This is a genomic window from Pseudomonas sp. p106, assembly GCF_003936645.1.
In the GTDB taxonomy this organism is placed as follows: Bacteria; Pseudomonadota; Gammaproteobacteria; order Pseudomonadales; family Pseudomonadaceae; genus Aquipseudomonas; species Aquipseudomonas putida_E.
On record NZ_RHQR01000017.1, the window covers coordinates 1 to 57,671 of the forward strand.

Annotated in this window: 45 protein-coding genes and 1 pseudogene; 27 read left to right on the forward strand and 19 right to left on the reverse strand. The window is 63.1% G+C overall.

Annotated features, from left to right (window positions below; genetic code table 11):
* Positions 1–114: 114 nt before the first annotated feature.
* A complete protein-coding gene (locus tag EGJ09_RS19695; RefSeq protein ID WP_046787509.1) occupies positions 115–1,740 on the reverse strand; it encodes a methyl-accepting chemotaxis protein in 1,626 nt (541 codons plus the stop codon).
* A gap of 276 nt (positions 1,741–2,016) precedes the next feature.
* Between EGJ09_RS19695 and EGJ09_RS19700 the strand changes: the two genes are divergently transcribed.
* The 4 genes and pseudogenes from EGJ09_RS19700 (at position 2,017) to EGJ09_RS27070 (ending at position 4,619) form a co-directional block, all read left to right on the forward strand.
* Complete coding sequence (locus EGJ09_RS19700; RefSeq protein ID WP_012316647.1) at positions 2,017–2,247, forward strand: hypothetical protein; 231 nt, start codon at positions 2,017–2,019, stop codon at positions 2,245–2,247.
* Positions 2,244–2,546, forward strand: a complete 303-nt coding sequence (locus EGJ09_RS19705; protein ID WP_012316646.1) for a cell division protein ZapA — start codon at positions 2,244–2,246, stop codon at positions 2,544–2,546. Before EGJ09_RS19700 ends, EGJ09_RS19705 begins: the two co-directional genes overlap by 4 nt.
* 180 nt (positions 2,547–2,726) lie before the next feature.
* Positions 2,727–3,755: pseudogene (locus EGJ09_RS27065) on the forward strand (cache domain-containing protein); the annotation flags it as partial.
* Between the two features lie 135 nt (positions 3,756–3,890).
* Positions 3,891–4,619 carry a methyl-accepting chemotaxis protein gene (locus EGJ09_RS27070; RefSeq protein WP_371316863.1) on the forward strand — a complete coding sequence of 243 codons (729 nt, stop codon included), beginning with the start codon at positions 3,891–3,893 and terminating at the stop codon, positions 4,617–4,619.
* A 106-nt stretch (positions 4,620–4,725) separates the two neighbouring features.
* Here the strand turns inward: EGJ09_RS27070 and EGJ09_RS19715 are convergent, their stop codons facing one another.
* Positions 4,726–5,766, reverse strand: coding sequence for a low specificity L-threonine aldolase (locus tag EGJ09_RS19715; protein WP_125924596.1), 1,041 nt, complete (start codon positions 5,764–5,766; stop codon positions 4,726–4,728).
* Between the two features lie 324 nt (positions 5,767–6,090).
* Between EGJ09_RS19715 and EGJ09_RS19720 the strand changes: the two genes are divergently transcribed.
* The 7 genes from EGJ09_RS19720 (at position 6,091) to fdhA (ending at position 15,097) form a co-directional block, all read left to right on the forward strand.
* Positions 6,091–7,344, forward strand: coding sequence for a serine hydroxymethyltransferase (locus tag EGJ09_RS19720; RefSeq protein WP_046787512.1), 1,254 nt, complete (start codon positions 6,091–6,093; stop codon positions 7,342–7,344).
* A gap of 15 nt (positions 7,345–7,359) precedes the next feature.
* Complete coding sequence (locus EGJ09_RS19725; RefSeq protein ID WP_012316642.1) at positions 7,360–8,610, forward strand: sarcosine oxidase subunit beta family protein; 1,251 nt, start codon at positions 7,360–7,362, stop codon at positions 8,608–8,610.
* A gap of 14 nt (positions 8,611–8,624) precedes the next feature.
* Complete coding sequence (locus EGJ09_RS19730; RefSeq protein WP_046787513.1) at positions 8,625–8,960, forward strand: sarcosine oxidase subunit delta; 336 nt, start codon at positions 8,625–8,627, stop codon at positions 8,958–8,960.
* Positions 8,957–11,974: a sarcosine oxidase subunit alpha gene (locus EGJ09_RS19735; protein ID WP_119687904.1), complete on the forward strand. Its 3,018-nt coding sequence runs from the start codon at positions 8,957–8,959 to the stop codon at positions 11,972–11,974. The genes EGJ09_RS19730 and EGJ09_RS19735 overlap by 4 nt, the downstream gene beginning before the upstream one ends.
* Positions 11,975–12,133: 159 nt before the next feature.
* Positions 12,134–12,766 (forward strand): sarcosine oxidase subunit gamma, encoded by a 633-nt coding sequence (locus EGJ09_RS19740; protein WP_046787515.1) that lies wholly within the window; start codon positions 12,134–12,136, stop codon positions 12,764–12,766.
* 10 nt (positions 12,767–12,776) lie between these two features.
* Positions 12,777–13,634 (forward strand): formyltetrahydrofolate deformylase, encoded by an 858-nt coding sequence (gene purU, locus EGJ09_RS19745; RefSeq protein WP_125924597.1) that lies wholly within the window; start codon positions 12,777–12,779, stop codon positions 13,632–13,634.
* A 263-nt stretch (positions 13,635–13,897) separates the two neighbouring features.
* Positions 13,898–15,097, forward strand: a complete 1,200-nt coding sequence (gene fdhA, locus EGJ09_RS19750) for a formaldehyde dehydrogenase, glutathione-independent (protein ID WP_008095899.1) — start codon at positions 13,898–13,900, stop codon at positions 15,095–15,097.
* 83 nt (positions 15,098–15,180) lie between these two features.
* Here fdhA and EGJ09_RS19755 read toward each other — a convergent pair whose 3' ends face one another.
* Together EGJ09_RS19755 and EGJ09_RS19760 are read right to left on the reverse strand one after the other, a co-directional pair.
* A complete protein-coding gene (locus EGJ09_RS19755; protein WP_125924598.1) occupies positions 15,181–16,140 on the reverse strand; it encodes an RHS repeat-associated core domain-containing protein in 960 nt (319 codons plus the stop codon).
* 73 nt (positions 16,141–16,213) lie between these two features.
* On the reverse strand, positions 16,214–17,149 hold the full coding sequence (locus tag EGJ09_RS19760) for an RHS repeat-associated core domain-containing protein (protein ID WP_125924599.1): 936 nt from the start codon (positions 17,147–17,149) through the stop codon (positions 16,214–16,216).
* A gap of 413 nt (positions 17,150–17,562) precedes the next feature.
* Between EGJ09_RS19760 and EGJ09_RS19765 the strand changes: the two genes are divergently transcribed.
* The 3 genes from EGJ09_RS19765 (at position 17,563) to EGJ09_RS19775 (ending at position 18,862) form a co-directional block, all read left to right on the forward strand.
* Complete coding sequence (locus tag EGJ09_RS19765) at positions 17,563–17,811, forward strand: hypothetical protein (RefSeq protein ID WP_012316634.1); 249 nt, start codon at positions 17,563–17,565, stop codon at positions 17,809–17,811.
* A gap of 19 nt (positions 17,812–17,830) precedes the next feature.
* A complete protein-coding gene (locus tag EGJ09_RS19770; RefSeq protein WP_012316633.1) occupies positions 17,831–18,103 on the forward strand; it encodes a DUF3077 domain-containing protein in 273 nt (90 codons plus the stop codon).
* A 183-nt stretch (positions 18,104–18,286) separates the two neighbouring features.
* Complete coding sequence (locus EGJ09_RS19775; protein WP_115273077.1) at positions 18,287–18,862, forward strand: DUF2780 domain-containing protein; 576 nt, start codon at positions 18,287–18,289, stop codon at positions 18,860–18,862.
* A gap of 19 nt (positions 18,863–18,881) precedes the next feature.
* Here EGJ09_RS19775 and EGJ09_RS19780 read toward each other — a convergent pair whose 3' ends face one another.
* Complete coding sequence (locus tag EGJ09_RS19780) at positions 18,882–19,769, reverse strand: acyltransferase (RefSeq protein ID WP_115273076.1); 888 nt, start codon at positions 19,767–19,769, stop codon at positions 18,882–18,884.
* Between the two features lie 182 nt (positions 19,770–19,951).
* Here EGJ09_RS19780 and EGJ09_RS19785 point away from each other — a divergent pair, with 182 nt between their 5' ends.
* The 4 genes from EGJ09_RS19785 to creD all read left to right on the forward strand — a co-directional run bounded on the left by EGJ09_RS19785 (position 19,952) and on the right by creD (position 24,203).
* Entirely contained in the window at positions 19,952–20,452 is a 501-nt protein-coding gene (locus EGJ09_RS19785; RefSeq protein WP_012316630.1) for an ATP-dependent zinc protease, read from the forward strand.
* Positions 20,453–20,652: 200 nt separating this feature from the next.
* Positions 20,653–21,333, forward strand: a complete 681-nt coding sequence (gene creB, locus EGJ09_RS19790) for a two-component system response regulator CreB (protein ID WP_125924600.1) — start codon at positions 20,653–20,655, stop codon at positions 21,331–21,333.
* Positions 21,333–22,766 carry a two-component system sensor histidine kinase CreC gene (gene creC / locus EGJ09_RS19795; RefSeq protein ID WP_115273074.1) on the forward strand — a complete coding sequence of 478 codons (1,434 nt, stop codon included), beginning with the start codon at positions 21,333–21,335 and terminating at the stop codon, positions 22,764–22,766. The genes creB and creC overlap by 1 nt, the downstream gene beginning before the upstream one ends.
* Positions 22,767–22,874: 108 nt before the next feature.
* Positions 22,875–24,203, forward strand: coding sequence for a cell envelope integrity protein CreD (creD, locus tag EGJ09_RS19800; RefSeq protein WP_125924601.1), 1,329 nt, complete (start codon positions 22,875–22,877; stop codon positions 24,201–24,203).
* Positions 24,204–24,356: 153 nt separating this feature from the next.
* Here the strand turns inward: creD and EGJ09_RS19805 are convergent, their stop codons facing one another.
* From EGJ09_RS19805 to aceE, 5 genes are all read right to left on the reverse strand, one after another.
* Positions 24,357–24,980, reverse strand: coding sequence for a glutathione S-transferase (locus tag EGJ09_RS19805; RefSeq protein ID WP_046787524.1), 624 nt, complete (start codon positions 24,978–24,980; stop codon positions 24,357–24,359).
* A 3-nt stretch (positions 24,981–24,983) separates the two neighbouring features.
* Complete coding sequence (msrA, locus tag EGJ09_RS19810) at positions 24,984–25,652, reverse strand: peptide-methionine (S)-S-oxide reductase MsrA (RefSeq protein WP_046787525.1); 669 nt, start codon at positions 25,650–25,652, stop codon at positions 24,984–24,986.
* A 105-nt stretch (positions 25,653–25,757) separates the two neighbouring features.
* Complete coding sequence (locus EGJ09_RS19815) at positions 25,758–28,448, reverse strand: bifunctional diguanylate cyclase/phosphodiesterase (protein ID WP_119687898.1); 2,691 nt, start codon at positions 28,446–28,448, stop codon at positions 25,758–25,760.
* A gap of 260 nt (positions 28,449–28,708) precedes the next feature.
* On the reverse strand, positions 28,709–30,352 hold the full coding sequence (gene aceF, locus EGJ09_RS19820) for a dihydrolipoyllysine-residue acetyltransferase (RefSeq protein WP_125924602.1): 1,644 nt from the start codon (positions 30,350–30,352) through the stop codon (positions 28,709–28,711).
* A 13-nt stretch (positions 30,353–30,365) separates the two neighbouring features.
* Entirely contained in the window at positions 30,366–33,011 is a 2,646-nt protein-coding gene (aceE, locus tag EGJ09_RS19825) for a pyruvate dehydrogenase (acetyl-transferring), homodimeric type (RefSeq protein ID WP_012316622.1), read from the reverse strand.
* A 383-nt stretch (positions 33,012–33,394) separates the two neighbouring features.
* Here aceE and glnE point away from each other — a divergent pair, with 383 nt between their 5' ends.
* The 8 genes from glnE to EGJ09_RS19865 all read left to right on the forward strand — a co-directional run bounded on the left by glnE (position 33,395) and on the right by EGJ09_RS19865 (position 43,461).
* Complete coding sequence (gene glnE, locus EGJ09_RS19830; protein ID WP_125924603.1) at positions 33,395–36,328, forward strand: bifunctional [glutamate--ammonia ligase]-adenylyl-L-tyrosine phosphorylase/[glutamate--ammonia-ligase] adenylyltransferase; 2,934 nt, start codon at positions 33,395–33,397, stop codon at positions 36,326–36,328.
* A gap of 172 nt (positions 36,329–36,500) precedes the next feature.
* Positions 36,501–37,550, forward strand: coding sequence for a lipopolysaccharide heptosyltransferase II (waaF, locus tag EGJ09_RS19835; protein ID WP_046787528.1), 1,050 nt, complete (start codon positions 36,501–36,503; stop codon positions 37,548–37,550).
* A complete protein-coding gene (gene waaC, locus EGJ09_RS19840; protein ID WP_119687894.1) occupies positions 37,551–38,609 on the forward strand; it encodes a lipopolysaccharide heptosyltransferase I in 1,059 nt (352 codons plus the stop codon).
* Positions 38,609–39,733 (forward strand): glycosyltransferase family 4 protein, encoded by a 1,125-nt coding sequence (locus EGJ09_RS19845; protein ID WP_125924604.1) that lies wholly within the window; start codon positions 38,609–38,611, stop codon positions 39,731–39,733. The genes waaC and EGJ09_RS19845 overlap by 1 nt, the downstream gene beginning before the upstream one ends.
* Positions 39,730–40,536 carry a lipopolysaccharide core heptose(I) kinase RfaP gene (gene rfaP / locus EGJ09_RS19850; RefSeq protein WP_115273067.1) on the forward strand — a complete coding sequence of 269 codons (807 nt, stop codon included), beginning with the start codon at positions 39,730–39,732 and terminating at the stop codon, positions 40,534–40,536. The genes EGJ09_RS19845 and rfaP overlap by 4 nt, the downstream gene beginning before the upstream one ends.
* On the forward strand, positions 40,536–41,270 hold the full coding sequence (locus EGJ09_RS19855) for a lipopolysaccharide kinase InaA family protein (protein WP_046787532.1): 735 nt from the start codon (positions 40,536–40,538) through the stop codon (positions 41,268–41,270). The genes rfaP and EGJ09_RS19855 overlap by 1 nt, the downstream gene beginning before the upstream one ends.
* On the forward strand, positions 41,267–42,019 hold the full coding sequence (locus EGJ09_RS19860) for a lipopolysaccharide kinase InaA family protein (protein WP_125924605.1): 753 nt from the start codon (positions 41,267–41,269) through the stop codon (positions 42,017–42,019). Before EGJ09_RS19855 ends, EGJ09_RS19860 begins: the two co-directional genes overlap by 4 nt.
* Positions 42,019–43,461 carry a lipopolysaccharide kinase InaA family protein gene (locus EGJ09_RS19865; protein WP_125924606.1) on the forward strand — a complete coding sequence of 481 codons (1,443 nt, stop codon included), beginning with the start codon at positions 42,019–42,021 and terminating at the stop codon, positions 43,459–43,461. Before EGJ09_RS19860 ends, EGJ09_RS19865 begins: the two co-directional genes overlap by 1 nt.
* On the opposite strand, the gene EGJ09_RS19870 is transcribed toward EGJ09_RS19865, so the two are convergent.
* The 8 genes from EGJ09_RS19870 to EGJ09_RS19900 all read right to left on the reverse strand — a co-directional run bounded on the left by EGJ09_RS19870 (position 43,422) and on the right by EGJ09_RS19900 (position 54,500).
* Positions 43,422–46,220 (reverse strand): dermonecrotic toxin domain-containing protein, encoded by a 2,799-nt coding sequence (locus EGJ09_RS19870; RefSeq protein WP_125924607.1) that lies wholly within the window; start codon positions 46,218–46,220, stop codon positions 43,422–43,424. The genes EGJ09_RS19865 and EGJ09_RS19870 overlap by 40 nt on opposite strands.
* Before the next feature lie 66 nt (positions 46,221–46,286).
* On the reverse strand, positions 46,287–46,463 hold the full coding sequence (locus EGJ09_RS26595; RefSeq protein WP_174141951.1) for a hypothetical protein: 177 nt from the start codon (positions 46,461–46,463) through the stop codon (positions 46,287–46,289).
* Positions 46,460–47,572: a PepSY domain-containing protein gene (locus tag EGJ09_RS19875; RefSeq protein WP_125924608.1), complete on the reverse strand. Its 1,113-nt coding sequence runs from the start codon at positions 47,570–47,572 to the stop codon at positions 46,460–46,462. The genes EGJ09_RS26595 and EGJ09_RS19875 overlap by 4 nt, the downstream gene beginning before the upstream one ends.
* A 55-nt stretch (positions 47,573–47,627) precedes the next feature.
* A complete protein-coding gene (locus EGJ09_RS19880; protein WP_125924609.1) occupies positions 47,628–50,063 on the reverse strand; it encodes a TonB-dependent siderophore receptor in 2,436 nt (811 codons plus the stop codon).
* Between the two features lie 161 nt (positions 50,064–50,224).
* A complete protein-coding gene (locus tag EGJ09_RS19885; RefSeq protein ID WP_125924610.1) occupies positions 50,225–51,181 on the reverse strand; it encodes a FecR domain-containing protein in 957 nt (318 codons plus the stop codon).
* Positions 51,178–51,696 (reverse strand): RNA polymerase sigma factor, encoded by a 519-nt coding sequence (locus tag EGJ09_RS19890; RefSeq protein ID WP_115273059.1) that lies wholly within the window; start codon positions 51,694–51,696, stop codon positions 51,178–51,180. Before EGJ09_RS19890 ends, EGJ09_RS19885 begins: the two co-directional genes overlap by 4 nt.
* A 159-nt stretch (positions 51,697–51,855) precedes the next feature.
* A complete protein-coding gene (locus tag EGJ09_RS19895) occupies positions 51,856–52,566 on the reverse strand; it encodes a PolC-type DNA polymerase III (protein WP_119687886.1) in 711 nt (236 codons plus the stop codon).
* Positions 52,563–54,500, reverse strand: coding sequence for a putative nucleotidyltransferase substrate binding domain-containing protein (locus EGJ09_RS19900; protein ID WP_125924611.1), 1,938 nt, complete (start codon positions 54,498–54,500; stop codon positions 52,563–52,565). The genes EGJ09_RS19895 and EGJ09_RS19900 overlap by 4 nt, the downstream gene beginning before the upstream one ends.
* 185 nt (positions 54,501–54,685) lie before the next feature.
* Here EGJ09_RS19900 and EGJ09_RS19905 point away from each other — a divergent pair, with 185 nt between their 5' ends.
* Positions 54,686–55,129 (forward strand): response regulator, encoded by a 444-nt coding sequence (locus EGJ09_RS19905; RefSeq protein ID WP_012316605.1) that lies wholly within the window; start codon positions 54,686–54,688, stop codon positions 55,127–55,129.
* Between the two features lie 96 nt (positions 55,130–55,225).
* Here EGJ09_RS19905 and EGJ09_RS19910 read toward each other — a convergent pair whose 3' ends face one another.
* Complete coding sequence (locus EGJ09_RS19910; protein WP_115273057.1) at positions 55,226–57,403, reverse strand: malate synthase G; 2,178 nt, start codon at positions 57,401–57,403, stop codon at positions 55,226–55,228.
* Between the last annotated feature and the right edge of the window lie 268 nt (positions 57,404–57,671).

The following is a 57,671-nucleotide window of genomic DNA, read 5'->3' on the forward strand; positions in this document are numbered from 1 at the left end:
CGGTCTGTACTGCTGTGAACAGTCAGAAGCCGGCTTTAGGTCCCACCCACCCCTTCGAGTCCTACCATACAAGCCGGCTTGCCGGCGATTGGGCCGCAAAGCGGCCCGGCGATTTCAGGTACGAAAACGTGCCACCAGCCCATTCAAATCCACAGCCAGGCGCGACAGCTCGGCACTCGCCGCGCTGGTCTGGTGCGCGCCGGTTGCGCTCTGCACCGACAGGTCATTGATATTCACCAGGTTGCGGTCCACTTCCCGCGCCACTTGGGCCTGTTCTTCCGCCGCGCTGGCGATTACCAGGTTGCGTTCATTGATCTGCGCCACTGCCCCGGCAATGGTGTCCAGCGCCATGCCGGCACCCTTGGCGATGTTCAGCGTCGACTCGGCGCGTTCGGTGCTGGTGCGCATCGATTCGACCGCCTGTTCGGTGCCGCCTTGGATGCTGCCGATCATCCGTTCGATTTCGCTGGTCGACTGCTGGGTGCGGTGGGCCAGTGCGCGCACCTCGTCTGCCACCACGGCAAAGCCACGGCCTGCTTCACCCGCGCGGGCTGCCTCGATCGCGGCGTTGAGCGCCAGCAGGTTGGTCTGGTCGGCCAAGCCACGGATGACATCCAGTACCTTGCCGATGTCGCGCGACTGTTCGGCCAGGTGGGTGATCAGTTTGGCGGTAGCCTGCACATCACCGCTCATCCGCTCGATGGCACCCACGGTTTCCAGCACCAGGTCACGGCCGTCGCCGGTCGAGCGGCTGGCTTCGCTGGAGGCTTCTGAGGTGCTTACCGCGTTACGTGCCACTTCCTCGACGGCGCTGGTCATTTCGGTCACCGCCGTGGCGGCCTGCTCGATTTCGTTGTTCTGCTGTTGCAGGCCTCGCGCGCTCTCGTCGGTAACGGCGTTCAGCTCTTCTGCGGCCGACGCCAGCTGGGTAGCGGAGCCAGCAATCAGCTGCAGGGTGTCGCGCAATTTTTCCTGCATGCGCGCCATCGCGCGCAGCAGGCGCGCGGCCTCATCGGTGCCTTCGGCGCGGATGGTATGGGTCAGGTCACCGTCGGCAATCTGCTCGGCGGCTTTGAGGGCTTCGTCGATGGGCTTGACGATGCTGCGGGTCAGCAGCAACGCGCAGAGGAAGGTCAGCACGGCTGCGGCAATCAGCAGGCCGATCACCAACGCGAAGGCCGCGGCATACTGATTGGCAGCGGTTTCGTTGGTTGCGCGCGTCTGTTCTGTGTTGATGCGCACCAAGGTGTTCATGACTTTGTTGATCTGCTCGGAGTTGGCCAACAGGTCGCGGTTGAGCAGGCCACGCAGTTCGTCGGTGCGGTTGGCCTGGCTCATGCTGCGCATGCGTGCTTCCAGTTGGCGGTACTGGTTGAGCAGTTCGGTGTACTGGTCGAAGGCGGCCTGTTCGTCAGCCGCGCTGATCAGTGGCAGGTAGGCCTGGCGAGCGCGGTCGATCTCGGCGTTGCGCTGGTCCAGCAGGTTGAAGGTGTCGCGCTGGACTTCCGGTTCGCGGTTGAGCAGCAAGCGGTAGGAGAGGGTGCGCAGGCGCAGGTTGAGCGAGGTCAGTTCGTCCAGGGTCTTGATACTGGGCACGCTGATGTTTTCGATGGCAAGGCCCGCCTGGCGGATGTTGCCCATCTGCATGAGCGAGAAGACACCAAGGCCGAGCATGAGCAAGCCGATCAGGGCGAACCCGAGCAAGGCGCGCGGGGCGATATTCATGTTGCGTAGGGACATGGAAGGAGGAATCCAGACAGAGAAGTGGACGCGTTCCATGCGACGAAATATGACTTGCCTGGCTATCGGTCGTGACCGGCCAGTCTTGAGCGTGAACGGCGAAAGTTGTGAGCCAGCTATCCATTTACCTGACCAGCGGTTGACCCAGGTCGGAACAAGGGGCCCGATACCCTGTCAATCTGCGGGTTAGAAACCTTGAGAATCCGATATTTAATGGCGATGGCTCACACTTTTCTTTATCGTGTGCGCCCTTTGCAACAACCCGAGATAGACCCCATGCTGGAAGCCTCCCTGAATCAACTCGAGCAACTGGTCAGCGACCTGATGCAGAAAAACGCTCAACTCACCGAGCAGAACACCACCCTTGGCCAGGAACTGGCCCAGGCCAAGGAAGAGAACGAAACCCTGCAGCTGTCGCTGATGGAGCAGGAAGAGAAGCACGGCGCCACCGCCGCGCGCATCCAGGCGTTGGTTGAGCGCGCCAGTGCAGGTGTCGTCGGCGCATGAGACTGCAAGCGCAGCCGGTCAATGTCGTGTCGATCCTCGGCAACGACTATTCGATCAAGGCGCCCGAAGGCCAGGAAGAAACCCTGGCGCAGGCGGTACGCATGCTCAACACCGCCCTTGCCGAAACCAAACGTTCGTACCCGACCCTGATCGGCGACAAGCTGCTGGTGCTGGCCGCCCTGAATCTGTGTTCCAAGCAGGTTGAACTGCAGAAGGAACATCAGCAGACCCTGGAGCGTACCCAGGCGCAGATCGACGCCACGGTGGACGCGATCGTTCGGACCATCGCCGAACAGTAAGAGCCACCTTGAACGCTGTGGGGACGGGCTTGCCTGCCCCACCGCGTCTTCATCCTTGTTGCAGATCACTGGTACAACTGGATACCTGAGTGTATACACTTTCCCCCAAACAAAAATTCCTGGGGAGGAAGGGGCATGGGTATCTGGCGTCGAAGTATCCAGTGGCAGTTGATCGCGAGCATGGGCGCGGCCCTGCTGGCGAGCATCCTGGTGGTCGTGATCATTTTCACCGTGGCGCTCAACCGCCTCACCGATCGCTACCTGGTGGACACGGCGCTGCCGGCCAGCATCGAAGCCATCCGCAACGATATCGAGCGAATGCTTGGCCAGCCGCTGGTAGCCGCAGCCGACATCGCCGGCAACACGCTGCTGCGTGATTGGCTGGCAGATGGTGAAGACGCTGGCGAATTGCCGCGCTTTGTCGAATACCTGCAGGCCGCCAAGCAGCGCAACCAAGCCTTCACCACACTCTTCGCCTCGACCGAGACCGGCCACTACTACAACGAGAATGGCCTGGACCGCACCCTCAGCCGCGACAACCCCAAAGACAAGTGGTTTTACGGCTACATCGACAGCGGCGCCGAGCGCCTGATCAATATCGACATCGATGGTGCCACAGGCGAGCTGGCGCTGTTCATCGACTACCGCGTGGAAAAGGACGGCAAGCTGGTCGGTGTGGCCGGCATGGGCCTGCGCATGACCGAGCTGTCGAAACTGATCCACGACTTCAGCTTTGGCGAGCACGGCAAGGTGTTTCTGGTACGCAACGATGGCTTGATCCAGGTGCATCCGGACAATGCCTTCAGCGGCAAGCGACAGCTCGCGCAGCAGCTTGATGAAAAGGCCGCCAAGGCGGTGATCAGTGGTGAGCCGGGCTTGCGCACCAGCCGTTTCCAGCGTGATGGCGAAGACTATCTGGCCTTGGGCTTGCCCTTGCGCGACCTGAACTGGACCTTGGTTGCCGAGGTGCCGGAGGCAGAGATCTATGCGCAGATGCGTCAGGCGCTGTGGCTTACCACGTTGATCGGTGGGGGTGTGGCGCTGCTCTCGTTGTTGCTGGTGGTGCTGCTGGCGCGGGGGCTGGTGCGGCCTATTCGCCGTGTGACCGCCGCATTGGTGCAGATTGGCAGCGGTGCCGGTGACCTCAGCCATCGCCTGGACGATTCGCGGCAGGACGAACTGGGCGATCTGGCACGCGGCTTCAACCGTTTTCTCGACAGCCAGCGCGGGCTGATCGGCGAGGTGCTGCGCACCACCGAGCGCTTGCATCGGGCGGTCGAACAGGTGACTCAGGTAGTGGACAACACGGCCGAACGTTCCGGACGGCAGCAGGAAATGACCGAAATGGTTGCCACCGCCGTGCACGAAATGGGGCTGACCGTGCAGGACATTGCGCGCAACGCCGGCGATGCTGCACAGGCTTCGCAGTCAGCGCGCGAGGAAGCCTTGCAGGCGCGTGAGGTGGTGCGCCGGTCGATCCAGGGTATCGAGGGCATGTCGGGTGACATCGGCAAGGCTGCGGATGCGGTGGCGCAACTGGCCGACGAAGTCGCTTCTATCGATGAAGTATTGGCGGTGATCCGCAGCATTTCCGAACAGACCAACCTGCTGGCGCTCAATGCTGCCATCGAGGCGGCGCGGGCAGGGGAGATGGGGCGCGGCTTTGCCGTGGTGGCCGATGAGGTGCGGACGCTGGCGCGGCGTACCCAGGTGTCCACGGATGAAGTTCAGCAGATGATCCAGCGCCTCAAGCACGGGGCAGGTTCGGCGGTCACGTCGATGCAGGCGGGGCAGCAGGCGACGGGCAGTGGCGTGGAGTCGAGCCAGCGAACCGGGGCCTCGTTGGGGGCGATTACCGACCAGGTCGAGCACATCAGCGACATGAACCATCAGGTGGCCACGGCGACGGAAGAGCAGTCGGCGGTGACCGAGGAGATCAACCGGACGGTGCAGGGGATTTCTGACCTGGCCAGGGAAACGGCGGCGGAAGTGCAGGGGTGTCGCGAGGAGTGCCAGGCGTTGCGTGGGCTGGCCGATGATCTTGCGCGGCAGATGGGCGGGTTCAAACTTTAGATCGCTGGGGCCGCTTTGCGGCCCATTCGCGACACAAGGCCGCTCCTACAGACGATTGGAGCGGCCTTGCGTCGCGAAAGGAGGGCAAAGCCCTCCCGGCAAGCTGTCAGGCGATGATGATGTTGCGGATATCCGCCGCCAACTCGCGCACGCGTGCCTCTTCGGTATCCCAGGAGCACATGAACCGCGCCCCGCCACTGCCAATGAAGGTGTAGAACCGCCAGCCCTTGCCACGCAGTGCTTCCAGCGCCGGCTCCGGCATCTGCAGGAACACCCCGTTGGCCTCCACCGGGAACATCAGCTCCACCCCCGGCAGGTCACTCACCAACGAGGCCAGCAACTGCGCGCAATGGTTGGCGTGGTTGCCATGGCGCAGCCAGGCGCCGTCTTCCAGCAGCCCGACCCAGGGCGCCGACAGGAAGCGCATCTTCGAGGCCAGTTGCCCGGCCTGCTTGCAGCGGTAGTCGAAGTCTTCGGCCAGGTCGCGGTTGAAGAACAGGATCGCTTCACCCACCGCCATGCCGTTCTTGGTGCCGCCAAAGCACAGCACATCCACGCCCGCCTTCCAGGTCAGCTCGGCCGGGCTGCAGCCAAGGAATGCGCAGGCATTGGTGAACCGCGCGCCGTCCATGTGCAGGTTCAGGCCCAGCTCCTTGCAGGTGGCGCTGATCGCCTTGAGCTCATTGGGGCGGTACACGGTGCCCACTTCGGTGGCCTGGGTGAGGGTCACCACACGCGGCTTGGGGTAGTGGATGTCCTGGCGCTTGAGCGCCACTTCACGGATCGATTGCGGCGTCAGCTTGCCGTTGACGCTGGGCGCGGTGAGCAGCTTGGAGCCGTTGGAGAAAAACTCCGGCGCGCCACATTCGTCGGTCTCGACGTGGGCGGTCTCGGAGCAGATCACGCTGTGGTAGCTCTGGCACAGCGAGGCCAGGGCCAGCGAATTGGCGGCGGTGCCGTTGAAGGCGAAAAACACTTCGCAGTCGGTTTCGAACAGCTCGCGGAAGTACTGGGCGGCACGCTCGGTCCACTGGTCGTCGCCGTAGGCGCGGTCGTGGCCCATGTTGGCCTTTTCCATCGCTGCCCAGGCTTCGGGGCAGATACCGGAATAATTGTCGCTGGCGAATTGTTGGCTTTTATCTGTCATGACACGGTCCTGTGAACAACGCAGAACAGCACTCTAAACCATCGATTCAGCGGTTGCCTATGTAGGAGCGGCCTTGCGTCGCGAAAGGGTCGCGCAGCGGCCCCAAGCTTCAGCAGCGCTTGAGCAATGGCTGGGGTCGCGTCGCGACCCTTTCGCGACGCAAGGCCGCTCCTACAGGGATTTGAGCAACCGACGGGCGAATGTCGTAAACGCGCCATTGCAAGGCGTGCGCAGGCATCTGACCCACCCCGGCCAGTCATACCATCGCCATAAAGGGCCACAGTGCCTTACAGACAAGAAACGATCGCTGCCGGGAGAACCACGATGTTCAGCAAGCAAGACCAGATCCAGGGTTACGACGACGCACTGCTGGCGGCGATGAATGCCGAAGAACAGCGCCAGGAAGATCACATCGAGCTGATCGCCTCGGAGAACTACACCAGCAAGCGCGTCATGCAGGCCCAAGGCAGCGGCCTGACCAACAAGTACGCCGAAGGCTACCCAGGCAAGCGCTACTACGGTGGCTGCGAGCACGTAGACAAGGTCGAAGCGCTGGCCATCGAGCGCGCCAAGCAGCTGTTCGGCGCCGACTACGCCAACGTTCAGCCACACTCCGGCTCTTCGGCCAACAGCGCCGTGTACCTGGCCCTGCTGCAGGCCGGTGACACCATCCTGGGCATGAGCCTGGCCCACGGCGGCCACCTGACCCACGGCGCCAAAGTGTCGTCCTCGGGCAAGCTCTACAACGCCGTGCAGTACGGCATCAACACCGACACTGGCCTGATCGACTACGACGAAGTCGAGCGCCTGGCCGTCGAGCACAAGCCGAAGATGATCGTTGCCGGCTTCTCGGCCTATTCCAAGACCCTCGACTTCCCGCGTTTTCGCGCCATCGCCGACAAGGTCGGTGCGCTGCTGTTCGTCGACATGGCCCACGTTGCCGGCCTGGTTGCCGCTGGCCTGTACCCGAACCCGATCCCGTTCGCCGACGTGGTGACCACCACCACCCACAAGACCCTGCGCGGCCCACGTGGCGGCCTGATCCTGGCCAAGTCGAACGAAGAGATCGAGAAAAAGCTCAACGCCGCAGTATTCCCTGGCGCCCAGGGCGGCCCGCTGATGCACGTCATCGCCGCCAAGGCTGTGTGCTTCAAGGAAGCTCAGGAGCCTGAGTTCAAGAGCTACCAGAAGCAGGTCATCGACAACGCCCAGGCCATGGCCCAGGTGTTCATCGACCGCGGCTACGACGTGGTCTCCGGCGGTACCGACAACCACCTGTTCCTGGTCAGCCTGATCCGCCAGGGCCTGACCGGCAAAGATGCCGACGCTGCCCTGGGCCGCGCGCACATCACCGTCAACAAGAACGCCGTGCCGAACGACCCGCAGTCGCCGTTCGTCACTTCCGGCCTGCGCATCGGCACCCCGGCTGTCACCACCCGCGGCTTCAAGGTCGCCCAGTGTGTGGCCCTGGCCGGCTGGATCTGCGACATCCTCGACAACCTCGGTGACGCTGACGTCGAAGCCGATGTGGCGAAGAACGTTGCGGCCCTGTGCGCCGACTTCCCTGTTTACCGCTGAGTGGAGTAAACGACCATGCAACGCTACTCGGGCTTCGGCCTCTTCAAACACTCCCTCAGCCACCACGAGAACTGGCAGCGCATGTGGCGCACGCCGACCCCTAAAAAGGTCTACGACGTGGTCATCGTCGGCGGTGGCGGCCATGGCCTGGCCACGGCCTACTACCTGGCCAAGGAACACGGCATCACCAATGTCGCGGTGGTCGAGAAAGGTTACCTGGGCGGCGGCAACACCGCCCGTAACACCACCATCGTGCGTTCCAACTACCTGTGGGACGAGTCGGCGCAGCTGTACGAGCACGCCATGAAGCTGTGGGAGGGCCTGTCCCAGGACATCAACTACAACGTGATGTTCTCCCAGCGCGGCGTCTACAACCTGTGCCACACCCTGCAGGACATTCGTGACTCCGAGCGCCGCGTCAGCGCCAACCGCCTCAACGGCGTCGATGGCGAACTGCTCAACACTGCCCAGGTCGCGGCCGAAATCCCGTACCTGGACTGCTCGAAGAACACCCGTTACCCGATCCTCGGCGCTACCGTTCAGCGCCGTGGTGGCGTCGCCCGTCACGACGCCGTGGCCTGGGGTTACGCCCGTGCCGCCGACGCCCTGGGCGTGGACCTGATCCAGCAGACCGAAGTGATCGGTTTCCGTAAGGAAAACGGTGCAGTGATCGGTGTGGAAACCAACAAAGGTTTCATCGGCGCCAAGCGCGTCGGCGTGGTCACTGCCGGTAACTCCGGGCACATGGCCAGGCTGGCCGGCTTCCGCCTGCCGCTGGAATCGCACCCGCTGCAAGCACTGGTGTCCGAGCCGATCAAGCCGATCATCGACAGCGTGATCATGTCCAACGCCGTGCACGGCTACATCAGCCAGTCCGACAAGGGCGACCTGGTGATCGGCGCCGGTATCGACGGCTGGGTCGGCTACGGCCAGCGCGGTTCGTACCCGGTGATCGAGCACACCCTGCAGGCCATCGTCGAGATGTTCCCCAACCTCTCGCGCGTACGCATGAACCGCCAGTGGGGCGGCATCGTCGACACCTCGCCGGACGCCTGCCCGATCATCTCCAAGACCCCGGTCAAGAACATGTTCTTCAACTGCGGCTGGGGCACCGGCGGCTTCAAGGCGACCCCGGGCTCGGGCAACGTCTTCGCCGCCAGCCTGGCCAAAGGCGAGATGCACCCGCTGGCTGCGCCGTTCTCCATGGACCGTTTCTACAACGGCGCACTGATCGACGAACACGGCGCCGCCGCCGTCGCCCACTAACCGGAGACACCGTCATGTTGCATATTTTCTGTCCCCACTGCGGCGAGCTGCGCTCCGAAGAAGAGTTCCACGCCTCTGGCCAGGCGCACATCGCCCGCCCGCTGGACCCCAACGCCTGCTCCGACGAGGAGTGGGGCACCTACATGTTCTTCCGCGACAACCCGCGCGGTATTCACCATGAACTGTGGGACCACGTTGCCGGCTGCCGTCAGTACTTCAACGTCACCCGCGACACCGTGACCTACGAAATTCTGGAAACCTACAAGATCGGCGAGAAGCCGCAGGTGACCGCAGGCGGCAAGCAAAGCAGCGCACCGTCGACCGCCAAAGGCCAAGGGGAAAAAGTATGAGCCAGACCTATCGCCTCGCCAGCGGCGGCCGTATCGACCGCAGCAAGGTCCTGAACTTCACCTTCAACGGCAAGACCTACCAGGGTTATGCCGGTGACAGCCTGGCCGCCGCGCTGCTGGCCAACGGCGTCGACATCGTTGGCCGTAGCTTCAAGTACTCGCGCCCACGCGGCATCATCGCCGCCGGTACCGAAGAGCCGAACGCCATCTTGCAGATCGGCTCCAGCGAAGCCACGCAGATCCCCAACGTGCGCGCTACCCAGCAGGCGCTGTACGCAGGCCTTGTCGCCACCAGCACCAACGGCTGGCCGAACGTCAACAACGACGTCATGGGCATCCTCGGCAAGGTCGGCGGCAGCATGATGCCGCCGGGCTTCTACTACAAAACCTTCATGTACCCGAAATCGTTCTGGATGACTTACGAGAAGTACATCCGTAAGGCGGCAGGCCTTGGCCGTGCGCCGCTGCAGAACGACCCGGACAGCTACGACTACATGAACCAGCACTGCGATGTGCTGATCGTCGGCGCCGGCCCTGCAGGCCTGGCCGCTGCCCTGGCCGCTGCGCGCAGCGGTGCCCGGGTGATCCTGGCCGACGAACAGGAAGAGTTCGGTGGCAGCCTGCTCGACAGCCGCGAGACCCTCGACGGCAAACCGGCCGCTGACTGGGTCAACGCCGTGGTCAAAGAGCTGGAAAGCCTGCCGGAAGTGACCCTGCTGCCACGCGCCACGGTCAACGGTTACCACGACCACAACTTCCTGACCATTCACGAGCGCCTTACCGACCACCTCGGTGACCGCGCGCCGATCGGCCAGGTTCGCCACCGTGTGCACCGTGTACGTGCCAAGCGCGTTGTACTGGCCGCCGGCGCCCACGAGCGCCCGCTGGTGTACGGCAACAACGACGTGCCGGGCAACATGCTGGCCGGTGCTGTCTCCACTTATGTGCGCCGCTACGGCGTGGCGCCGGGCCGCAAGCTGGTGCTGTCGACCAACAACGACCATGCCTACCGCGCTGCGCTGGACTGGCATGACGCTGGCCTGCAGGTCGTCGCCATCGCCGACGCCCGCCACAACCCCCGTGGTTCGCTGGTTGAGGAAGCCCGTGCCAAAGGCATCCGCATCCTCACTTCCAGCGCTGTGATCGAGGCCAAAGGCAGCAAGCATGTCACCGGTGCCCGCGTGGCGGCCATCGATGTGCAGGCACACAAGGTCACCAGCCCAGGCGAAACCCTCGAATGCGACCTGATCGCAACCTCCGGCGGCTACAGCCCGATCGTCCACCTGGCCTCGCACTTGGGCGGTCGCCCGGTATGGCGTGACGATATCCTTGGCTTCGTGCCCGGTGATGCGCCGCAGAAGCGCGTGTGCGTGGGTGGCATCAACGGCGTGTATGCACTGGGCGATGTGATTGCCGATGGTTTCGAAGGCGGCGTGCGCGCCGCCACCGAAGCCGGCTTCAAGGCTACCACCGGCACGCTGCCAAAGACCGTTGCACGCAAGGAAGAGGCCACCGTGGCGCTGTTCCAGGTGCCGCACGACAAGGGCAGCAAGGGGCCGAAGCAGTTCGTCGACCAGCAGAACGATGTGACCGCCGCCGGTATCGAACTGGCCACCCGCGAAGGCTTCGAGTCGGTCGAGCACGTCAAGCGCTATACCGCGCTGGGCTTCGGTACCGACCAAGGCAAACTGGGCAACATCAACGGCCTGGCCATCGCCGCCCGTTCGATCGGTATCACCATTCCGGAAATGGGCACCACCATGTTCCGCCCCAACTACACGCCGGTGACTTTCGGTGCGGTAGCGGGCCGTCACTGTGGCCACCTGTTCGAGCCCGTGCGCTTCACTGCCCTGCATGCCTGGCACGTGAAGAACGGCGCCGAGTTCGAAGACGTCGGACAATGGAAGCGCCCTTGGTACTTCCCCAAGGCCGGTGAAGACATCCACGCCGCCGTGGCCCGTGAGTGCAAGGCCGTGCGCGACAGCGTGGGCCTGCTCGACGCCTCGACCCTGGGCAAGATCGATATCCAGGGCCCGGATGCCCGCGAGTTCCTCAACCGCATCTACAGCAACGCCTGGACCAAGCTCGATGTGGGCAAGGCCCGTTATGGCCTGATGTGCAAAGAAGACGGCATGGTCTTCGACGACGGCGTTACCGCCTGTGTCGGCGACAACCACTTCTACATGACCACCACTACCGGCGGCGCCGCACGCGTGCTGCAGTGGCTGGAGCTGTACCACCAGACCGAATGGCCAGAGATGAAGGTGTATTTCACCTCGGTTACCGACCACTGGGCCACGCTGACCCTGTCCGGCCCCAACAGCCGCAAGCTGCTCAGCGAGCTGACCGACGACATCGACCTGGACAAGGACGCCTTCCCGTTCATGACCTGGAAGGAAGGCACTGTCGGTGGCGTACCTGCCCGTGTGTTCCGTATTTCGTTCACCGGTGAGCTGTCGTACGAAGTCAACGTGCAGGCCAACTACGCCATGGGCGTGCTGGAAAAAGTCATCGAAGCCGGCAAGAAGTACAACCTGACCCCGTACGGCACCGAAACCATGCACGTACTGCGTGCCGAGAAGGGCTTCATCATCGTTGGCCAGGACACCGACGGCTCGATGACCCCGGACGACCTCAACATGAGCTGGTGCGTGGGCCGCAACAAACCGTTCTCGTGGATCGGCCTGCGTGGCATGAACCGCGAGGACTGTGTGCGGGAAAACCGCAAGCAACTGGTGGGCCTCAAGCCTGTGGACCCGACCAAGTGGCTGCCCGAAGGCGCCCAGTTGGTGTTCGACCCCAAGCAGCCGATCCCGATGGACATGGTCGGCCACGTCACCTCCAGCTACGCGGCCAACTCCCTGGGTTATTCGTTTGCCATGGGTGTGGTCAAAGGCGGCCTGAAACGCATGGGCGAGCGCGTTTATTCGCCGCAAGCCGATGGCAGCGTGATCGAGGCAGAAATCGTGTCTTCGGTGTTCTTCGACCCGAAGGGTGAGCGGCAGAACGTTTGACTCCGGGCCCTGTGACGAGCCGGCTGGCCCAATCGCCGGCAAGCCGGCTCCCACAGGATCGATGCAGTTGTGAAGGTAGGTGCGGTCCCTGTGGGAACCGGCAAACACACCCTGCAAGCTGCGTCGTATCGACGACCAAGAATTCAAGGCAGGTAAGAAATGAGCGCTATCAACGTCTTCCAGCAAAACCCCGGCGCCGACGCCAAAGCTCAGTCGCCGCTGCACCATGCCGACCTGGCCAGCCTGGTTGGCAAGGGCCGCAAGAACGCAGGCGTAACCCTGCGTGAAAAGAAATTCCTCGGCCACCTGACCCTTCGTGGCAACGGCCACGACCCGGAGTTCGCCGCAGGCGTGCACAAGGCCCTTGGCCTGGAGCTGCCAGTGGCCCTGACCGTGGTCGCCAACAGCGACATGTCGCTGCAGTGGCTCGGCCCTGATGAGTGGCTGCTGATCGTCCCTGGCGGCCAGGAGTTCGCCGTCGAGCAAAAGCTGCGCGCGGCCCTTGAAGGCCAGCACATCCAGGTGGTCAACGTCAGCGGCGGGCAAAGCCTGCTGGAGCTGCGCGGCCCGCACGTGCGCGAAGTGCTGATGAAGTCCACCAGCTATGATGTTCACCCGAACAACTTCCCGGTCGGCAAGGCGGTGGGTACCGTGTTCGCCAAGTCGCAGCTGGTGATCCGCCGCACGGCCGAGGACACCTGGGAGCTGGTGATTCGCCGCAGCTTCGCCGATTACTGGTGGCTGTGGCTGCAGGACGCTTCTGCCGAATACGGCCTGAGCATCGAAGCCTAAGGAGAGCAACATGAGTCGGGCACCGGATACCTGGATTCTCACCGCCGACTGCCCGAGCATGCTCGGCACCGTCGACGTGGTGACGCGTTACCTCTTCGAGCAGCGCTGCTACGTCACCGAGCACCACTCCTTCGATGACCGGCAGTCGGGGCGCTTTTTCATCCGCGTCGAGTTCCGCCAGCCGGACGATTTTGACGAGGTCGGTTTCCGTGCCGGCCTCGCCGAGCGCGGTGATGCGTTTGGCATGGCGTTCGAGCTGACCGCACCGAATCACCGCCCCAAGGTGGTGATCATGGTGTCCAAGGCCGACCACTGCCTGAACGACCTGCTGTACCGCCAGCGCATTGGTCAGTTGGCGATGGACGTGGTCGCGGTGATCTCTAATCACCCCGATCTCGAGCCATTGGCGCATTGGCACAAGATTCCCTATTACCACTTCGCCCTCGACCCCAACGACAAGGCCGGGCAAGAGCGCAAGGTGCTGCAGGTGATCGAAGAGACCGGCGCCGAGCTGGTTATCCTTGCCCGCTACATGCAGGTGCTGTCGCCTGAACTGTGCCGGCGTCTGGATGGCTGGGCGATCAATATCCATCACTCATTGTTGCCGGGGTTCAAGGGCGCCAAGCCTTATCACCAGGCGTACAACAAGGGTGTGAAGATGGTGGGTGCCACGGCGCATTACATCAACAACGACCTCGATGAAGGGCCGATCATCGCCCAGGGCGTCGAGGTGGTGGACCACAGCCATTACCCCGAGGACCTGATTGCCAAGGGGCGAGACATCGAATGCCTGACCCTGGCGCGGGCGGTCGGGTATCACATCGAGCGGCGGGTGTTTCTCAACGCCAACCGTACTGTCGTTCTCTGAACAATTCTGGGGCTGCTGCGCAGCCCTTTCGCGACACAAGGCCGCTCCTACAGGCGCCTGTAGGAGCGGCCTTGTGTCGCGAAAGGGCCGCAAAGCGGCCCCCGCTTTTGGCCTGCCGTAAAAAGGCATCCCCCTGTCGTTTTCAGTCAGTGCCTCGCGCTCCATCAAGCCCACAATTCCCTGCATTCCAGCAACACATGTCGCCCATGGACGGCGGCGCTTCAACCAACGCTGCATAAATACAAATCAAGCGAGGTAAGAGCATGTCTGGCAATCGTGGAGTGGTGTACCTGGGCGCTGGCAAGGTCGAGGTGCAGAAGATCGACTACCCGAAGATGCAGGACCCGCGCGGCAAGAAGATCGAGCACGGCGTCATCCTCAAGGTGGTCTCCACCAACATCTGTGGCTCCGACCAGCACATGGTCCGCGGCCGCACCACTGCCCAGGTCGGCCTGGTCCTGGGCCACGAAATCACCGGTGAAATCGTCGAGATGGGGCGTGACGTCGAACGCCTGAAAATCGGCGACCTGGTGTCGGTGCCGTTCAACGTCGCCTGCGGCCGCTGCCGCTCCTGCAAAGAGATGCACACCGGTGTCTGCCTCACCGTCAACCCGGCTCGCGCCGGCGGTGCCTACGGTTATGTCGACATGGGCGACTGGACCGGCGGCCAGGCCGAATACGTGCTGGTACCGTATGCCGACTTCAACCTGCTGAAACTGCCGGATCGCGACAAGGCCATGGAGAAGATCCGTGACCTGACCTGTCTGTCCGACATCCTGCCAACCGGCTACCACGGTGCCGTGACTGCTGGCGTAGGCCCAGGCAGTACCGTTTACGTCGCAGGTGCTGGCCCGGTCGGCCTGGCTGCCGCCGCCTCCGCCCGCCTGCTGGGCGCTGCCTGCGTCATCGTCGGTGACCTCAACCCATTGCGCCTGGCACACGCCAAGTCCCAGGGCTTCGAAGTGGTCGACCTGTCCAAGGACACCCCGCTGCACGAGCAGATCATCGATATCCTCGGTGAGCCTGAAGTGGATTGCGCCGTCGATGCCGTAGGCTTCGAAGCCCGTGGCCATGGTCATGAAGGCGCCAAGCACGAGGCCCCGGCTACCGTGCTGAACTCGCTGATGCAGGTGACCCGCGTTGCCGGCAACATCGGTATTCCTGGCCTGTACGTGACCGAAGACCCGGGCGCGGTGGATGCTGCCGCCAAGATCGGCGCGCTGAGCATCCGCTTTGGCCTGGGCTGGGCGAAGTCGCACAGCTTCCACACCGGCCAGACCCCGACCATGAAATACAACCGCCAATTGATGCAGGCGATCATGTGGGATCGCATCAATATCGCCGAGGTCGTAGGCGTGCAGGTCATCAGCCTGGATCAGGCGCCGGAAGGGTATGGCGAGTTCGATGCCGGGGTGCCGAAGAAGTTTGTGATTGATCCGCACAAGACGTTTAGTGCGGCTTGACGTGTAGGGCGCCAGATTTTCCAGCGCTGTTCAGATCGAGCGCCGCCCGCGCGGCGCTCGATCATAGTAGGGCGGTATGCGTTTCAAAGCTGGGGTCCATTAAGCGCTCTTCGTATGCCGTTATTGATGCGTTGCATCTCATCCTCGGAATCCGAGCCGGAAAGTGATGAGTCGCGCGAAGGTGACCTGGTTCTCTGCGCGGAGCGGAAACGTCGTTCGATGTTGATGTCATCGACGAGGTTAGCTGCTGCAGCATCGCGGCGGGCAAAACGTGTTAGCTCAATATCTGGACGTTTGACAAGTAGCTCGCGGGAATGCCCAAGATTTGGGCCGAGCGTGCGATTGAGTGCGGACTCTATTAGGCTTTCAGCATCCGGCTGAGCCAGCGAGCTTTTTATTTTTTTCAGGGCTGGTTCAGTCATGCTGTGAATGTGCTTATTGGTTCTGGAAAGCGCAGCAGCGCTCGGCAGATCAAGGTGGGTAATAATTCTTGAAAATACGTCAGGTTCATTTATGTCTGTCAGAGAACGAGTAGGCGTTGGTCGTGGTCTCCGGGTGGGCAAAGCAAGTCTCGGACTTTGGCGCTTCATATGGCCAGTGGGATCTGAGCTATTTATTGGATCGCCCTCGCAGTAGCAGTAGGCATTTACCCCTGCCGGCCCGAACGGGCTCCAGCTGTCTGGCGACAGGAAACGATGAAGCGTTGGGGAGTAGGCCCGATACCCATTGCCTAACAAGTAAGCGTGGGCGGGCATAATCAGTTGGCCATTAAAGCCAAGCAACGTCAGTGATGAAGGTAACCCAGGATCATGACCATACGCAGAAAAGTCGTGTTCCTCTTCGTCGTTATCGGCTTGTACCGCGAGGACAGATCCCTTGTCATCAGTAACCAACAGCCCGGTGCCATAAGCTTCGCCCGCTTGCACTTCGGCCAGGGGCATCTCGGCATGGCGTAAGATGGCGCGTTGCTGGTTGCCCTGTTTTACGGTGACGAGCTTCCCGTTTTGGTAGAAGAAAAGTGAGCTGTTCGCTGATCGACTCATCAATTGATCCCTCTGGCGTCAGGTTTTCTACGGATGGCGGCGTGAAGTTTGATATTGATCACTGCCCGTGTCATCAGTCGTCCAGCCCTCTCCGTACGCGCGTGGCTTCCAGGTTTGAACTGCTGAGTTTCTGAAAATACCCTAATACTGTTTTCGTCTGTTCTTGTTGGTTTTTTATGTACTGGGCATATTGGGCTTTAGAGTTTCCTTGTCTTTCTAGTGCGGTGACGTATAAGTGATCGGTTTTCTGAATGGTGTCGAATTTGCGCAAGTCGTCAATGTCTAGAATTACTGATTGTTTTGTCTTGTTTGTAAGGTTGGTTATTGTGTTAAGTTGTTTTGATGCTTTGGTGTCGAGGGCCTGTAAGCTGCTGACGACTTTTTCCGGGATAATGAGGGTATGGGAGCTCGGTTTGCGCGGGTCGAAGTCATAGTTCTGGACCGTCCTTCCTGTGAGTATCTCATGTTTCGTGAATGTTGATTTCTGAACGTTTTTGTTGAATTTTTTTGCAGTAATCGAAAGTAGGGATTTATTGGTTCTTAAGAAGTTGGGGATGCCAACGTGCCCGCTCGGGTCCGAAAAGTTTATGGGGTCCCCGGAGCAGTAGGTATACATATTCATGCCGCCGCTTTGAAACGGACTCAGACTGTCTGGGGAATAAAACCGCATCAACTCGGGGCTGTAAAGGCGGTATCCATTCCCGAGCATATAGTGCCCTTGGCCTGTCGGATGCTGGCCGTTAAATCTCACTACGGATAACGCGCTAGCGTCGTCGGCGCTGTGCCCATAAGCCGTATAGGCCAGTGGTTCTGCTGCGCTACTTATGCATAGCACTGAGCCGCTATCGTTTGTACACAGCAGGGCAGCGCTTGCTGCCAAGTCGGTGTCACGTTCCGCCAGTGATACTTCGCCGGTACGAAAGATGGTGTGCCGTTGTCCTCCTTGGTTGACGGTGGTGAGCTTTCCGTTTTGGTAGAAAAACTGACGAGTGTCCGGCTGACGTTTCATTAGACTCCCCTTTTAGCGATGACTGGTGTTGATCGGCACTGCGGGAGATAGTGGTCAGTATAGAGATCGCCGGCTACTGGCAAAAATGATAGGTATGCAGAAACTGCCCACCTAGCGATGGGTAACTTCCTACATACTCGTTGAGGTAGTAGGAAATACCCTACGCATTCTGTCGACCGCCGTCTGATTGCCCCTGGAATCCTCACCCTCTAGCCTGTTCGAGTCGCTGAATGGTTCAGCGATCGGGCGTGGAAACCCGGCAAGATGCATGGCTGTTGTCGATATGGCGGCTGTACGCGGGAGGTCTTCGGGCCTGCCGGGTTAACCATGCACCGGTCTTTCCACCCCGTGTACAGCTGTCACCCTAATGTGTGGAAACGGACGGGTGGCACTTCACACTGCATGGTGTTTTGATGAAAAAAATAGTCCCCGATCCACCTCGCCTCAAACTGTTCAACACCCTCTATTCCTCCATCCACCCCGAACTGATCCCACCCGAGGCTTTGGCGGTCGCCAGCGAGATGCTGCTGGGTATTTCGGAAGTCGTCGGCGAGTATTGCCGCGCGCATACCGGCGAGCCGGGCGTGTACATGCTCACCAATGCCGTGCATAGCGCCGATACCGCACATGCGTTGATCGAGCATGCGCTTGAGCGCATGTGAAGGTTTGGGGGGCAATACGATGAGTGAAGACACACACGCAAACATGACCGTTGGCGTCGAGACGTTCTGCGAGGCCGGTGACAAGCCTTGCCATATTTTCCGGGTGATGCCGGGCGTGCCGTTCGAGCACGCCTATGAACAGGTGTCGGTGCTGCTGGGGTACATCAAGCACCTGGTGCGCGAAGGTGATATGGAGGATGACCACAAGCTGCTCGGTGCGGCGGATTACCTGAGTGCGTTTGCCAAGGCAATCATGGATGACATCGAAATTGCCCGGAACAGGGTGCGTTGATTACCTGAGGCTGGCAGTCAGGCTGCTGGGGCCGCTTTGCGGCCCTTTCGCGACACGAGGCCGCTCCTGCGGCTGAACGGGGGGCTGATGCGGGTCTGCCCGATGCGCGGCCCGGAACAAACCTCTGAACACTCAGTCGAATGCCTCGTTTCCCAGGCCATTCCGGCCTACGAGGTCCCCCCGATGAAAGCATTCACCCTGGCAACCCTGATGACCCTGGCCGCAAGCCCGGTGTTCGCCTTCAACCTCAGCGATGCCGCCAATGCTGTGTCGGCCGTGCAAAACCAGAATCAGCAAGCCCAGGTGCAGGCGCCTGAGGCGCAGGCCAATCTGCTCAACACCCTGGGCAGCGAACTTAACATCACCCCGGAACAGGCCGTGGGCGGGGCAGGGGCGATGCTGGGGCTGGCGCGCAACAACCTGAGCAGTGACGACTACGGTCAGCTGACCCAGGCTGTGCCGGGGCTGGACTTGCTGTCTGGCGCCGCCATGCTGGGCGGGTTGAGTGGGCTGGGCGAAATGCTGGGCAAGAACAGCCAAAACCAGTCGGCATTGAGCAATGCATTGGGTAACAACGTTGAGAACCGCAGCGACCTGGACAATGCCTTCAAGGCGCTGGGTATGGATACGGGCATGATCGGGCAGTTCGCGCCGTTGATTTTGCAGTACCTGGGCCAGCAGGGGATTGCCGGTTCATTGCTGCAGAATCTGGGCAGCCTGTGGACTACCCCGGCGCCTTTGGCTCAGCCGTCGGTGTGAGGGCCTTATAGGGCCGCGGTCAGCCCATCTCCCCGCGCAACTGCTCGATCCGCTGGTCCTTCTCAACCCACAGCTGATTCACCCAGGCCTGTACTGCCTGGCGGAACGCCGGATCATTCTCGTAATCCCCTGCCCATAGGGCAGGGTCAAGCTCTCGCACCTGAATGTCGATGATCACCCGGCTGATGCTGCCGTTGAGCAGGTCCCAAAACCCCGGAGCCTTGTTGCCGGGGTAAACGATGGTCACGTCCAGCAGCGCATCCAGCTGCTCGCCCAGCGCCGCCAGCACGAACGCCACGCCGCCGGCCTTGGGCTTGAGCAGGTAACGGTATGGCGACTGCTGTGCCTGGCGTTTGGCCTCGGTGAAGCGGGTGCCTTCCAGGTAGTTGACCACAGTCACCGGCTGGCGCTTGAACAGCTCGCAGGCGGCTTTAGTGATTTCCAGGTCCTTGCCCTTGAGCTCGGGGTGCTTCTCCAGAAACGCCTTGCTGTAGCGCTTCATGAACGGGTAATCCAGGCCCCACCAGGCCAGCCCCAGCAGCGGTACCCAGATCAGCTCCTTCTTGAGGAAAAACTTGAAGAACGGCGTGCGGCGGTTGAGGCTTTCGATCAGTGCAGGGATGTCTACCCAGGTCTGGTGGTTGCTCACGGCCAGGTAGGAGGTGTCCTTGCGCAGGCTCTCGACGCCGCGGATGTCCCATTGGGTAGGGATGCACAGGGCGAAAATGGCCTTGTCGATTTCCGACCAGGCTTCAGCGACCCACATTACGGCAGCGGAGGCATAATCACGCCACCGGCCCGGCAGCACCAGTTTGAGCAGGGCGAAGACCAGCAGCGGGCAGATCAGCACCACGGTGTTGAGCAGCAGCAGGATGGTCGTAAGAATGCCGGTCAGCAGGCGACGCATAGGGAAACTCTTGTTGTGGGATTTGAACGGGCGGCAATGATAAGCAGCGCCGCAGCCTACGCCAAATGTCCAATGCCCAGCGGCGCGGACAAATGTTTCACATTATGTTGTTTACCCTTGTGACAGCGAACCTATCCTGCTTGCACAGTCTAAGCACTGACCCCTTTCAAGGAAGCCTGCCTGTGAAACCAATGCTAGCCCTGTTGTCGCTGTTGGCGCTGCCGGTAATGGCCGCAGAACCTACGCTTTACGGCCGTTATGAGAACATCTCCCTGCCTGAACTCGGCGAAACCCTGAAGGCCAAGATGGACACCGGGGCCTACACCGCTTCGCTGTCGGCCAAGGACATCGAGCGCTTCACGCGCGATGGCGAGGATTGGGTGCGCTTCCGCCTGGCGACCAAGGAGTCCGACGGCAAGGTGTACGAGCATAAGGTTTCGCGCATCAGCAAGATCAAGAACCGCGCCGACGAAGACGATGAAGGCGATGCGCCCGAGCTTTCGCGCAGGCCGGTAATCGACCTTGAGTTGTGCCTGGGGGATGAGAAACGCACCGTGGAAGTGAACCTGGTCGACCGCAGCAGCTTCAACTATCCGTTGCTGGTGGGGGCCAAGGCGTTGCGCGAGTTCAAGGCTGCGGTAAACCCGGCCAAACGTTTCACTGCGGGCAAGCCTGACTGCTGATCCGAAGGGCGACGCGCTCTTCATGTAGGAGCGGCCTTGTGTCGCGAAGGGGCGCGCAGCGGCCCCAAAATATCCACAGCAGCACAGATATTGGGGCCGCTGCGCGCCCCTTCGCGACACAAGGCCGCTCCTACAGAGGATTGCGTCTTCATTGAAACTTGCCTATATGTCCAGCTTCGCCCTCAGCAAGGCCGGATGCCATGCCCCACATTCTCATCGTCGAAGACGAAGCCGCCATCGCCGATACCCTGATCTACGCCCTGCAGGCCGAGGGCCACAGCACCGCGTGGGTGACCCTGGGCACCGCGGCCCTGGAGCAGCAGCGCCAGCGGCCGGCCGACCTGGTGATCCTCGACATCGGGCTGCCCGACATCAGTGGTTTTGACACCTGCCGCCAGCTCCGCCGGTTCACCGAGGTGCCGGTCATGTTCCTCAGCGCCCGGGACGGTGAAATCGACCGGGTGGTAGGCCTGGAAATAGGCGCCGACGACTACGTGGTCAAACCCTTCAGCCCGCGGGAAGTGGCGGCTCGGGTGCGGGCGATCCTCAAGCGCATGGCGCCACGGGCCGAGCCACCCGCCGAAACGGCAGTGTTCCAGCTCGACACCCTGCGCATGCTGATCAGCTACCGCAGCCAGCCGCTGAGCCTGACCCGCCACGAATTCCGTTTGCTGCAATGCCTGCTGGAGCAACCGCAGCGTGTATTCAGCCGCGAACAGTTGCTCGATGCGCTGGGAGTGGCCTCCGACGTGGGTTACGAGCGCACCATCGACAGCCATATCAAGAGCCTGCGCGCCAAGCTGCGGCAGGTGGCTGCCCATGCCGAACCGATCCAGACCCACCGTGGGCTGGGTTACAGCTACAGCCCGGAACACGCCTGATGCGCCTGGGCATTCGGATCTTTCTGGTGTACTTCCTGTTCGTCGGCTTGGCGGGTTACTTCCTGCTCAATACGGTGCGCGAGCAGATTCGCCCCGTGGTACGCCAGTCTTCCGAGGAAACCCTGGTAGACACTGCCAACCTGCTGGCCGAGATCCTTCACGATGACGTCAAGGCCGGCACCCTTGCCCAGAGCCGCCTGCCTGAGGTGCTCAAGGCGTATGGCTTGCGCAGCCCCGGCGCGCAGATCTGGGGCCTGGCCAAAAACCAGGTCAGCCACCGCATCTACGTTACCGATGCCCAAGGCATCGTGCTGCTCGATTCCAGCGGCCAGGACCTGGGCAAGGACTATTCGCGCTGGAACGACGTGTACCTGACGCTGCGCGGCCAATACGGTGCCCGTTCCACCCGCAGCGTCGAAGAGGATGAAAGCACCTCGGTGATGCACGTGGCCGCGCCGATCGTTGACCAGGGCAAGGTTATCGGCGTGGTCACCGTGGCCAAGCCCAACAGTTCACTGCAGCCGTACATCGACCGTTCCGAACAGCGTTTGCTTGGCCTGGGGTTGGGGCTGATCGGCATGGGCCTGTTGGTCGGCGCCGCGCTGTCCTGGTGGCTGGCCCGCTCCCTGCGCAGGCTGGCCCGCTATGCGCAGGCGGTCAGCGAAGGCCAGCGCGCTGCGCTGCCTTACTACAAGGGCGGTGAGCTGGCGCACCTGGCCAATGCGGTGGAGCGCATGCGCACACAGCTTGAGGGCAAGGCGTATGTCGAACGCTACGTGCATACCCTGACCCACGAGTTGAAGAGCCCTTTGGCGGCTATCCGCGGTGCGTCTGAATTGCTCCAGGGTGATATGCCGGCCGAGCAGCGGGCGCGTTTTGCCGGCAACATCGAGCGCGAAAGCGAGCGGCTGCAGCAGATGATCGAGCGGTTGCTCAACCTGGCGCGGGTCGAGCAGATGCAGGCGCTGGAAGATGAGCAGCAGGTTGCCTTGGCGGCGTTGGTCGATGAGCTGCTGCTGGCGCATGCCGCACGCATCGACGCAAGCGGCTTGCAGGTGCGCCAGCGGGTGCCGGCGGGGTTGTGGCTGCTGTGCGATCCGTTTCTCATGCGCCAGGCACTGGCCAACCTGCTCGACAATGCGCTGGATTTCACCCCGCCGGGCGGCGCGCTGCTGTTCGAGCTGGAGCGCGATGGCGAGCGTGTGGCGCTGAGCCTGTTCAATCAGGGGGAGGCGATACCCGCCTACGCCATCGGCCGGGTTGCCGAGCGTTTCTATTCGCTGCCGCGGCCGGGGAGTGGGCGCAAGAGTACCGGGCTGGGGCTGAACTTCGTGGCCGAGGTGATGCAACTGCATGGCGGGGCGCTGGCGGTGAACAACGTCGATGGCGGGGTACGCGTCAGGCTTTGGCTGCCGGAGCGGCGCATCAGCTGAGGTTGTCGGGGCCGCTGCGTTGCCCCAAAAAACACCGAATCTCCACACAATCTCCCCAAGGCCTCCACGCAGGGCGCAGACACTGCGCCCACTGCCACAGGAGGCCCCATGAACAAGACCCTCGGTTTCAAGCTCGGCACCATTGCCCTGCTGATTTTGCTGTTGCTGATTCCCCTGTTGATGATCGACAACCTGATCGACGAGCGCCAGAACCTGCGCGACGGTGTGTTGCACGACATCGCCCGTAGCGCCAGTTTTGACCAGCAGATCAGTGGCCCGCTGCTGGTGGTGCCGTACCGCAAGGTGCAGCGCCGCTGGATCGACAAGGACGGCCAGAGCGTGCAGGAAACCAGCACTATCGCCGGCCACTTGTACTTCCTCCCGGAAACCTTCGATGCAGACCTAGGGGTGGACACCGAACTGCGTAAGCGGGGTATCTACCAGGCGCGGCTGTTCCATGCCCAAGGGCGTCTTTCGGGGCGTTTCCAGCTGCCGGAGCGCTGGGGCATCGACAAGGACTTCGATGACTACCGCTTCGACAAGCCGTTTCTGGTGGTTGGCATCAGCGACATCCGCGGCATTGAAAATGCCCTGGAACTCAACATCGATAACCAGCGCCTGGCGTTTGAAGCCGGTACCGGGCTGGACTGGCTGCGCAGTGGCGTGCACGTCGCGCTGCCGCAACTGGATGGCCAGCAGGCCCGCGGGTTCAACTACGGTTTCGATCTGGCACTGCAAGGCACCGGGCAACTGCACCTGTTGCCAGTGGGCCGCACCAGCAGCGTGGACATGCGCGCCAACTGGCCGCACCCCAGCTTCGTTGGCAGTTACCTGCCCAACCGCCGCGAAATCGACGACAAAGGCTTCAGCGCGCACTGGCAGACGTCATTCTTCGCCACCAACCTCGAAGATGCCCTGCGCCAATGTGCCAGCGGCGGACAGTGTGCGGAGTTCAGCGAGCGGACCTTCGGGGTAAGCTTCATCGACCCGGTGGACCAATACCTCAAGAGTGAGCGGGCGATCAAATACGCGTTGTTGTTCATCGCCCTGACCTTTGCCGGTTTCTTCCTGTTCGAGGTGCTGAAGAACCTCAGTGTGCACCCGGTGCAGTACATCCTGGTGGGGGTGGCCCTGGCGTTCTTCTACCTGCTGCTGCTTTCGTTGTCCGAACACATCGGGTTTGGCCTGGCATATGGCCTGTCGGCCTCGGCCTGCGTGTTGCTGCTCGGCTTCTACCTGAGCCACGTATTGCGCAGCCTGGTGCGTGGGGTGGGTTTTGCGGCGGGGTTGGCGGTGTTGTACGCGATGCTCTATGGGCTGCTCAGTGCCGAGGACTATGCGCTGTTGATGGGGTCGCTGCTGTGCTTTGGCTTGCTGGGTGTGTTCATGGTGCTGACCCGTCGCCTGGACTGGGCGCGGGTGGGGAGGGCGGCATGAGGGAGGACAGAGAGATCGGGCGGTGGCTGGCTCGCAGGATTGGGCAGTTGTTTCCTGTGATACCCCGCTGAGGCCGAGGGTTGCCTTGCGGCCCAATCGCCGGGAAGCCGGCTCCCTCCTTGTGGGGACCGGCTTGCCGGCGATTGCGGTGTATCAGGTGTCGGGTGCTGTGGCGACCATCGACGGCCGCTTGGCCACCTCGGCATACCACGCTGCCAACCCGGGCTGACGCTCACGCCAGCCAAAACCAGGCTGACGCAGGTCCAGGTACCCAAGCGCACAGGCCACGCCAATTGCGGCCAGATCAAAGCCGGATATCAGCTCTGCCAGGTGCTCCTGCTCCAGGTTGGCCAGGCTGCGGCGGATTTTCTCGCTCTGCGCTTCAAGCCAGCCGTCCCAGCGCTTGTCCTCAGGCCGCAGGACGCTCTCATAGCGGCTGGAAACCGCCGCATCCATGATCGCATCCGCCTGCGATACCAGCGTCATGCGCCGCCAGCGTGCCGAGCCCTCGCGCGGCAGCAACGGCAGGCCGACATGCTGCAGGTCGAGGTATTCGCAGATGACCCGGCTGTCATGCAGCACAGTGCCGTCTTCCAGGCGCAGGGCCGGGATCTTGCCGATCGGGTTGCCGTGGTTGAGTTGGTCGTCGCCGCTGACCGGGGTGATGTTCACCCCCTGCAGCGCAACACGCTCAAGCTGCCCGGTCTCGTGCAGCACGACCATCACCTTGCGCACGAATGGCGACAGCGGTGAGTGGAACAGGGTCATTGTGCTCATGGCTCAGTTGCCTTGCAGGCTGGGTGGCAGGCACACGCCGGTGCCGCCGATACCGCAGTAGCCGTCCGGGTTCTTGGCCAGGTACTGCTGGTGGTAGGCCTCGGCGAAGTACACGGTCGGCGCCTGGTCGATTTCGGTGGTGATCTCGCCGTAACCGGCTTTGTTCAGCTCGGCCTGGAAGGCGTCGCGGCTGGCGTTGGCTTCTTCGAGCTGTTGTGGCGAGGTGCAGTAGATGGCCGAGCGGTACTGGGTGCCGACGTCGTTGCCCTGGCGCATGCCCTGGGTCGGGTTGTGCAGTTCCCAGAACATCGCCAGCAACTCGCGGTAGCTGACCTTGTCCTTGTCGAACACCACGAGTACCACTTCAGTGTGGCCGGTCAGGCCCGAGCAGACTTCTTCGTAGGTGGGGTTCGGGGTGAAGCCGCCCGCATAGCCGACCACGGTGCTGACCACGCCTTCACGCTGCCAGAAGCGGCGCTCGGCGCCCCAGAAGCAACCCAGGCCGAAGATGGCGAAGTCGATGCTGCCTTCAAAGAACGGGCCGAGCAGTGGGGTGTCTTTGAATACGTAGTGGAACTCGGGCAGGGACATTGGCGTTTCGCGGCCAGGCAGGGCCTGCTCCGCGGTTGGCATGACGTTTTTGTTCACCAGGATTTCCGAACGCAGGACCATGGCCGTTCCTCTGTGTTTTTCAGTTGGACAGGTGTGGGCCTCATCGCCGGCTTGCCGGCGATGAGGCCCGAATGGGCTCTATAGTGCCCGAGGATTACGCAGCTGTCAGGCCATCGGACCGCGCGGATAGCGCTTGAGTCTTTCGGCCAGCTCCCGGCCCGGGATCGGCCGGTCGAACAGATACCCCTGGCCCACATCGCAACGGTGCCGGCGCAGGAAGGCCAGCTGCTCGGGCGTCTCGATCCCTTCTGCCACCACCTTGAGCTTGAGGTTGTGGGCCATGGCCACCACCGCCGAGGTGATCTCCATGTCGTCCTGGTTGTCGGGGATTTCGTTGATGAAGCTGCGGTCGATCTTGATGATGTCGATCGGGAATTTCTTCAGGTAGCTCAGCGACGAATAACCGGTGCCGAAGTCATCCATGGCCAGGGTCAGGCCCAATGCCTTCAGTTCGTCGAGCTGACGGTGGGTGTCCTCGGTCGCTTCCAGCAGCAGGCCCTCGGTCAGCTCCAGCTCCAGCAGGTGCGCAGGCAGGGCTTCCTCGTGGAGGATCGAGGCGATCGAAGCCACCAGGTCGGGGTCGGAGAACTGCTTGGGCGACAGGTTGATGGCCACGTGCAGGTTGCCCATGCCGGCCTCGCGCAGTTGCTGGCTCATGCGGCACGACTGGCGCACCACCCACTTGCCGATGGGGATGATCAGGCCGGTTTCTTCGGCCACGCTGATGAACTGGTCCGGGCGGATCATGCCGCGCTCGGGGTGGTTCCAGCGCAGCAGTGCTTCCAGCCCCAGCAGGCGGCCGCTGCGCAGGCACAGCTTGGGCTGGTAGAACACCTCCAGCTCGTTCTGGGTCAAGGCGCGGCGCAGGTTGTTCTCGACGAACAGCTTGTAGCTGGCTTCGGCATTGAGCACTTCGGTGAATACCTGTACCTGGTGCTTGCCGTTGGCCTTGGCCTTGTGCAGGGCCAGGCCGGCATTCTTCATCAGGGTGGTCGGGTCACTGCCGTGCAGCGGCGCACAGGCCAGGCCAACCGAGGCGGTGACGTTGATCAGCTGGTTGTCGACGAACATCGGCTTGTCGAGGGTGCGCAGCAGTTGCTGGGCGACGCCCTGGCCGTCTTCCAGGCTGGTGTCGTCGAGCAGCACGGCGAATTCATTACTGGCAAAGCGGGCCAGCACGCCGCCAACGCTGAGGCTGTTGCGCAGGCGCCGGGCCAGGCTGATCAGCAGCTTGTCACCGGTCTGGTGGCCAAGGCTGTCGTTGATCCGCTTGAAGTTGTCGATGTCCACCAGCAGCAGGCAGATCGGGCTCTGGGCATCGCGGGCGAAGCGCTCGTCAAGGCTGCGGATGAACGCCGGGCGGTTGCCCAGGTTGGTCAGGTTGTCGGTGTAGGCCAGGCGCTCGATGCGTTGCTGGGCCAACTTGGTCTGGGTGACGTCTTCGTAGATGCCGATGTAATGGGTCAGCTCACGGTTGTCGCCATACACCTTGGAAATCGACAGCTGGCCCCAGTAGGGCTCAAGGTTCTTGCGCCGGCTTTTGAATTCGCCCTGCCAGCTGTTGCCCATGGCCAGGCTCGACGGGGTATCGAACAGCAGTTCGCTGAGGTTCTCCAGCGCCGGCAACTCTGCCAGGTGGTGGCCTTGCACCTCATCGGTGCTGTACTGGGTGATCGCGGTGAAGCTGGGGTTGACGTACTCCACCACGCCGTCGCGGTTCACCAGCAGGAAGGCGCTGGCGCTTTGCTCCACCGCACGCTGGAACAGGTGCAGGGCGCTGGCGGCGGTACGCCGGTTATGGTTGGTGATGACCTGGGCGAACTGGTCGGCCAACTCACCGGCAAAGGCGATTTCGTCCGACTGCCAGGCCCGCGGCTGGCCAGTCTGCTCCAGGCACAGCACACCAACCACCTGGCCATCGACGCGGATACTGGCATCGAGCATGGCATTGTTGTCGGCGTACAGGCTCTCGGCCAGTTCACGGGTGCGCGGGTCGTGGTTGGCGTTGTGGGCATCGATGGCGCGGCTGGCGTGCAGGGCGTCGAGGTAATCGGGGAAGCGGCTGGCATCGATCGCTTCGGGCAGGCGATGCACTTGCTCATTGCGCAACCAGGCGCTGATCGGCTCCAGGCGTTGGTCTTCCAGATGCCAGATGCTGGCGCAGTCCACCTTGTAGATCTCGCAGGCGCTGCGGGTAATCAGTTGGGCGGCTTCGAGCAGCGAGTTTTCCGCGCTGTAGCGCTGGCGGGCGAGGCGCAGGATCAGGTCCTGCTGGCTGCGTACGCGCTCAAGGTGTTCCAACTGCTCCTGCTGGGCGCGCTGGTTGAGTTGCAGGGCAAGTTGCAGGCGGCTGTTGCGCGATTCGAGGTCGTCGGCGTCCACTTCGACAGCGTCTTCAGGCTGGTCGTCGAGTACCGTCAGAAAGCCGCGTAACAGCTGGCGATTGTGCTGCTTGTAGGCTTCACCCGCTTCGAGCAGACGCAGCGAGCGCGGCTGGGCGTGCAGGGTGTAGCGCACACGATAGTAGCCGCGAGTGCTCAGTTGCCGCTGGATCTCGTCGTGCAGCCGGTAGCGGGCTTCAGGCTCCATCAGGCTGGCGTACGGCGAATCGATCAGCGCGCACAGCTGGGAGGCCTGCAGGCCGAACTGGCGTTCGCAGGCCGGGTCCAGGTAAAGCATTGCCCAGGTGGCTTCGTTGAGCCTTTCGAAACGCAGCATGCCGAGCCGTGAAGGCACGGGAAGCTGCGTGACGACCTCGGCCGCCACACGGCTGGCGGCATCGGGTTGGCTTTTCATCGAAGACTCGCTTGAAGAGGGTGACGCGGCCTGGGCGGCGGCGCATCTGGCAAGGTTGCATCATGTCCCGGAGGCTGGCAAGCGGCCATGAGGGATGTCATGTATATGTTTTCGGCTGCGGGGCGGGAATCCTTAGGACTGCTGAAAAACGGGGGCCGCTGCAGGCAAAAAAAGCCCCGCCAATTGGCGGGGTTGAGGTACGAGCGTGGCAGCTCGAAAAGGGTACCTGCCCCCTTGAAGGAGGGCAGGCTGGCTGCGTGTTACAGCAGCATGGTGCGGATATCCGCCAGCACGTCGCCCAGGCGCTTGGTGAAGCGCGCGGCGGCTGCGCCGTTGATCACACGGTGATCGTAGGACAGCGACAGCGGCAACATCAGCTTGGGCTGGAAGGCCTTGCCATCCCAGACGGGCTGCATGGTTGCCTTGGACACACCGAGGATCGCCACTTCGGGCGCGTTGACGATCGGCGTGAAGCCGGTACCGCCAATGTGGCCGAGGCTGGAGATGGTGAAGCAGGCGCCCTGCATGTCGTCAGCCGACAGCTTCTTGGTGCGCGCCTTCTCGGCCAGGGCCGCGGCTTCGGCAGCCAGTTGCAGCAGGCTCTTCTGGTCGACGTTCTTGATCACAGGGACCAGCAGGCCGTCCGGGGTGTCCACGGCAAAGCCGATGTGCACGTACTTCTTACGGATCACGGCTTTGCCGCTTGGCGCCAGCGAGCTGTTGAAGTCCGGCAGTTCCTTGAGCAGGAAGGCGCAGGCCTTGAGCAGCAGTGGCAGCACGGTCAGCTTGACGCCAGCCTTCTCGGCCACGGCCTTCTGCGCAACGCGGAAGGCTTCCAGCTCGGTGATGTCGGCGGAGTCGAACTGGGTCACGTGCGGCACGTTCAGCCAGCTGCGGTGCAGGTTGGCGGCACCGACCTGCATCAGGCGGGTCATTGCCACTTCTTCCACTTCACCGAACTTGCTGAAGTCCACCACCGGGATCGGCGGGATGCCGGGGCCGCCGGTCGCGCCAGCAGCTGCCGGTGCGTCCTTGGCCTTCTGCATCACCGACTTGACGTAGACCTGCACGTCTTCTTTCAGGATACGGCCGTGCGGACCGGTCGCGGTGACCGCGCCCAGCTCTACGCCGAACTCGCGGGCCAGCTGGCGAACAGCAGGGCCTGCGTGAACCTTGGCGTTGATGCCGGCAGCCGGTGCGGTAGCGACCGGTGCAGGGGCAGCAGCTGGGGCAGCGGCAGCAGGCGCGGCGGCCGGAGCAGCCTCAGCCTTGGCCGGTGCAGCAGCGGCAGGCGCTGGCGCAGCAGGCGCGGCGGCGCCGGCGACTTCCAGCTTGATGATCAGGTCACCAGTGCCGACTTCGTCGTCCAGCTTGGCGATCACTTCCTTGACCACGCCAGCGGCGGGCGAAGGGATCTCCATGGAGGCCTTGTCAGACTCCAGGGTAATCAGCGACTGGTCGGCTTCGACGGTGTCGCCGACCTTGACCAGTACTTCGATGATCTTGGCCTTGCCCGACGAGCCGATGTCCGGCACGTGGATGTCCTGCACGCTGGCGGCAGCAGGGGCTGCAGCCGGCGCAGGGGCGGCTTCGGCAGCCGGCTTTTCGGCAGCAGCCGCAGCTGCGGCCGGGGCAGGTGCGGCGGCTGGAGCCTCGGGCGCCGCAGCGGCGCCCTCGGCTTCCAGGACCAGCAGCTCGTCGCCTTCTTTCAGGCGATCGCCCAGCTTGACCTTCAGTTCCTTGATGACACCGGCCTTGGGGGCCGGGATTTCCATGGAGGCCTTGTCGGACTCCAGGGTCAGCAGGCTCTGGTCAGCCTCGATACGGTCACCGACCTTGACGAACAGCTCGATGATTTCACCTTCACCGCTGCCGATGTCAGGTACGCGAATGAGTTCGCTCACTTAAAAATACTCCTCAGCAGTCCAGTGGGTTGCGCTTGTCCGGATCGATGCCGAACTTGACGATGGCGTCGGCCACCACCTTCGGTTCGATCTCGCCACGGTCAGCCAAGGCTTCCAGGGCAGCCAGCACCACGAAGTGGCGGTCGACTTCGAAGAAGTGACGCAGCTTCTTGCGGCTGTCGCTGCGACCGTAGCCATCGGTACCCAGGACTTTGAACTCTTTGCTCGGCACCCACTGGCGAATCTGTTCGGCGAACAGCTTCATGTAGTCGGTGGAGGCGATGACCGGGCCTTTGCGACCGGCCAGGCACTCTTCGACGTAAGTCTGCTGAGGCTTCTGGCCAGGCTTGAGGCGGTTGGCGCGTTCCACGGCCAGGCCGTCGCGACGCAGTTCGTTGAAGCTGGTGACGCTCCACACGTCGGCACCGACGTTGAACTCTTCACGCAGGATCTTCGCGGCCTCGCGGACTTCGCGCAGGATGGTGCCGGAGCCCATCAGCTGAACGTGGTGCGCGGCTTCGCGGGTGTCTTCTTCGAGCAGGTACATGCCCTTGATGATGCCTTCCTCGACACCGGCCGGCATGGCTGGCTGCTGGTAGGATTCGTTCATCACGGTGATGTAGTAGAAGATGTCCTGTTGCTCTTCGGTCATCTTCTTCATGCCGTCCTGGATGATCACCGCCAGCTCGTAGCCGTAGGTCGGATCATAGGTGCGGCAGTTCGGGATGGTGCCCGCCATCATGTGGCTGTGACCGTCTTCGTGCTGCAGGCCTTCACCGTTGAGGGTGGTACGGCCGGCGGTACCGCCGATCAGGAAGCCACGGGTGCGGCTGTCGCCAGCGGCCCAGGCCAGGTCGCCGATACGCTGGAAGCCGAACATCGAGTAGAAGATGTAGAACGGCAGCATCGGCTGGTTGTGGCAGCTGTACGAGGTACCGGCAGCGATGAACGACGACATGGCGCCGGCTTCGTTGATGCCTTCCTCGAGGATCTGGCCCTTTTTGTCTTCGCGGTAGAACATCACCTGGTCTTTATCGACTGGCTCGTAGAGCTGGCCGACCGACGAGTAGATACCCAGCTGGCGGAACATGCCTTCCATACCGAAGGTACGGGCTTCGTCCGGGATGATCGGCACGATGCGCTGGCCGATGTCCTTGTCCTTGACCAGCTGCGCGAGGATACGCACGAAGGCCATGGTGGTGGAGATTTCGCGGTCGCCCGAGCCGTCCAGGATCGCTTTCAGCGTTTCCAGAGGCGGGGTCGGCACGCTGAAGCTCTTGGCACGGCGCTGCGGTACGAAGCCACCCAGGGCTGCGCGGCGCTCGGCCAGGTACTTGGCTTCGGCCGAACCTTCTTCGGGCTTGTAGAACGGCAGGCTTTCAAGGTCGGCATCCTTGACCGGGATGTCGAAGCGGTCACGGAAGTGGCGCAGGCTGTCGACGTCGACCTTCTTGGTGTTGTGTGCGGTGTTCTTGGCTTCGCCAGCACCGGTGCCGTAACCCTTGATGGTCTTGGCCAGGATGACAGTCGGTTGCTCTTTGTGGTTGACCGCCTGGTGGTAGGCCGCATAGACCTTGTACGGGTCGTGACCGCCACGGTTGAGCTTCCAGATCTCGTCGTCGGACAGGTCTTCGACCATGGCCTTGAGCTCTGGCGTGTTGAAGAAGTTCTCACGAACGTACGCGCCGTCTTTGGCTTTGTAGTTCTGATACTCGCCGTCGATGACTTCGTCCATGCGGCGCTGCAGGGCACCGTTGGTGTCTTTGGCCAGCAGTGGGTCCCAGAAACGGCCCCAGACGACTTTGTTGACGTTCCAGCCGCCGCCACGGAACACGCCTTCGAGTTCCTGGATGATCTTGCCGTTGCCGCGAACCGGGCCGTCGAGGCGCTGCAGGTTGCAGTTGATGACGAAGATCAGGTTGTCCAGCTTCTCGCGGCCTGCCAGGGCGATGGCACCGAGGGATTCCGGCTCGTCGCACTCGCCGTCGCCCATGAAGCACCAGACTTTCTGCTTGCCGGCCGGAATGAAACCACGGGCTTCCAGGTACTTCATGAAGCGCGCCTGGTAGATCGCCTGGATCGGGCCCAGGCCCATGGAAACGGTCGGGAACTGCCAGAAATCAGGCATCAGCCATGGGTGCGGGTACGAAGACAGGCCTTTGCCGTCCACTTCCTGGCGGAAGTTGTTCATCTGCTCTTCGTTGATGCGGCCTTCCATGAAGGCACGGGCGTAAACGCCTGGCGAAGCGTGGCCCTGGAAGAAGATCAGGTCGCCGCCGTGTTCTTCGGTCGGGGCCTGGAAGAAGTAGTTGAAGCCGATGTCATACAGGGTGGCACTGGAGGCGAAGCTGGAGATGTGGCCGCCCAGGTCCGAATCCTTCAGGTTGGTGCGCATCACCATGGCCAGCGCGTTCCAACGCACCATCGAGCGAATGCGGCGTTCCATGAACAGGTCGCCAGGCATGCGTGCTTCGTGGGTGACAGGGATGGTGTTGCGGTATGGCGTGGTGATCGCGTATGGCAGCTGGGAGCCACTGCGGGTGGCCAGCTCGCCCATGCGGGTCATCAGGTAATGAGCGCGGTCTTCGCCTTCTTTGTCGAGGACCGACTCCAGGGCATCCAGCCATTCCTGGGTTTCGATTGGATCGAGGTCTTGCATGGCTTGCTCCAGGGCGGAAAGGCCACCAGAATCGGGGGCCTGAGTTTGCGACTGGCCTTATGGGCAGACGTCGTGAATTCTTGGATTACCGGAGTGTGACCCGGCGGCGTGTAGTTTTACTACATTTGCTTTCGCATTTCATGCTTTTGCACGGTCGGGGTAGTAGTAAAACTACACAAATGCGACGTTTGGTCGCACCTTGGCTTGTGAGGAAAAACGTTCATGTTGGTTGGCGTTGTGCTGCGAGCGGGTGATTCTTGATGTTTCATGCCAATGATTCGTTTTTTTCAGCTATTTCCAACTTTTGTACGACAGTCCAACCGGGGTCCGGTTTCCTCGTGGCCGCTTTTTACTCTCACTTTCACGCCGATCAAGGATAGACCATGCGCCTGCCTTTGCCGCTCGAACTGCCTGCCTCCCTGCAACCGCTGGTCGCCCGTAATCGGCAGTTTCTGCTCGATGCCCTGAACAGCCACCCGGCGCTCGATCCGACCGCCTGGAGCCCGGCTCACCAGCACCAGTTCGACCAGGTGGCCGCCGCCAGCGACTTCGTGCTCGGCCTGGCCCAGCGTGAGCCGGCGATGCTGTTTGCCCTGCTGGCCAGCGGCGAGATGGACCGCCGGTATGCGCCGGGCGAGCTGCGTGGGCAGATCGCGGCAGCGGCCCAGGCGGCGTCGAGTGAAGAAGAGCTGGCACGCAACCTGCGCCGCGAGCGCAACCGCCAGCAGTTGCGCATCATCTGGCGTGATATCACCCGCCAGGCCGAACTGGGCGAGACCTGTCGCGACCTGTCCGACCTTGCTGACGCGGCGATCGACGAAGCTTATCAATGGCTGTATCCGCGCCACTGCCAGCAGTTCGGTACGCCTATCGGCAACCGCAGCGGTGAACCGCAGCATATGGTGGTGCTGGGCATGGGCAAGCTGGGGGCGGTCGAGCTCAACCTGTCATCGGATATCGACCTGATCTTCGCCTTCCCCGAAGGCGGTGAGACCGAAGGGGTCAAGCGCTCGCTGGACAATCAGGAGTTCTTCACCCGCCTGGGTCAGCGCCTGATCAAGGCGCTCGACCCGGTCACCGTCGATGGCTTCGTGTTCCGCGTCGACATGCGCCTGCGCCCCTACGGCTCGGCCGGTTCGCTGGTGCTCAGCTTCAATGCCCTGGAGCAGTACTACCAAGACCAAGGCCGCGACTGGGAACGCTACGCGATGATCAAGGCGCGGGTGGTGGCCGGCGACCAGGCGGCAGGCGCGCAACTGCAGGAGATGCTGCGCCCGTTCGTGTACCGGCGTTACCTGGATTTCTCGGCGATCGAAGCGCTGCGTACCATGAAGCAGCTGATCCAGCAGGAGGTGCGGCGCAAGGGCATGTCCGAGAACATCAAGCTTGGCGCAGGTGGTATTCGTGAAGTGGAGTTCATCGCCCAGGCCTTCCAGCTGATCCATGGCGGGCGTGACCTGAGCCTGCAGCAGCGGCCATTGCTGAAAGTGCTGGCGACCCTGGAGGGCCAAGGCTACCTGCCGCCGGCGGTGGTGGCGGAGCTGCGTGAAGGCTATGAGTTCCTGCGCTATACCGAGCATGCCATCCAGGCCATTGCCGACCGCCAGACACAGATGCTGCCTGATGACGAGACCGACCGTGAGCGCGTGGCCTATATGCTCGGCTTTAGCGGCTGGCAGAGCTTCCACGACCAGTTGATGCACTGGCGCGGCCGTGTCGATTGGCACTTCCGCCAGGTCATCGCCGACCCGGATGAAGATGAAGGCGAGGGTGACCTGGTGGTTGGCGGCGAGTGGTCGCCCTTGTGGGAGCAGGCGCAGGATGAGGAAGCCGCCGGCCGCCAGCTGGAAGAGGCCGGTTTCAAGCAACCCGCCGAAGCCTTGCGCAGATTGGCGGGGCTGCGTGCCAGCCCCCAGTTGCGCTCGATGCAGCGTATCGGCCGTGAGCGTCTGGATGCCTTCATCCCACGCCTGCTGGCCCAGGCGGTGGAGCATGACAACCCGGACCTGGTGCTGGAACGTGTACTGCCGCTGGTCGAAGCTGTGGCGCGGCGGTCGGCCTACCTGGTGCTGCTGACTGAAAACCCGGGGGCCTTGCGCCGCCTGCTGACCCTGTGTGCCGCCAGCCCGTGGATCGCCGAGCAGATCGCCCGTTACCCATTGCTGCTCGATGAGTTGCTCAATGAAGGCCGCCTGTTCAGCCCGCCGCTGGCGCCGGAGCTGGCCGCCGAGCTGCGCGAGCGGCTGACGCGCATCCCCGAGGACGATCTTGAACAACAGATGGAGGCCTTGCGCCACTTCAAGCTGGCCCACAGCCTGCGCGTGGCAGCCTCCGAAATCAGCGGCAACCTGCCGTTGATGAAAGTCAGCGATTACCTGACCTGGCTGGCCGAAGCCATTCTCGACCAGGTGCTGGCCCTGGCCTGGCGCCAGACCGTGGCGCGCCACGGCCAGCCCAAACGCAGCGACGGCAGCCTGTGCGACCCGGGCTTCATCATCCTCGGCTACGGCAAGGTGGGTGGCCTGGAACTGGGCCACGGCTCGGACCTGGACCTGGTGTTCATCCACGACGGCGACCCGCAGGCGGAAACCGATGGCGCCAAGCCGATCGACAGCGCGCAGTTCTTCACGCGCCTGGGCCAGCGCATCATCCATTTGCTGACCACGCAAACCAACTCCGGCCAGCTGTATGACGTCGACATGCGTTTGCGGCCTTCGGGCGCGGCGGGGCTGCTGGTCAGCTCGCTGGGCGCGTTCGAGCGCTACCAGCAGAACGAAGCCTGGACCTGGGAGCATCAGGCCCTGGTGCGCGCCCGCGTGCTGGTGGGCTGCAAGCAGGTGGCGGCAGCGTTCGAGGGTGTGCGCGCCAAGGTTCTGGGCCAGGCCCGCGACCTGGAAAAGCTGCGCAGCGAGGTCAGCGAAATGCGCGCCAAGATGCGCGACAACCTCGGCACCAAGGCCACCGCCGCGGGCACTGCGGCCAATGCCTTCGATGCAGGCGTGGCGTTCGATATCAAGCAGGATGCCGGCGGTATCGTCGATATCGAATTTATGGTGCAATACGCCGCTTTGGCCTGGTCCCACGACCATCCGGCCATACTGCGCTGGACCGATAACATTCGCATTCTGGAAGAGCTGGAGCAGGCGGGCTTGATGCCGGCCAGCGATGCGGTGTTGTTGCGTGAAGTGTACAAGGCGTTTCGCTCAGCCTCGCACCGCCAGGCCCTGCAGAAGCAGGCCGGGGTGATCGATGCGGCGCAGTTTGCCGATGAGCGCCGCGAGGTGCGGCGGATCTGGGGTGAACTGGGATTGGCATGAGATTGTTGGGGCCGCTTTGCGGCCCTTTCGCGGCGCAAGGCCGCTCCACAGGGGCCTAAAGGCCGATGTTCCACCACCGGTGTTACACTGTCCGCCACATAGCCTGAATATAAAGAGGGGAGGCCAGGCTGTACCGCAGCCTGCAGCCTCCCCGAGTTTTTCTGGACTAAGCATGAGAATACTGATCATTGGCCCCAGCTGGGTCGGCGACATGGTGATGGCGCAAACCTTGTTCCAGTGCCTGAAACAGCAGCATCCCGACTGCGTGATCGATGTGCTGGCACCCGAGTGGAGCCGGCCGATCCTTGAGCGCATGCCCCAAGTGCGTCAGGCCTTGAGCTTCCCGCTCGGCCATGGCGCGCTGGAACTGGCTACGCGCCGGCGCATCGGCAAGTCCCTGGCCGGCCAGTACGACCAGGCGATCCTGCTGCCCAACTCGCTGAAGTCGGCGCTGGTGCCGTTCTTTGCCGGCATTCCCAAACGCACCGGCTGGCGTGGCGAAATGCGCTTCGGCCTGCTCAACGATGTGCGCAAGCTGGACAAGGCGCGTTACCCGCTGATGATCGAGCGCTTCATGGCACTGGCCTATGCGCCGGGTGCCGAGCTGCCGCAGCCTTATCCGCGGCCTGAGCTGCAGATCCAGGCGCCGAGCCGTGAGGCCGCGCTGGCCAAGTTCGGCCTGGAGCTGGACCGCCCGGTGCTTGCGCTGTGCCCAGGTGCCGAGTTCGGTGAAGCCAAGCGCTGGCCGGCAGAGCACTACGCCAGCGTTGCCGACGCCATGATTCGCCAGGGCTGGCAGGTGTGGCTGTTCGGCTCGAAGAACGATCACCCGGTCGGCGAGCAGATCCGCGACCGGCTGATCCCGGGTTTGCGTGAAGAATCTTATAACCTGGCGGGCGAAACCTCGTTGGCCGAGGCGATCGACCTCATGTCCTGTGCCAACGCGGTGGTGTCCAACGACTCCGGGCTGATGCACGTGGCGGCGGCGTTGAACCGCCCGCTGGTTGCCGTCTATGGTTCGACTTCGCCGGGCTTTACCCCGCCGTTGGCCGAGCAGGTCGAGATCGTGCGCACCGGCATCGAGTGCAGCCCATGCTTCGACCGCACCTGCCGATTCGGCCACTACAACTGCCTGCGTCTGCTGGAGCCTGGCAAAGTCATCGCCGCCCTGCACAGCCTGGGTGGGCCGAACCTGATCGATACCGTGGCCGAGGTCGAGTAAGTGCGGGTACTGATCATCAAGACCTCGTCGCTGGGTGATGTGATCCACACTCTGCCGGCGCTCACCGATGCCGCCCATGCGATCCCGGGCATCCGCTTCGACTGGGTGGTGGAAGAAGGCTTCGCCGAGATACCCAGCTGGCACCCGGCGGTCGACCAGGTGATACCGGTGGCCATTCGGCGCTGGCGCAAGAATGTCTGGCAGACCATCAAGAGCGGCGAGTGGAAGGCGTTCAAGCAACGCGTGCGCGAGCGCAAGTACGACCTGGTGATCGATGCCCAGGGGTTGGTCAAGTCGGCCTGGCTGACCCGCTACGTCAAGGCGCCGGTGGCCGGCCTGGACCGTTACTCGGCGCGTGAAGGCTTGGCCAGCCGCTTCTATGACCGGCGCCTTTCGGTCGCCGTCGGCCAGCATGCGGTAGAGCGCGTGCGCCAGCTGTTCGCCATGGCGCTGGCCTATGACCTGCCCGAAGGCATCGGCAACTACGGCCTGGACCTGGACCGCCTGCAACTGCCCCCGGCGGCGCCGTATGTGGTGTTTCTGCACGGCACTACCTGGGCGACCAAGCACTGGCCCGAGGCCTACTGGCGAGAGCTGGCTGAGCGGCTGGGCCGCAGCAGGCTGCAGGTATGCCTGCCATGGGGCAACCAGGCCGAGAAAGACCGCGCCGAGCGTATTGCCCAAGGCTTGAACAACTGCCAGGTGCTCCCCAGATTGAACCTTGCCGGCGTTGCCCGCGTGCTGGCGGCGGCAAAGGCCTGTGTGGCGGTGGACACTGGGCTGGGCCACTTGGCCGCAGCGCTTGATGTGCCGACCATTTCGCTGTTCGGCCCGACCAACCCGGGCCTGACTGGCGCCTATGGCCGTGTGCAGGTCCACCAGGCCAGCGATTTTCCCTGTGCACCGTGCCTGCAGAAAAAGTGCACCTACAAACCGAGCGCCGACGACCTGCGCCGGTTCGATCTCAAACGCGAGTGGCCATTGTGCTTCACTCGCCTGAATCCAGAGCATGTGGCGAGCCGCTTGAGCGCGTTGCTGCTGGCTGAGGATGTCCGTTGATGCAACTGGCTTTCGTGCTTTACAAATATTTCCCCTTCGGCGGGCTGCAGCGCGATTTCATGCGCATTGCCCTGGAATGCCAGAAGCGGGGCCACCAGATCCGTGTCTACACGCTGATCTGGGAAGGCGACATTCCGCCCGGTTTCGAAGTGCTGGTGGCGCCGGTCAAGGCGCTGTTCAATCACCGTCGCAACGAAAAACTCACTGCCTGGATGGAAGCCGATCTGGCCAAGCGCCCGGTAGACCGGTTGATCGGCTTCAACAAGATGCCGGGCCTGGACGTGTATTACGCGGCCGACGCCTGTTTCGAGGACAAGGCCCAGACCTTGCGTGGCGGTCTGTATCGCCGCTGGGGCCGCTACCGGCACTTTGCCGAGTACGAGCGGGCCGTGTTCGCCAAAGATGCACGCACCGAAGTGCTGATGATTTCAGAGGTGCAGCAACCGCTGTTCATCAAGCATTACGGCACCCCCGTTGAACGCTTCCACCTGTTGCCGCCCGGCATTTCCCAGGACCGCCGTGCGCCGGCCAATGCCGCCGAGATCCGCGCGGAGTTTCGCAAGGAGTTCAACCTGGGCGATGATGACCTGCTGCTGGTACAGATCGGCTCGGGCTTCAAGACCAAGGGCGTCGACCGTAGCCTCAAGGCCCTGGCCGCGCTGCTAGCGTCTCTGCGCAAGCGCACCCGGCTGATGGTCATCGGCCAGGACGACCCCAAGGTGTTCCAGCTGCAGAGCGCAGCCTTGGGCCTGGGCGAACAGGTGCAGTTCCTCAAGGGCCGCAGTGATATCCCGCGCTTCCTGTTGGGTGCCGACCTGCTGATCCACCCGGCCTACAACGAGAACACCGGTACGGTGTTGCTCGAGGCGCTGGTGGCTGGCTTGCCGGTGCTGGTTTCCAAAGTTTGCGGCTACGCCCATTACATTGCCGAGGCCGACAGCGGCCTGGTGCTGGACGAGCCGTTCGAGCAGGAACAGCTCAACGGCTACCTGCAGCGCATGCTCGAAGCGCCAGAGGCGCGTGCCGAGTGGTCGCGCAACGGGCTGGCCTTTGCCGAAACCGCCGACCTTTACAGCATGCCGCAGCACGCTGCCGACGTTATTCTGGGGCAGGAGAGCGCATGAAGCTGATCCTGGCCGAACCGTTCAAGCGCCTGTGGGCCGGGCGTGATGCCTTCGATGCCGTGGAAGCCCTGCAAGGCGAGGTGTACCGAGAGCTAGAAGGCCGCCGCACGCTGCGCACCGAGGTCGATGGCGAAGGTTTCTTCGTCAAGATCCACCGTGGCATTGGCTGGGGCGAAATCTTCAAGAACCTGCTCACCGCCAAGCTTCCGGTGCTGGGTGCCGGGCAGGAATGGCGGGCCATCGAGCGCCTGCATGAAGTCGGCGTACCGACCATGACCGCAGTGGCCTATGGCGAGCGTGGCAGCAACCCGGCCACGCAGCACTCGTTCATCGTCACCGAAGAACTGGCGCCGACCATCAGCCTGGAAGACTTCAGCATCGACTGGGTCAAGCAGCCGCCTGAGCCGGCGCTCAAGCGCGCGCTGATCGCCGAAGTGGCGAAGATGACCGGCGGCATGCACCGCGCCGGGGTCAACCACCGTGACTGCTACATCTGCCACTTCCTGCTGCACACCGACCGCCCGGTGACGGCGCAAGACTTCAAATTGTCGGTAATCGACCTGCACCGCGCCCAGACCCGGGCGACAATCAGCCGCCGCTGGCGGGACAAGGACCTGGCCGCGCTGTACTTCTCGGCGCTGGATATCGGCCTGACCCGGCGCGACAAGCTGCGTTTCCTGCGCGGTTACTTCCAGCGCCCGCTGCGTCAGATCCTCAGCGAGGAGGCCGCGCTGCTGGCCTGGCTCGATCGCAAGGCGCAGAAACTCTACGATCGCAAACAACGCTATGGGGACGCACTCTGATGGCGGGCTGGACACTGGCGCCAGGCTACGAACACCTGGCGGCGGACTTCGGCAGCCTTGATGCGGTGTTTGCCCTGCAGGGTGAACGCCTGACCCGTGACCCGCTCAGCGAGGTGGTCCGCGTCGAGCGTGGCGGGGTCAACTATTACGTCAAGCGGTACACCGGTGCCGGCAAGCACATGCGCCGTTACCTGGGCCGGCCGCGCATCAAGGCCGAATGGCAAAACCTCAAGCAGTTCGCCAAATGGGACATCCCGACCGCTGAAGTTGTGGCCTGGGGCCTGGAGCGCAATGGCCTGGCATTTGGCCGCGGCGCGATGATCACCCGCGAGCTACCGCGCACCGAAGACCTGTCGGTGCTGGCTGAGCGCAATGATCCGCGCCTGGCTGATCGTGCCTGGGTCGACCACATCAGCCGACAGCTGGCGCGCCATACCCGGGTCATGCACGAACACCGTTTCGCCCACAACGACCTCAAGTGGCGCAACCTGTTGGTCGATGACCAGGGCACGCTATTCTTCATCGACTGCCCGACCGGTGACTTCTGGCGCGGCTTCATGTGGCGCCACCGGCTGATCAAGGACCTGGCATGCCTGGACAAGGTCGCCAAATACCACCTGACGGCGACCCAGCGCCTGCGCTTCTATTTACAGTACCGCGGGCGCCAGCGCCTGAATGCGCGCGACAAGCGCCGGGTCCGTCAGGTACTGAGCTTCTTCGAGGGAAGGGAATGACCGATTACCTGGCCAGCGCGGACCTCGCGCTGCTCAAACGCCATGGCCTGAATGACTTCGAAGCGCTGTGGGCGCTGCAACTCGATGCCGTGGACGAACCCAATACCGGCCGTGGCGGCTGGAGCAGCGTCTATCGCCTGGAGCTCGAGGGCAAAGGGTATTACCTCAAGCGCCAGAGCGACTACCTGACCCGCACCTTGCATCGCCCATTTGGCGAGCCGACCTTCGCCCGTGAGTTCCGCAACATCAGCCGTTACCAGAAGCTGCATATCCCGGCCCTGCAGGCGGTGTTCTACGGTGAGCGCAAGCACGCAGGCCAGCATCGGGCGATACTGCTGACACGTGCCCTGGATGACTGGAGCGACCTGGAAAGCCTGCTGGGCCAGTGGCCGCAGCTCAGTGACCCTGAGCGCAACGGCATCCTCCAGGCCTGTGGCCAGCTGGCGCGCACCCTGCACTGCGCCGGCCAGGTGCACGGCTGCTTCTACCCCAAGCACATCTTCCTGCGCCAACGCCGCGAGGGCTGGGACGCGCAATTGATCGACCTGGAGAAGACCCGGCCGCTGTTGTTCGGCATGCGTGACCGCCTGAAGGATCTGGAGCCGCTGCTGCGCCGTGCCCGCGCCTGGAACGAGGTGAACGTGCGCGCGCTGCTTGCCACCTATCTTGCCCAGCCGGCCGACAGCGTGCTGGTTGGCACCTGGTTGCAACGCCTGACGCAACGCCGTCGTGAAAAAGAGGCCCGCTGATGCGTTTGTCTGAATTGAAAGATGCCGGGCGCAGCCCTTTACTGCCGCTCTCGGTCAGCTTGGCCGACGCCGCTGGCGACGCCGAACTGCAGTTGCTCAGCCTGCTGCGCGTATTGCCGGGCCAGCGCTATGTCGGTGCCGGTGTATGGCGAGGTACGCCGGTGTTGGCCAAGTTGCTGGTAGGCGGCAATGCTGCGCGCCATTTTCAGCGTGAGCTGGAGGGTGTGAAGTTGCTGGCCGAACAGGGCCTGACAACGCCAAAGCTGCTTGCCGACGGGCTCAAGGAAGGTGAGGGTGGCTGGCTGCTGTTCGAGTTCCTCGACGGCGCCGAAAGCCTGGCCGATGCCTGGGACAAGGTGGCGAACCTGCCGGTGCTGGCCGACGAACAGCACCTGGTGCTGGGCGAAGCCCTGACCGCAGTGGCGCAGATGCACGCCAAGGGCCTCTGGCAGGAAGATTTGCACCTGGACAACCTGTTGCGCCACGGCGGCAAGCTGTACCTGATCGATGGCGCCGGCATCAAGGCCGAAACGCCGGGCCAGCAACTGTCGCGCCCGCGTGTGCTGGAAAACCTCGGGGTGTTCTTCGCTCAGTTGCCCAAGCGCCTGGAGCCATTCATCGAAGAGCTGCTGGTGCATTACCTGTTGGCCAATGCCGAGCACGGGTTGCCGATGGAAGCGTTGCAGAAACAGGTGGACAAGGTGCGCACCTGGCGCCTCAAGGATTACCTGGAGAAGGCCGGCCGCGAGTGCACGCTGTTCAGCGTCGAGCGCAGCCTTTCGGGCTTGCGGGCGATTCGCCGTGGCGAAGTCCAGGCCATGCTGCCGGTACTGGAACAGGCCGATACGCTGATCGACCAGGGCCACCTGTACAAGACAGGGGGCGCGGCCAGCGTGGCGCGTGTCGAGGTGGGTGGGCGCTCACTGGTACTCAAGCGCTACAACATCAAGAACACCGCGCACTGGTTCAAGCGGTTCTGGCGCCCGAGCCGGGCCTGGCACTCCTGGATTGAAGGCCACCGCCTGGAGTTCCTGGGCATCGCCACGCCGCGCCCGTTGGCGGTGCTGGAGCAGCGCGTCATGGGCCTGCGCAGCCGGGCGTACCTGGTCACTGAACATGTCGATGGCCCGGACCTGACCGCGTGCTTCGCGCCTTATGTGGAAAGCGGCGAGGTGCCTGAAGAGCAAGTCGATGCCTTGGTGGAGCTGATGCAGCAACTGATCCGCGAGCGTATCAGCCATGGCGACTTCAAGGGCCACAACCTGTTCTGGCACGACGGCCAATGGTCATTGATCGACCTCGACGCCATGTGCCAGCACGCCACCGGGCTCAGCTTTGCCCCGGCCTACGCCCGTGATCGGGCGCGGCTGCTGCGCAACTGGCCGAGCAGCAGTGCCTTGCATCAGCGGCTCGACCGGTTGTTGCCACGGCTCGGCGAGTAGTCATCCGGCAGCGCCAGCCAATCGCTGCTGCGCCCTGCCTGGCGCACGCGGATGCGCCACTGCCGGTCTTGCCAGCGCAGGATCGCCCACGGCACCACGCCGGCTTCCCGGGCGTGCGGAATCAACAGGTGGTAGCGCCCGGCGAGCAGGTGCGCGCGAACTGGCAGTTGCCCGGCAGGGGTTTGCAGATAAAGCTGGTCGTCTGCCCGACACAGCCCTGCCAGCGTGTCCACCACCTCACCCGCCAACGGCGGCTGCAGGCGGCAGCTGGCCAACAACTGCGGCAGATCGGGCAAGCCGTCGTACCACAGCACCGGTGAGTCGATGACCCAGTTGCCATTGGCCAGGCGTTTGACCGGCTGCTGCAGGTAAGCGTCCGGTTGGGTCGGGTCGATGACCCGCCAACGGTGGCCGTCGAATGCGACCTTGTAATACCGGCCGTGGGCGTCCTGGATGAAATACTGAGTCAGCCCTTCGAACGTTGATGCTTTCTCGAACACGCCTTCGCCGTGTACACCGTCAATGGCGTAGCGCAGGTGTTCTAGCGCAGGCGTGATGCTGTAGCGCGAGGGCAGTGGCAACGGTGGTTGCGTTGGCATGCCACGCATTATCCGGCGCATCAGGCCGGTGCTGACGACGCTGGTACCGGCGTCGTTGGCATAGCTCAGGGCGTTGTAGGTATGGGTCAGCACGCCGTTGATATCATCCTCGCTGAAGGCTTCCAGACCATCCCAGGTTTCGATCACCATGCGTCCCAGGGCCAGGGGAACCTGTACAGGGGCAGGCAGCCCCAGGCTGATCAGGTCGAGCAGGCGCCATACCAGATCGATGCCCTGCTGAAGATCTGCCTCCCCGGTGGTGCGGCTCTGGGCATCGACCACTGCCAACCAGCCTCGCACCTCTGCCATGTAGTAGGCGAAGAACAGCTCTTCCTCAATTGCCGGGGTGCGCAGTGCGGGGCCGAGCCGGCCCTTGCTGAGTAGTTTATCGATGCGTACAGGTGCCAGCAGGGGCAGGCGGCTCGCCACGTAGGCGCGCAGGGCGGGTTGTTTGCGCAGCAACCGCATCAGTTCGCGGGCATTGCTCAGCCCGCGCCAGGCGCGGCGGTCGGGTGCGTCCGGTGTGTACAGGATGAAAGCGCCTGTGCCGGAGCCTTCGGCATTGATCAGCAGAACGCCTTGCAGGGTATGGCCATGGATTGTCAATTGGCGCACGGTGATGCGCTGGTTGTCCACCGGCGGGCGGAGCGCGTTGTGCGGGTAGTCCAGTACCTGCCGTACCCAACGGTAGCCTTGTTCACCCAAGGCGCGAAGGTGCCCGGCATAACGCGCCTTGGCTGCCTCGGCGCGCATGCGGGCTCGGTTGATCAGGGCATGGGCATTGAGCCTCCAGCCCCCGACCGGGGAGTCGATCAACTGGGTTTTCAGGTAGGCATGATAGCTGCCGCCGACATTCAGGTGCCTGATCATCGCTTTGATGTAGGCCGGGTTCAGCGTTTCGGGTAATGGCTTGTCGTGACCGTGTGTTACACGGGCGGTGAGCCAATAGTCGTAGTCGAACCAGTTCAGGTTGCGCAATGCCAGCTCGTGCAGCGGGTAGCTCTCCCGGGTCAGCTCGACCAACTGCCCACCGACGCGCTCGAAACCTCGCCAGGTGACGTAGCTCGATGGGTTGAAGGGGTTCAGCTGCGGACCTGCCTGACGGCTGTGCACCACATGTACCATGATGTCGGCGGCTGCGTAGCGCAGGCCATGATCGTGGCGCAGGCGTTCCTCTACGCGCGCGCGGGCCCAGCCCTGCAAGCTGCGCTGCTCGCAAAACTGCGCCAGGGTGAGGATGCCTGGCGCGGCGATGCGATTGCCGGCGGCGACCAGTTGTTGCATGGTCTGCATGATGTGCGTAAGCGCCTGGGGCCCTGCCGTGCTCAACCAGTTGGGCAGGTTTTTTTCCAGCAGCAGGCCGTAGCGCGTTTCGAGCAACGCTTGCTTGCCGACTTCGGCCGCCAGTGACAGGGCCCTGCGCAGCGTCTCGGCGGCGGGTGCCAGGGCGCCATGGGCAGATGTCCAAGCGTGGTTGACACGCAGGCGCTGCGCTTCGATCAGGGTGTCGACCTGGGCTTGCACCGGGTCATCGGCATACCATTCGTAGCGCAGGCGGTCGGCCTTGGCGGCGTTCTCTATACGCTCCCCATCGACCAGCAGGCGTAGCAGTGGCGGGCCCTGCAGTGGGTCGTCGAGGCGCTCGCACAGCTCAAGGTGCAAGTCGGCCAGCGAGGCGTAGGCCTCGATGCCTTGGGTCAGGCCGCACAGCAACGCCGGCCCGCGGGCATGCTCCGGGGTGAGTTCGGCAGCCTCGTCGTTACCGGTGATGACCACGAACATGCCTGGCAGCACCGCTCGGCTGTGGGGCTGGCTACGGCTGAGGACCAGGCGGTACACCTGGGCACGTGTGGCCATCGCTTGGGGCCGGCGTTGCCAGGCGTTGGGCAGGTCCAGGCACAGGCTCAGGGCATCGGCCTCGGCGGAGGGCAAGGTCCGGTCGCCCTGGCGCAGGGTCAACTCGGCATGCATCAGGGCGCGGCGCAGATCGCACAGGCGGACCCTGCGCGAGCGGCCCTGGGGGTCGCAGGCTGCCCAGTATTCAGCCAGTTCGCCTTGTAGCTGCTGACGGGTGAGTCCCGGCCGGTCGGGGCTTGGCAATTGTGCCAGCAGGGCGATGATCTGTTGGTCGACGAATTCGATACGTTCCAGCGGTAGCATGTTGCGCTCCTTCGGTCAGGGAGGCGCAACGGTAGGGCCCAGGGCAAGGACCGAAGCGGTAGCCGGTTATCGCCGGCACAACCCGCGCAGGCTGAGGATGACGGGCACGCCCAGGCCCAGCCAGGCCAGGGCATCCCACGCACCGTCACCCAGCAAGGCGGCAAACAGGCCGGCGGCACCGAGCAGGCCGATGGCGGCCGGCCAGGTAAAGATGCGCAGGGTCGGTTGCGATTTGTGGCTCATGCCCGCGCCTCCCGGGGTTTGCGCTGTTTGCCCCACCATAGGTAAAGGCCGCTGCCGAGCACGATGATGGTCAACACATCGAGCACTGCCCAGAGGATCTGCATCGGGCGCCCGCCGTAATCGCCAAAGTGCAGTGGCTGCGAGAGGCCCATGGCGTCCATGTACCAGGGGCGTTCGCCCACTGCCGTCACCTGCAGGCTGCGCGCATCGATCAGCACGGGCGTGAGCAGGTGCGATGTCAGGTGGGTGGCGCCTTTCATGAACACGGCGTAGTGGTGCTCGCTGGAGAACCGCGTGCCGGGGAAGGCGATGAAGTCCGGGCGCATGCCGGGTGCGGCCTGCTCGGCGATGTCCAGCAGGCGGCTGGCCGGTGCACGCTCGGTGAGTGGCGGGGCGTCACGGTAGGGCGCGACCATTGCGGCCAGGCTGTCGTTGCGCCAGGCGGCGATGACCAGGTCGGACAGGGCGCTGATGACCCCGGTTACACCGACGGTCAGCGCCCAGGCCAGTGTCACCACCCCGATCAGGTTGTGCAGGTCGAGCCAGCGCAGGCGGCGGGATTTTTCGTGGCGCACCGTGGCGAATTGCAGGCGGCGCATGAACGGTGCGTAGAGCACTGTGCCGGAGATGATCGCGACAACGAACAGCACACCCATGAACGCCAGCAGCAGCTTGCCGGGCAGCCCGGCGAACATGTCGACGTGCAGGCGCAGCATGATCATCATGAAACCGCCGTTGGCGGCCGGCATGGCGACGGCTTCGCCGGTGCGGGCGTCGAGCATGAAGGTGTGTGACGAATTGGGTTCGGTGCCGGCAGTGGCAGCGGTGATCGCCACCACGCCGTTGCGTTCGTCTTCGTCATAGCCGAAGTACTGCATCACCTCGCCGGGACGATGCTGCTCGGCCTTGAGCACCAGCTGTTGCAGGTCCAGGTGCGGGGTGCCTGCAGGCATCTCGCGCAGCTTTGGTGCGTCGCCGAGCAGGTGTTCGATTTCGTGGTGGAAGATCAGCGGCAGGCCGGTGAGGGCCAGCAACAGCAGGAACAGGGTGCAGACCAGGCTGCTCCAGGTGTGAATCACGGACCAGCGGCGGATGGTTTGGCTTTTCATCACGGTACCGAATGTGCCTGATGGAACCTGGGGCCGCACAGCGGCCCCGATTCGCTCAGAACTTATAATTGACGCTGGCCACTACGTTGCGTTCGTCGCCGTAGTAGCAGTAGTAACCGTCACAAGTCGACAGGTAATCCTTGTTGAACAGGTTCTTCGCATCTACGGCAACGGTCACGCCCTTGAGGGTTGGGTTCAGGCGGCCCAAGTCGTAATGCACCGAGGCATCGTAGACGGTGTATGAGCCCACATGGCCCCAGTCGGTATTGGTGGTGTTGCCATAGGTGTCACCCACATAGCGCACACCGACGCCCACGCCAAAGCCATCGAGCGCACCTTCGTGCCAGGTGTAGTCGGCCCAGGCAGTGGCCTGGTTACGAGGGACCTGGGCCATGCGCTTGCCCTTCTCACCGTCGTTGCCTTTGGTGATCTCGCTGTCGTTATAGGTGTAGGAACCGATCAATTTCAGGTTCTTGGTTACATCCGATGTGGCTTCAAGCTCCAGGCCTTTGACGCGAACTTCACCTACTTGGCGAGTCACACCGCCCTCGGTTACCGACATGTTTTCTTGGGTCAGGTCGAATACCGCTGCGCTAAGCAGTGTCTTGCTGCCAGGGGGCTGGTACTTGATGCCCAGTTCGTACTGTTTGCCTTCGGTAGGTTTAAAAGCATCGGTGCTGTTCACTGCGGCACCGGTTGCGGCCTGGAACGACTCGGCATACGAGAAGTACGGGGTAATGCCGTTGTCGAAAACGTAGCTCAGTGCTGCGTTACCGCTGAATTTCTTGTCACGCTGGGTATTGGTGGCGTCGCCCTGGTTGTGGAAGGTGGTGCCGGTGTGTACCCAGTCTTCACGGCCGCCCAAGGTCAGGCGCCAGTTGTTCAGGGCCATCTGATCCTGGACATACAGACCGGTCTGCTGGGTTTTCTGATCGTAGTCATACATGTCGAAGTACTGGACGTTCGAGAAATCCTGGCCGTAGATCGGGTTGTGGATATTGCTTGGCGGCACGCCGGCCGAACCCCAGCGCCAGCGGGCATTGCTGTCCGAACGTTGGTGATCGAGCCCCAGCAGCAGGGTATGGGCGACCATGCCAGTCTGGAAGTCCGCTTGGAAGTTGTTATCCACCGCGAACTGGGAGATATCTTCCTCGACGATGCCGGCGGTGCGTTGCACCGTGCCATCGGCGCTGACTGCTTCGTCCGGGCCTGCCGGCCAGATCGAACCGCCGGCGGTGATGCCCTTGAAGTCCAGCTCGTTGCGCGCGTAACGCAGGTTCTGGCGGAACTGCCATGTGTCGTTCAGGCGGGTCTCGAACGCGTAGCCCAAATGATAGTAAGTGCGGTCGTAGGATTCCCAGTCCGGGTCACCCAGGTTCTTGTGGTGGGAGATCTTGCCTGCAGGACTGTCCAGTTTGGTGCCCTGCAAGGGAAGGAACTGGCCGGTGATACCGGTATCGTCGCGGGTGTACTGGGTAATGAACGTCAGTTTGGTGTCGTCATTGATGTTCCAGGTCAAGCTGGGTGCGATGTTGTAGCGCTTGTCCGGAATATGATCGATCGGTGTGCCACTGTCGCGCACGGTACCGCTCACACGGTAGAGAAACCGTCCCGCGTCATCGATCTTGCCAGTGCTGTCGAAGTTGATCTGTTTGTGGTTGTTGCTGCCAACCTGGGCTTCAACTTCGTGGCTGCTTTCAAAATCCGGGCGGCGGCTGGTCATGTCCAGCAAGCCGCCGGGAGGGGTCTGGCCGTAAACGGAAGAGGCCGGGCCACGCAGTACCGCGATGCGCTCCAGGTTCCAGGGCTCTATTTTCGGCGACGCATAGTTACCCTTTGGCAATGGCAGACCGTCAAGAAACTGGGTGGGCACGAAGCCGCGCACCAACAGCCAGTCGCTGCGCGAGTCGGAGCCGTAGCCGCTGCTCTGTACGCCAGCGGTGTAGCGCAAGGCGTCGTTGAGATTGAGGACCGGGCGGTCTTCCATCTGCTGGCGGGTGATCACCGTCACCGAGCGTGGTAGTTCGGCAATGGCTGTGTCTGTCTTGGTGCCAGCGGCGGTGCGTGTTGCCGTGTAGCCCTCAACCGGGCCCCAGGCGCTTTCGTACGATGCATTGGCATTGATCGCGGTCTCGGGCAACGCCAGAGTGCCATCAGGAACAGCCACCAGGCTGTAGCTGCCGACAGTGCTCTGCTGCAGCTGCAGGCCGGTACCGAGCAGGGCGGCCTGCAGGGCGCCGAGGCCGTCGTACTGGCCGTTGACCGGCGCCGAGTTTCGGCCGCTGACCAATGCCGGGTCGATGGCCAGGGTGATGCCCGACTGGCTGGCGATCTGGTTCAGGGTGGTGGCCAGCGGGGCGCTGGGCAGGTCGTAGGCGCGCTGTGCGGACTGCTCGGCGGCGAACAGGGCAGGGCTGGCCAACGGGGCAGCCAGGGCGATGGCCAAGGCCATCAGGCTGGGGCGCAGGATACGATCAACGGCACGGGACATGCAGCGGTTCCTCGACGGATAAGTGCTAATTGCTTCCTTGCCGAGCGAGATTTCAGAAGTGACAGGGGTATCTGGAAAAAAAGTGGAAATGGTTTGTATCTGTACGCAGCCAGCTTAGGCCTTCATCGCCGGCAAGCCGGCCCCACGGGGGCGCTATGGTGCTACTTGGGCACCACGCTCACCCACCACTGGGTATGCCGCTCGATCTTCACCGGCAACGCGGGCACCAGCGAAGCGAGGGCCAGGTCGGTATCGGTCAACGGGAAGCTCCCCGTCACGCGCAGGTCGGCCACTTCATCGGCCACGCCCAGGTGGCCGCTACGGTATTGGCCCAGCTGCGCTACCAGGTCGGCCAGGCGGATGTTGTCCACCACCAGCATGCCGCGGGTCCAGGCATCCGCACCGGCTTGCACGGGCGCGATACGGCCCAGGCCATTGGCGTTCATGAGCACCTGCTGACCTTCGCGCAGTACCTGCTCGTCGCCACTGTTGAGCGGCTGCGCTGCGACCGAGGACTGCAACACCTCCAGGCGGGTACCGTTATTTTCGCGACGCACCAGAAAGCGCGTGCCCAGAGGGCGCAGGCGGCCATCGTCGGTGCGCACCAGCAACGGGCGAGGGTCCTGGTGGCCGGTCTCCACCGAGATTTCACCCTGGTGCAGCACCAGTACACGCTGGTCGCCTTCGTAGTCGATGTCGACCGCGGTATGAGTGTTCAGGCTCAGCAGCGTGCCGTCCTCCAGGCGCAGGGTCCGCAGTTCGCCGGTGGCGGTGCGCTGATCGGCCAGCCAGTAGCTTGCCGATAGCGATGGCGCGCCAACCCAAGCCAACAGTGAGCCGAGCAGGAACATGCCAGCCAGGCCGCCGCCCACCTTGGCCACCCGCCGGCGCAACCCTGCGCGCGATTGCTGCAGGGCCTGGCGCGCGGGGCCGGCTGCGGCACTGACCCGCTGATCGAGGGTGCCCAACTGGCGCCAGGCGCGAGCGTGTTCCTCGCTGGCGGCATGCCAGCGCATGAACTCGCTGCGTTCGTCGGGCGTACCGGTACCGTCGTCCAGGCTCAGTTTCCAGGCGATGGCAGCTTCAAGGACCCCGGCAGAAACCGGTGAGTTGTTCACGTCGGCTCCCCATACAGGGCCACATAGCACTGGCGCATGCCTTGGGCGATGTACTGGCGCACCCGCGACACCGATACGCCCAGGCGCTCGGCGATTTCGGCGTGGCTCATGCCGTCCAGGCGATTGTGCAGGAACGCCGTGCGTGCCTTGCTCGACAGCTTGCCGAGCAGGCGGTCGATGGCCTTGAGGTCTTCGAGGATCAGGTGCTGGAGTTCCGGGGAGGGCTGCTCGGCTTCCGGCAAGCGGGCCAGTTCGGCCAGGTAGGCCTGCTCCAGGGCTGCGCGGCGAAAGTGGTCGAACATCAGCCCCTTGGCCACTGCAGCCAGGAAAGCGCGCGGCTCACGGGGGGTGTCCAGTTGTTCGCGCCCGAGCAGGCGCACGAAGGTGTCCTGGCTCAGGTCTTCGGCACGCTGGCGGCAGGCCATGCTGCGTTGCAGCCAGGCAAGCAGCCAGCTGCGATGGTCGCGGTACAGCGCACCGACCAGTTCGGCGTGTGGGCTCTGAGCAGAAGACAAGCAGTGTCCCCCCCGGAACGAATGCGTTAACTAACGATAATTATTCGCGATTGTTGCAGAGGCGGGGGGCGTGGCGCAATGGACGCTTATCGGGTTGCCACTGTCATGGTGGGGGCGGTGCCCGATATCACAGGTGCAGCCCCTTCAAAGGGTATGTTTCTAAAGCCCATGCCCCTGCACATTGCGCCGCCGCCACCCGCGCAAGCGCTGCTCCAGCTGCAATGGGCTGTCCAGCTGCTGGCGACGGGCCTGGCTGAACAGGATCAACGCCAGTTCAGCGGTGACTTGGGCATCAGCGCTAGCGTGGTGGCGCTCATCCACCTGCAGCCCGAAGCGCGCCACCCAGTCATCCAGCCCTGCTTCGCGCAGTACCGTGTCAGGGTTGAGCATGGGCGCCAGTTCAGCAACATCGAGGAAGGGCTGTTGCAGGCGATGCCCAAGGGTTTCTTTCAATGCCCGAGCCAGCATGCGCTGGTCGAACGGTGCATGGAACGCCAGCACCGGGCTGTCACCGATGAACTCGAGCAGGTCGAGCAACGCCTCGGCCGGGTCGCTGCCTGCGGCCAGGGCGCTCGGGCCCAGGCCATGGATGAGTACACTGGCGTTGGTTTTCTGGGCCGGGCGGTGCAGGGTGCGCTCGAACTGCTGGGAGAAGTCGATGGCGCCGTCTTCGATGGCTACGGCACCGATCGACAGCACCTGGTCGCGGTTGGGGTTCAGGCCGCTGGTCTCAAGGTCCAGCACCACCCAGCGCTGCTCACGCAGCGAGCACACGCCCAGCGGTGCGGGTTTTGGCAGGCGCGACAGGCGTTGATGCAGTGCACCGTCCAGGGCCGGCGCGGCAGGGCGCAGCCAGGCGAACAGGCTCATAGCTGGTACCGCAGGGCCAGGCTGCTTTGCAGGCGTTGCGCCTGGCGCAGGGACTCACGCAGGATGCGCCGGTCCAGATGGTTGAGGCTGTCCGGATCGAGGCGGTTGGAGTACGGCTGATTGTCGCGGGTCTGGCGCTGGTGCTGCTGCATGCGCGTTTGCTGGATGAAATGGTAGGCCTCTTCGTATGCCGCGCCGTCGAGCGCCTCGATAACGCCTTTGTCGACCAGCTGGCGCAGGCGCTCCAGGGTGTTGCAGGCACCGATGCCATTGGCCAGGGCCAGCAGCCGCGCACCATCGACGAAGGGGGTCAGGCCCTGGACCTTGAGGTCCAGGGTAGCGGCCTTGTCGTTGCCTTGGCGGGTCAGGACGAATTCGCGCAGGCGGCCTACCGGAGGCCGCTGACGCAAGGCGTTATCGGCCATCATGCGCTGGAAAATGCGGTTCTCGGCTACTTGTTCCAGCACGCTTTGGCGCAGCTGTTCGCACCCCTGTTCGTCGCCCCAGACCACACGCAGGTCGAAATAGATGCTCGAGCCGAGCAGGTTCTCTGGGCTGGCTTCACGGATGAAGCCGGCGAAGCGCCGTGCCCATTCAGTGCGCGACAGGCACAGCTCGGGGTTGCCTGCCATGACGTTACCCTTGCACAGGGTGAAGCCGCATTGGGCCAGGCATTGGTTGATGTAGTGGGCCAGTGGTAGCAGGCGGGCGCGAATGGCTTCGGCTTCGCTGCTGTCGGCTGCCTCGAACAGGATGCCGTTGTCCTGGTCGGTATGCAGGGTCTGTTCACGGCGCCCTTCGCTGCCAAAGCACAGCCAGCTGAACGGCACCCCAGGGTCGCCGCGTTCGGCCAGAGCCAGTTCGATTACCCGGCAGACAGTGTGGTCGTTGAGCAGGGTGATGATCTGGGTAATCTGGGTCGACGACGCGCCGTGGGCGAGCATGCGCTCCACCAGCTGGCCGATCTCGCCACGCAGCGCCACCAGGGAGTCCAGGCGCGGTGCATGGCGGATGGTGCGGGCCAGGTGCACGAGGTCGACCCGTTGCAGGGAAAACAGGTCGCGCTCCGAGACCACGCCGCACAGGCGCTGGTTGTCCACCAGGCAAACATGGGCAATGTGTCGCTCGGTCATTGCCATGGCCGCGTCGAAGGCGCTGGCCTGCGGGTTGAGGTAGAAGGGTTTGACGGTCATGTGCCGTTCGATGGCGGCACCGAGGTCGGCATCGACAGTAGCCACCACTTGGCGCAGGTCACGCAGGGTGAAGATGCCCACCGGGTAACGCTGCGCATCTACCACCACGATGCTGCCGACCTGCTGCTCGTGCATCGACCGCACGGCGTCGCGCAGCGGCGTGTCCGGGGTGCAGACCACCGGGTGACGCATGGCCAGTTCACCCAGCGGGGTGTTCAGTGAGTATTGGGTGCCGAGTGTTTCCACCGCTCGTTGGCGCACCTGCTGGTTGACCTGGTCAAGCAGGCTGCTGACACCGCGCAGCGCAAAATCCCGAAACACATCGGAAAGGGAAAACACACGGATGAAGGCGGCTTTGTTCAATTGCAGGCAGAACGTGTCCTCGCCCGCCAGGTGCTCGGTGCGGGTAGCGCGCTCGCCGAGCAGGGCGGCCAGCGGGAAGCACTCGCCGCTGGTGATCTCGAAGGTGGTTTCCACGCCGGGCTTGACCAGGTGCTGGCGCTCACCGACCACGCGCCCCTGTTTGACGATGTAGAAGTGCTCCACCGGGCCGTCAGCGGGTTTGATGATGCTTTCCCCGCTGGAGTAGAAACGCAACTGGCACGGTTCCACCAGGAACGCCAGGTGGCTGTGTTCCATTTGGTTGAACGGCGGGAAACGCTGCAAAAACTGCAGGGTGCCCTGAATGTTCTGCAGAACGGCAGTTCTGCCCGCCTGGCTGTAGGCGTCGTTTTTGCTCATGACACTGACCGTATCGCTACGCCGAACTATATATATCTATATATAGGTGCGGCCTTGTTGTTCTCGGTCCCCATGGTCGGCTGACGGCCGTGCGGTGCCCATTGGACGTAAGTCTATGAGCGTAGTGTGATCAATATCGCAAGCTGCGGTCTTACCGGTGAGCAAGACTATTTGATGAGACGACCATGGTTGAGCATGACGACATCCTGAGTGACGCCGAACGTGAGGCACTGGCCGGGTTGAGTGCACCTGTTGCGCCCAGGCCGGTGGTATTGGTGGTTGATGACAACCCGGTGAACAGTGAGGCCCTGTGCCTTTACCTGAAGAGCAGGGGGATCGACTGCATGCAGGCCGATGGTGCTCAGGAGGCGATGTTCAAACTGCATTACGAACCGCGCATCGCCCTGATGATCACCGACCTGCGCATGCAGCCCAAGGATGGCCTGGAGCTTATCCGGCAGATTCGTGAGTCGGAACGGGCGGCGTTGTCGATCATCGTGGTGTCAGGCGACACCGATGTGAAGGAGGCGGTGGATGTGATGCACCTGGGGGTGGTGGATTTTTTGCTGAAGCCGGTGGATCTGGGGAAACTGCTGGGGTTGGTGAAGAAAGAATTGAAGCTTGAGTGAGCGGGAATGGGGCTGCTTTGCAGCCCTTTCGCGACACAAGGCCGCTCCTACAGGGGAATGCGATCCTCCTGTAATTGGTGGAGCGGCCCCGGTGTCTTAGAGCCCGTTACGCGCCTTGAACTCGCGGCGGCGACGGTGCAGTACCGGCTCGGTATAACCGTTCGGTTGCTTGGCACCCTCGATTACCAGTTCCACTGCAGCCTGGAATGCCACGTTGTCGTCGAAGTTCGGCGCCATCGGGCGGTACAGGGCGTCACCGGCGTTCTGCTTGTCGACCACGGCGGCCATGCGCTGGAGGCTTTCCAGCACCTGCTCCTGGGTAACCACGCCATGGCGCAGCCAGTTGGCCAGCAGCTGGGCCGAGATACGCAGGGTAGCGCGGTCTTCCATCAGGCCCACATCGTTGATGTCCGGCACTTTGGAGCAACCCACGCCCTGGTCGATCCAGCGAACCACATAGCCGAGGATGCCCTGGGCGTTGTTGTCCAGCTCGTTGCGGATCTCTTCGGCCGACCAGTTGGTGTCAGCTGCCAGCGGGATGGTCAGGATGTCGTCGACCGAGGCCGGGGCGCGGCTGGCCAGCTCGCGCTGACGCGCCTGCACGTCGACTTTATGGTAGTGCAGGGCGTGCAGGGTGGCGGCGGTCGGCGACGGTACCCAGGCGGTGTTGGCACCGGCCAGCGGGTGAGCGATCTTCTGCTCGAGCATGGCAGCCATCAGGTCCGGCATGGCCCACATGCCTTTGCCGATCTGCGCACGCCCTTGCAGGCCGGTGGCAAGGCCGACGTCGACGTTGTTGTTCTCGTAGGCACCGATCCACTTTTCGTTCTTCATGGCGCCCTTGCGCACTACGGCGCCGGCCTCCATCGAGGTGTGGATTTCGTCACCGGTACGGTCGAGGAAGCCAGTGTTGATGAACACCACACGCTCGGCTGCCGACTTGATGCAGGCCTTGAGGTTGACCGTGGTACGGCGCTCCTCGTCCATGATGCCGACCTTGACGGTGTTGCGCGGCATGCCCAGCAGGTCTTCGACGCGGCTGAAGATCTCGGCGGCGAACGCCACTTCTTCAGGGCCGTGCATCTTCGGTTTGACGATGTAGACGCTACCGGTACGGGTGTTCTTGCGGCTGGTATTGCCGTTGAGGTTGTGCAGGGCGATCAGGTTGGTGAACAGCCCGTCCTGGATGCCTTCGGGAATCTCGTTGCCTTGGGCATCGAGAATGGCCGGGTTGGTCATCAGGTGGCCCACGTTGCGCACGAACAGCAGCGAACGACCGTGAAGGGTCACGGTGCCGCCATTGGGCGCTGCGTACTCGCGGTCCGGGTTCATGGTGCGGGTGAAAGTCTTGCCGCCTTTGCTGACGCTCTCGGCCAGGTCGCCTTTCATCAGGCCCAGCCAGTTGCGGTAGACGATGACCTTGTCGTCGGCATCGACGGCAGCGACCGAGTCTTCACAGTCCATGATGGTGGTCAGCGCCGATTCCATCAGGATGTCTTTGACACCGGCGGCGTCGGTGCTGCCGACCGGGGTGCTGGCATCGACCTGGATTTCGAAGTGCAGGCCATTGTGCTTGAGCAGCACGGCGGTTGGCGCGGCGGCATCGCCGTGGAAGCCGATCAGCTGGGCGTCGTCCCGCAGGCCGCTGTTGCTGCCACCCTTGAGGGCAACGACCAGCTTGCCGCCTTCGATGCGGTAAGCGGTGGAGTCGACGTGCGAGCCAGCGGCCAGCGGCGCGGCTTCGTCGAGGAAGGCGCGGGCGAAGGCGATGACCTTGTTGCCACGGACCTTGTTGTAGCCCTGGCCTTTTTCGGCGCCGCCTTCATCGCTGATGGCATCGGTGCCGTACAGTGCGTCGTACAGCGAGCCCCAGCGGGCGTTGGCGGCGTTCAGGGCAAAGCGGGCGTTCATCACCGGCACGACCAGCTGTGGGCCGGCCATGTGGGCGATCTCTTCGTCCACGTTCTGGGTGGTGGCCTGGAAATCGTCGGCTTGTGGCAGCAGATAGCCGATTTCCTGAAGGAAGCTTTTATAGGCGACGGCGTCGTGTGCCTGGCCTTTGCGTGCCTGGTGCCAGGCGTCGATCTTGGCTTGCAGCTCGTCGCGCTTGGCGAGCAGGGCTTTGTTCTTTGGGGCGAGGTCGTTGATGATCTTTTCTGCCCCGGCCCAGAACGCATCGGCCTTGACGCCGGTTCCAGGGATCGCTTCGTTGTTGACGAAGTCGTACAGGGCCTTGGCGACCTGAAGGCCACCGACTTGAACGTATCCAGTCATTGCTTGCCTCACCTTTGCTCAGCTATTTCGCTTTCGCTCTTCTGTATTAAGCCTGTAGCGCTTCTCTAAACACGGCACCAGTACATGCTCTCACCACTCACGAGAGCGGCTGGGTGCGGCTCGCCAGAAAGGCTGGCGGGCGGTTGGCGTATTTTCACAGGCGCCTTGGCAGACATCGTAACGACGTTTTGTAGTCCGCGCCGAGGCATACTACATGAAGCAGCAGGCCGGTGAACATCAGACTAAAAGCGTCGCTCCGCGACCGATT

Bases quoted from the DNA above. Each gene is read 5' to 3' on its own strand.
- EGJ09_RS19735 (WP_119687904.1), top strand. From the start codon at position 8,957: ATGAGCCAGACCTATCGCCTCGCCAGCGGCGGCCGTATCGACCGCAGC.
- EGJ09_RS19700 (WP_012316647.1), top strand. From the start codon at position 2,017: ATGCTGGAAGCCTCCCTGAATCAACTCGAGCAACTGGTCAGCGACCTG.
- EGJ09_RS19765 (WP_012316634.1), top strand. From the start codon at position 17,563: ATGAAAAAAATAGTCCCCGATCCACCTCGCCTCAAACTGTTCAACACC.
- EGJ09_RS19880 (WP_125924609.1), bottom strand. From the start codon at position 50,063: ATGTCCCGTGCCGTTGATCGTATCCTGCGCCCCAGCCTGATGGCCTTG.
- EGJ09_RS19775 (WP_115273077.1), top strand. From the start codon at position 18,287: ATGAAAGCATTCACCCTGGCAACCCTGATGACCCTGGCCGCAAGCCCG.
- EGJ09_RS19815 (WP_119687898.1), bottom strand. From the start codon at position 28,448: ATGAAAAGCCAACCCGATGCCGCCAGCCGTGTGGCGGCCGAGGTCGTC.
- EGJ09_RS19770 (WP_012316633.1), top strand. From the start codon at position 17,831: ATGAGTGAAGACACACACGCAAACATGACCGTTGGCGTCGAGACGTTC.
- EGJ09_RS19715 (WP_125924596.1), bottom strand. From the start codon at position 5,766: ATGACAGATAAAAGCCAACAATTCGCCAGCGACAATTATTCCGGTATC.
- EGJ09_RS19875 (WP_125924608.1), bottom strand. From the start codon at position 47,572: ATGAAAAGCCAAACCATCCGCCGCTGGTCCGTGATTCACACCTGGAGC.
- EGJ09_RS19780 (WP_115273076.1), bottom strand. From the start codon at position 19,769: ATGCGTCGCCTGCTGACCGGCATTCTTACGACCATCCTGCTGCTGCTC.
- EGJ09_RS19720 (WP_046787512.1), top strand. From the start codon at position 6,091: ATGTTCAGCAAGCAAGACCAGATCCAGGGTTACGACGACGCACTGCTG.
- creB (WP_125924600.1), top strand. From the start codon at position 20,653: ATGCCCCACATTCTCATCGTCGAAGACGAAGCCGCCATCGCCGATACC.
- EGJ09_RS19695 (WP_046787509.1), bottom strand. From the start codon at position 1,740: ATGTCCCTACGCAACATGAATATCGCCCCGCGCGCCTTGCTCGGGTTC.
- EGJ09_RS19805 (WP_046787524.1), bottom strand. From the start codon at position 24,980: ATGAGCACAATGACCCTGTTCCACTCACCGCTGTCGCCATTCGTGCGC.
- EGJ09_RS19755 (WP_125924598.1), bottom strand. From the start codon at position 16,140: ATGAGTCGATCAGCGAACAGCTCACTTTTCTTCTACCAAAACGGGAAG.
- glnE (WP_125924603.1), top strand. From the start codon at position 33,395: ATGCGCCTGCCTTTGCCGCTCGAACTGCCTGCCTCCCTGCAACCGCTG.
- EGJ09_RS19730 (WP_046787513.1), top strand. From the start codon at position 8,625: ATGTTGCATATTTTCTGTCCCCACTGCGGCGAGCTGCGCTCCGAAGAA.
- aceE (WP_012316622.1), bottom strand. From the start codon at position 33,011: ATGCAAGACCTCGATCCAATCGAAACCCAGGAATGGCTGGATGCCCTG.
- EGJ09_RS19910 (WP_115273057.1), bottom strand. From the start codon at position 57,403: ATGACTGGATACGTTCAAGTCGGTGGCCTTCAGGTCGCCAAGGCCCTG.
- EGJ09_RS19865 (WP_125924606.1), top strand. From the start codon at position 42,019: ATGCGTTTGTCTGAATTGAAAGATGCCGGGCGCAGCCCTTTACTGCCG.
- purU (WP_125924597.1), top strand. From the start codon at position 12,777: ATGAGTCGGGCACCGGATACCTGGATTCTCACCGCCGACTGCCCGAGC.
- msrA (WP_046787525.1), bottom strand. From the start codon at position 25,652: ATGGTCCTGCGTTCGGAAATCCTGGTGAACAAAAACGTCATGCCAACC.
- rfaP (WP_115273067.1), top strand. From the start codon at position 39,730: ATGAAGCTGATCCTGGCCGAACCGTTCAAGCGCCTGTGGGCCGGGCGT.
- creC (WP_115273074.1), top strand. From the start codon at position 21,333: ATGCGCCTGGGCATTCGGATCTTTCTGGTGTACTTCCTGTTCGTCGGC.
- EGJ09_RS19725 (WP_012316642.1), top strand. From the start codon at position 7,360: ATGCAACGCTACTCGGGCTTCGGCCTCTTCAAACACTCCCTCAGCCAC.
- EGJ09_RS19905 (WP_012316605.1), top strand. From the start codon at position 54,686: ATGGTTGAGCATGACGACATCCTGAGTGACGCCGAACGTGAGGCACTG.
- EGJ09_RS19740 (WP_046787515.1), top strand. From the start codon at position 12,134: ATGAGCGCTATCAACGTCTTCCAGCAAAACCCCGGCGCCGACGCCAAA.
- EGJ09_RS19895 (WP_119687886.1), bottom strand. From the start codon at position 52,566: ATGAGCCTGTTCGCCTGGCTGCGCCCTGCCGCGCCGGCCCTGGACGGT.
- fdhA (WP_008095899.1), top strand. From the start codon at position 13,898: ATGTCTGGCAATCGTGGAGTGGTGTACCTGGGCGCTGGCAAGGTCGAG.
- waaF (WP_046787528.1), top strand. From the start codon at position 36,501: ATGAGAATACTGATCATTGGCCCCAGCTGGGTCGGCGACATGGTGATG.
- EGJ09_RS19845 (WP_125924604.1), top strand. From the start codon at position 38,609: ATGCAACTGGCTTTCGTGCTTTACAAATATTTCCCCTTCGGCGGGCTG.
- EGJ09_RS19900 (WP_125924611.1), bottom strand. From the start codon at position 54,500: ATGAGCAAAAACGACGCCTACAGCCAGGCGGGCAGAACTGCCGTTCTG.
- EGJ09_RS27070 (WP_371316863.1), top strand. From the start codon at position 3,891: ATGGTTGCCACCGCCGTGCACGAAATGGGGCTGACCGTGCAGGACATT.
- EGJ09_RS19705 (WP_012316646.1), top strand. From the start codon at position 2,244: ATGAGACTGCAAGCGCAGCCGGTCAATGTCGTGTCGATCCTCGGCAAC.
- EGJ09_RS19760 (WP_125924599.1), bottom strand. From the start codon at position 17,149: ATGAAACGTCAGCCGGACACTCGTCAGTTTTTCTACCAAAACGGAAAG.
- EGJ09_RS19860 (WP_125924605.1), top strand. From the start codon at position 41,267: ATGACCGATTACCTGGCCAGCGCGGACCTCGCGCTGCTCAAACGCCAT.
- EGJ09_RS26595 (WP_174141951.1), bottom strand. From the start codon at position 46,463: ATGAGCCACAAATCGCAACCGACCCTGCGCATCTTTACCTGGCCGGCC.
- EGJ09_RS19855 (WP_046787532.1), top strand. From the start codon at position 40,536: ATGGCGGGCTGGACACTGGCGCCAGGCTACGAACACCTGGCGGCGGAC.
- EGJ09_RS19870 (WP_125924607.1), bottom strand. From the start codon at position 46,220: ATGCTACCGCTGGAACGTATCGAATTCGTCGACCAACAGATCATCGCC.
- creD (WP_125924601.1), top strand. From the start codon at position 22,875: ATGAACAAGACCCTCGGTTTCAAGCTCGGCACCATTGCCCTGCTGATT.